Origin of the sequence: Paraburkholderia strydomiana (genome assembly GCF_046030495.1) — a bacterium.
GTDB classification, from domain to species: Bacteria; Pseudomonadota; Gammaproteobacteria; order Burkholderiales; family Burkholderiaceae; genus Paraburkholderia; species Paraburkholderia strydomiana_A.
Window position 1 is genome coordinate 1 of record NZ_JAQQCJ010000028.1, and the last position, 57,671, is coordinate 57,671.

Below are 57,671 nucleotides of genomic sequence, written 5' to 3' on the forward strand. Positions count from 1 at the left end.
AACTCCATCATATGCCGGACGCTTCATTTCGTAGACTTTGGCCATTCCTGCTCCTCAAGTTGTCGCGACTTGATAAATTGATGAAGCGCGCAGTCTGCGAATTTTGAACCATTAGCCCGAAAAAAGCACTGCACAAAAACGACAGACGCTACCGCCTGGACCTTAAGGAGACCTGATGCCCGGGAGGGGGCGATACGGATGCTCGACTCCGCTGCTGCTTCCGCATGGCCGCGAAGGTATCGCCAGCAAGACCCGGAAGGCGGGAGGCCGAAGTGTTCCGCTCGAATCACAGAGCAGTTTTCGCCTTGGCAGGCAACGTCACGGGCCGGACTACGGACATCAGGGCGCGCCAGCCGCTTTCATCGGCGGCGAGGCGGCGCGCGACATCCGATGGGCAAATCGACGCAGTGGGAGCACGACGGCCAGGCAACGCCCGCACGCAGGGTTGATGTCGAGCTTGATACGGGCCTCGTCGCTAGCGCATGGCTCACCCGAACAGCGCTATTCCACCCGACGCCGCGTCGAAATCGCCGATGCCGTCGAAATGACCAGATCGGCGAAGCGCCGCTCGTCGCGGTCGGCGTGCCAGCGCGACCTCGCCACCGCAATGTTCACGGCGCCGACACCCCGCCCGTGCGCATTAGTGATCGCCGCCGCCGTCGAAATGTCGCTGACGAAGTACTCGTCCTCGGTGTGGGCGTACCCCTGCTTGCGAATCTGCGCGATGCGGTCCTTGATCTTGCGCGGCTGATAAACGGTTGACGATGTGTAGGGCACGAGATTCGTACGCGACAGAATATCGTCAATTTCTCCATCGGGAAGCGTCGCGAGTATCGCGAGCCCAGGGGCAGTGCAGTACGCGGGCAGGCGCGAGCCCGTAATCACATGGGCGTTGAACACGTTGCGGCTGACGATCCGCAGTACGAATACGATGTCCCTATCGTCCAGCACCGTGAGATTGGTGGCTTCCTCCGTCTCCGAGCCCAGTTGCTGAAGATACGGCGTCGCGCGGCTCACGAGCTCGTTCGATGTCAGATAATGGTAGGTAAAGTCCAGCAGCCTTGGCGACAGCTCGTACTTGCGGCTGTCGGGATCCTTGAAAAGATAGCCTAGCGCGGCGAGCGTGAAGGTGAAGCGCTGCGTCGCGCTCATGTCGAAGCCGGTGAGCGACGATATCTCCGACAAGGACAGCTGACGCTTGCTGCCGTCGAAGGCGGTGAGCACTTTCATCGCCTTTTCGACGGACTGCACGTACAGCGACGATGTACTGGGATCCACCCCCTCGACTGGCGGCTTCGTTGCCGGACTCTTGCGCTTGCGCGGGACTTTGGGCGCTTCGATCATCACATGTTCTTCTTCAGGATCATGGGTGAATTATCGCATAGCCCTAACATCCTATCGAAATCCAATATCAAACCAGCGTCAGACCGGCACTTTGACCATGCGATCCCACGCGTCGTCCACACTGCGCGGCAGCAGATGCTTCTTGATCCGCTCGCTGGCCGTCAGTTCGAAGCTCGCCACCGCGCGGTAGTAACGCGGCAACTGGAAACTCGCGAGCCGTTCGCGCGCCCACGCATGCATGATCTCCCACGCCACCGGTTCCTCCTTGAACTGCACGTTAAGAAGGATGTCCTGCTCGCCGATCGGTGATGCCACACCGATCGCAGCACTCGCACGCACCGCCGGATGCGCCGCGAAAATCCGCTCGATCTCCCACGCCGACACATTCTCGCCGCGCACGCGCATGCTATCCGTCTGCCGGCCGATGAAGAAGAGATCGCCGTCGGCATCGCGCCGCGCGCGATCGCCCGTGTGCAGTTTGCCGTTGCGCAGCGCAGCCTGGGTCGCATCCTCATTCTTGAGGTAGGTCGGCAGAAACGTGCCATCCACCTTGCTCGAGAGCACGATCTCGCCCGCCTCGCCTCCTTTCACCGGCTGGCCGTTTTCGTCGAGCAGTTCGACCTCGATCCACGGCAGCGCGCGACCAATCGACCCCGGCTTGCCCGTGGCATTCGCAGTCGCAAAGCTCGAGCATTCGGTCATGCCATAGCACTCGCGCAAGCGCACCTTGAGGCGCTCCTGCACCGGCGCCCAGGCGGCGGCGCTGACGCCCGCGCCCCACGCGACGCGCAGCGTGTGCGCCTCGGGTTGTGCGTCCAATGGCAGTTGCATGAGGATATCGAGCACGCCGCCGAGATAATGGAGTTGCGTGGCACCCGCGCGTTCTACCTGAGACCAGAACTGCGACGCCGAAAAGCGCGGCACCGCGTGCAAGGTCACCGGCTCAAGGAACGGCAGCATCAGCATCTGCGCGCCGCCAATATGGCACAGCGGCTCCCACAGGAAGAGCCGGTCGCCTTCGCGCACGTCGGCGACGCGCAGCGCGGCCTCGCTCGCGATGCGCATCATCCGGTGCGTGAAGACGACACCCTTCGGCGCGCCCGTCGTGCCCGACGTGTAGATGACGCACAGCGGATCGTGCACGCCGATCTCCGGGCTCGTGAATGCCGCCGCCGGTTTCTGTGCATCGAATGCGGGCAGATGCACGCGTCGAGTCGTCCCGCAATCGATCGCCGCAGTCAGGGCGTCGAATTCGTCCTCGATGACGAGCAGTTTCGGCTCGGCGTGCTGCAGCAGATATTCGAGGCCCGCCCCGCGCAGCTTCGTGTTCACCGGCACCCAGACCAGCCCGCTCAGCATGAGCGCATAGATCAGGTGAACGTGACCCGCGCCGTTGCCGAGCATGACGGCGACGCGGTCGCCCTGTACGAGTCCCTCGTCCGCGAACCAGCGTTGCAACTGGGCGACATGCCGCGCGATGTCGTCGCAGGTGATCGCCTGATTGTCGAAGTGCGCGACGATGCGCGACTGCTCGCGGCGCAATCCGGCCGCGAGCAGGGGCACGCAGTCGAGTTCGTCGTCTGCGTGGCGGTGAGCGAAATATGTCGAATAGCGATGCATAGTGATATCGATTGAAAAGCGGGATTCAGCGCGCGCGGCGCTTGAGCCAGGATGAAACCGCCACGACCAGCGCGATCAGAATGACCAGCGTGGTCGACACGGCCGCGAGCGTCGGCGTGATCGCCAGCTGGATGTCGTCCCACATCTGCTTCGGCAGCGTCGAATTGATGCCACCGCTCACGAAGATCGCGATGGTCAGATCGTCGAAGGAAACGAGGAACGCGAACAGAAACGCCGCGCTCACGCTCGCCATGAGCAGCGGCAGCACGATCGACGTGATGCGTCGCAACGGCGATGCCCCCATCACGCGGGCCGCGTCGTCCAGCCGCCAGTCGAAGCGCTGGAACCCCGCCGCGAGCGTGACGACCACATAGGGGATCGCAAGCACGGTATGTCCGATCACGAGGCCGAGATTGGTACCCGTGAGTCCCAGTCGGCCGAACAGATACAGGAGGCCCACCGCGACCACGATACGCGGCACGATCAGCGGTGCGACCAGCAGCGCGAACACTGGCTTGCTCGCACGGCGCGGCATGCGCGTCATCGCGAGCGTCGCGCCGAAGCCGAGCAGCAGGGACAGCAGCGCAGTGCCCAGACCCACTTCGAACGACCGGATGATCGCGCTGCGCCACACGGGCGAATCCATGAAGGTGCCGAACCATCGTGTGCTGAAGAACTTCGGCGGAAACGCGATGTAGTCGCTCGTCGTAAACGCATAGGGAATCACGGAGAGCACCGGCGCCACGAGCACGATCATGATGATGCACGTGTAGAGTCCGAGCGGGCTCGCGGCGCGCGCGGTCGTGTCCGCGTGCGCTTTGCGGCGCATCACGAATGGCGCGAAAGCCCGGCCCGCTGTCATCAGCAGCGCGAGCCTGACGCCCTGTGCGCGCGAGCCGCGCGAACGCTCCGTCACCTCGCCCGTCAACGACGTCAGCCCGACCATGCGGTCATAGACGAAAAAGATGACGACCGAGCAGATCAGAAGCACCGTCGAGAGCGCGCCGGCGAAACGCATATCGAAGAGTTCGAGCACGGCCGAGATCACGAGCTGCGCGATCATCGTTTCCTTCGGTGAGCCGAGCAGCGCCGGCACGATGAAGAAGCCGAGGCTCGAGATGAACACGAGCAGCCCCGCCGCCGCCACGCCGGGCGACGAAAGCGGCAAGAACACCGTGAAGAAACTCATGCTGCGTTGCGCGCCGAGCGTTTCCGCCGCCTGTGCGAGGCGCTCGTCGATGCCGCGCATCACGGGAAGCATCGTCATGACCGCGAGCGGCAGCATCGAATGCACCATGCCGATGAGCACGCCCGTCAGCGACGGGATGGTGCCGCTCGTCTCGTGCACGAGGCCGAGCGAGAGCGCGATGGTGGACAGCACGCCGGTCTTGGACAGCAGCAGCATCCACGCGTAAGTCTTGACGAGATAGCTGGTCCAGAAAGGCAGCATGACCCACAGCAGCCAGCGTTCACGCACGCGCTCCGGGAGCCGGCTCAGCATGTATGCGACCGGATAGCCGAGCAGAATGGACAGCGCCGCCGTCATGAACGAGATGGCGAAAGTGATCCACAGCACCTTCGCGTAGACGGGCGTGCGCGCGATGCGCTCGAACTGCGCAAAGCCGATCTGGCCGTCGGCGCTGACGAGACCGCCTTGCAGGATCTCTCCGACCGGCACGATGAAAAACACCAGCAGGAACAGCAGCGTGGGCACGATCGGCAAAAAGCGCAGACAGCGCGCGAGCACGATGGACAGGCCACGCCGCGCAGTTTCGTTCTCGCGCTGCACATGTAGAGCGATGGTCATGACGATTCCTCAGGCGTGTAACAGCGTCGTGCGGTGCGGATCCCACGTCAGGCCGACCCGGTCGCCGACGCGCGGCGTCACGCTGCGCTCACAGCGCACGGTCAGCTCCGTGCCGTCGCTCATGGCGAGCTGTACGCGCGTGTCGCTGCCGAAGAACACGACATCCGAAATCGTGCCGTCGACAAAGCCGGTACGCGGTTCAACGAGGCGCGGCGCTTCGGGACGCAGGAGCAACGTGTGACGCACGGCGGGCGCACCCGCTGCGCTCATCGGCAACGGAATGCGGCCGCCCGCCGCGAGCAGGATCGGCTCGCCGCCCGCGCCGCGCGCGGCGTCGAGCTCGCCTTCGAGCAGGTTCGAGTGCCCGATGAAACCGGCGGCGAAACGTGTGGCCGGACGATCGTAGAGATCGGACGGCGTACCCACCTGCTCGATGCGCGCCTGGTTCATCAGGCAGATGCGATCGGACAGCGTGAGGGCTTCGTCCTGATCGTGCGTCACATAGACGAATGTCGCGCCGAGTTCCTTGTGCAGGCGTCGAATCTCGGCCTGCATGTGTTCGCGCAGTTTCTTGTCGAGCGCGCCGAGCGGCTCGTCGAGCAGAATCACCGAAGGCCGGTAAGCGAAACAGCGCGCGAGCGCAATGCGCTGCTGCTGCCCGCCGGACAATTCCTTCGGATAGCGCTTTGCGTATTCGCTCATGCGCACCATCGCGAGCGCGTCGTCCACCGCGGCGCGCACGTCGTCGCGCGACTTGCGTCGCATACGCAAGCCGTAGGCGACGTTGTCCCACACGCTCATGTGCGGGAACAGCGCATAACTTTGAAACACCATGCCGATGCCGCGCTTGCCCGGTTCGACGTGCGTGACGTCGTGTCCGTCGATCTCGATGCGCCCCGCGCTCGGCGCGACGAGCCCGGAGATCATCTGCAGCAAGGTCGTTTTGCCGGAACCCGAAGGACCGAGCAGCGTCAGGAATTCGCCCGCCTGCACGGCGAGATCCGTCGGTTCCAGCGCGAGCGCATCGCCATAGCGCTTGGCAATGCCGATCGCTTCGAGTTTCGAGCTCATCGTGCCGTCCTCAGGAAATGATCCAGGAATTGAACCGCTCGGTGACCTTCTGGCGGTTGGCCTCCCACCATTGCGGGCTGGGCAGCTTCATGTCCTCGATGTTCTCCGGCGAGGTCGGCAGCAGCGCGGCGCGCTCCTTGCTAATGGTTTCGAAGGACTTCCTGTTGGTCGGGCCGTAGGCCAGCGTGCGCGTCAGCGCGGCCTGACGTTTCGCGTCGGCGCAGAAGCGTACGAACTGCCTGGCCGCGCCGGCGCGGGGCGTGCCCTTCGGGATGCCCCAGCCCTCGATCGAATAAAGGCCCTGCTTCCAGACGATCGTCACCGGCGCGCCGCTGTCCTTTGCGGCTTGCGCGCGGCCGTTCCAGGTCGAAATCATGTCGACGTCGCCGCTCTGGATCGCCTGCATCGCCTGCGCGCCCGACGTCCACCAGATGTTGATGTGCGGCTTGATCTTGTCCAGACTCCTGAACGCGCGGTCCACGTCGAGCGGATAAAGCTTGTCGAGCGGCACGCCGTCCGCGAGCAACGCCTGCTCGAGCGTGTCGAGCGGACTGCGGCGCAGGCAGCGGCGGCCGGGAAATTTCTTCACGTCCCAGAAGTCCGCCCACGACTTCGGGCCGTTGTCCTTGAACTTGTCCGCGCGATACGCCAGCACGGTCGAATACACGTCGACGCCGAGCCAGTTCGGCGTGACCGCCTCGGGCATGATGTCCGGGAAATCGCTCGCCTTCAGGCCGATCGGCTCCAGCAGGCCTTTTGCTTCGAGATACGGAATGTCCGCCGACAGCGTCAGCGTGGTGACGTCCCACACGTAGTTCTTCGTTTGCACCATCGCGGCAAATTGCGCGACCGGCTGCGATTCGCGCGCGACGCTGACGACCTTGATGCCCGTCGCTTTCTCGAACGGGTCATAGAAGGCTTCGCGATACGCGGTCGTATACGGACCGCCCGGGTCCGATACGACGATCTGGCTGGATTGAGCGCGCGCGGCAAGCGGCATTGAGCCGGCCACTGCCAGCGCGCCCGCGCCTTGCAGAATGCGCCGGCGCGTCGGGTTGAAGTCTTGCGTCATGATTCAGGTCTCCCGCACTGGGGTTGAGAGGAAACGGCTCGACTTCAGCCCGGTCTATTTGGCGCGCTTTTTGAAGAACTCTTCCATCATGCGAGCGGGCTCGCCGGAGTCGTACGCCTCGCGCTGGATACGCTCACCCGCCTCGATGCAGTCCACGAACCCCGGCTCGGTCATCTCGCGGAAACGCTGCTTGTCCAGACGCATGGCGACGGGCGGCTTGGCGGCGAGTTCGGTGGCGATTTCCAGGGCCTTCTCGAAGACCTTGTCCTGCTCGACGATGTAATGAATCAATCCGATGCGATGACACTCGTCGGCATCCATCAAACGGCCGGAGAGCGTGAGTTCGATGGTGCGCGACATGCCGAGCATCGAATTCATGATCCATGGGCCGGTCGTGCTGGCGATGCCCGCATTGATTTCCGGCTGCCCCATGCGCACGCCCGGGTGCCCCACGCGAATGTCGCCCAGCAAGGCAACCTGGAACGCCGAACCCGCGGCCGTGCCGTTGAGCGCCATCACGAGCGGCTTGCTCAGGCCGCGCAGTGTCGCGTAGTAGCGCTGCCACTCCTTGACCCACGCCACCGCGCGCTCGCCGTCGAAGTCATGCGCCTCCGCCAGATCCTGCCCCGCCGAGAATGCGCGATCGCCCGCGCCCGTCATGATGATCGCGGCGACAGCGTCGTCGGCATTGAGGCGCTCGAGCGCCGCGATGATCGCTTCGCGCATGGGTGTGGTCCAGGCGTTCAGGCGCTCAGGACGATTCAGCGTGATGACCGCAACGCGGCCGTGATTCGAAAACAGAACTTCGTCACTCATGATTTATCGCATCGCAATAGTTGATGGTGAAATGCAATATAGATTCATCAAAAATAAGGTGCAAGCGGGTTTACGCGGAAAAGTGCAACTCGGCGAAGAAAAACGCACGCGAGCGAAGCGGATGCGTCGTGCGGTCAAGAAAAAAATCGGCGGTAAACGGGCGTGCGACTGCATCGATCGGGCCACTTTCGGCCCGATGCGGTCGCCACAAGAAAGAGAGGAGGAAGCGCGGGGACGCCGCTTCAGGCACCCTGCTGCTGCACGCGTGCATTCACGCAGGCCGCGGCCGGGGCTCGCTCCGGGTTCGCCGCGTTGGTCTTCCGATTCATGAGCCGCGGGTCGATCAAATGCTTCTGCGCCGCAGGCGATCGGCAACCGCGATCAGAATCGAAATGAACACGAACAGACACGTCGACACTACGGCGATCACCGGCGAGATCTGCTTGCTGGTCTCATACCAGAACTGCCTGGGCAGCGTCGCACTCAACCCGACCGACGAGAACGGCGCCGGGGGGACAGCATCGCGCCTCTGCATACGGCAGGATGCGTGCAACCGGCCAGTTGCGGACGTCGGCGGGCGCTATCGCATAGACATTCGAATATCGCCTGCACAGAAGCAGCGGACATTCGCGCGAATTCCGTGTACGGAGGTTCGTTGGCCTTTCCAGACAATCCGGATCGTGGGTAAAGGCTGGGCAGGACCGTCATCTGGAAGTCTGCGCACCGACGCGCAGACGCATCATCCGCTCCCTGAACCTGATTGCCCGGACATATCGGACGCATGTTCTGGACGCGCCTTCAACTCGTCCCCGGCGTGACACCTGTCCGATTTCCGTCGTCCCGATCCCATGGAGGCGCCCCGCCGAACGCTTCGACCAGGAAATCGATCATGACACGCACTCTGGCGCTGAGGTGTCGACGGCTCGGGTACATGGCGAGTATGTCGATCTCAGGCAGGCGATACTCAGGCAACACGTGAACGAGCGTGCCGGCACGTAGGTCGTTGCCGATCAGGAAGGTGGGTTGCCAGATCACGCCTTGCCCGGCGAGCGCTGCTGCGCGCGCCGTATCGCCGTTGTTCGTGTGCATGTGACAGTCGACCTTCACGGAGTGAGTCTTGCCGCCACCGTCGATCAGTTGCCACTCATCGCCGGTGGCCGCATAGGTGTACCCGATGCAGCGATGGCCGACCAGGTCCGCTGGCGCTGCCGGCACGCCGGCGCGAGCCAGATAGGCCGGCGACGCGCACAGAATGTTTTGCGATGTCGCCAGCTTGCGGGCTGCGTGGCTAGTGGAGCCGGCGCGCGAAATGCGAATGGCGAGATCGTAGCCTTCATCGACGATATCGACGACGCGGTCAATCAGGCCAACGTCGAGTTCGATGCGAGGATATTTCCTCATGAACTCGGGCCATAGCGGCGCCAGATACAGAATGCCAAAGCTCACGGGCGCGTTGATGCGCAGGCGTCCGCGTGGTTCGACCGACGCGGATGACACCAGCCCCTCGGTCTCGGCGACATCGTCGAGGATGGACTTGCAGCGGGAGTAAAGCGTCTCGCCGCCCTCGGTCAGCGACAGCGTGCGAGACGTGCGATTCAGCAGGCGCGTGCCCAAATGCGCTTCCAGTTCATTCACATAGCGGGTCACGTTGGCGGCCGACGTGCCGAGCGCATCCGCTGCGCGCGCAAAGCCGCCACGGCTCACCACCGTCACGAAAACCTCGAAGGCACGCAGGCGGTCCATGCCACTCTCCTATCATTCACAAAAACTGAATGATAGGACCATGTTTTAGGCCTTTCTACCACCAGGACTGAAGCCTATATTGCTTTCACGGGCCAAGGCATAGGGCACTGGCCGATCAAATGTATCGGGAGATAGAACATGCAGCGCTTGACGGGAAAAGTCGCCATCGTGACGGGTGCCAGCGCAGGAATTGGCCGCGCTACTGCAAAGCTGTTCGCGAAGGAAGGCGCCAAGGTGGTCATTGCGGCGCGCCGCGCGGCGGAACTTGAAACGCTCGCTGCGGAGATCGTCAGCGAAGGCGGCGAAGCCGCGTATCTGGCCGGCGACGTGCAGTCGGAGGACTTCGCGAAGGCGCTGGTCGCACTCGCGGTGAGCCGCTTCGGCCGTCTGGACATCGCCTACAACAACGCCGGTACGCTGGGCGAGATGGGCCCGACCACCGGCATTTCCGAAGCTGGCTGGAACGCCGCGCTTGCGACCAACCTGACCAGTGCCTTCCTGGGAGCGAAGCACCAGATTCCGGAAATGCTGAAGCAAGGTGGTGGATCGATCATCTTCACGTCGACGTTCGTCGGTTACTCGTTCGCGTTTCCCGGCACCGCGGCCTATGCTGCGAGCAAGGCCGGACTGATCGGCTTGACGCAGGCCCTCGCCGCCGAGTACGGCGCGCAAGGCGTGCGCGTCAACGCGGTGTTGCCGGGCGCCGTGGACACGGAGATGTATCGCGACATGAACGACAGCGACGAATCGCAGGCGTTCGTCACCGGGCTGCATGCACTCAAGCGCGTTGCAAAGCCAGAAGAGCTGGCGCGTTCGGTGCTGTATCTCGCGTCGGACGATTCGTCCTTCGTGACCGGCACCGCCTCGCTGGTCGATGGTGGCGCATCGATTACACGGACGTGACCCTCCTGGCGGCATCCGACGTTCAAGCCGCGATGCCGCCATTTCTACTTCATCCATCGAAAGGACATCACTCATGGACCTGAATCTGACAGGCAAACTCGCGCTGGTGAGCGGCAGCACAGCTGGCATCGGTCTCGCTATCGCCAGCACGTTGGCACACGAGGGCGCTCGTGTGATCGTGAACGGCCGCTCCCAGTCATCTGTTGATGACGTGGTCGCGCAGCTGAAAGCGCAGACGGGCAGCGACGTGCAGGGATTTGCGGGCGATCTCAGTACGGCCGCTTCAGCGGAAGAGCTCGCGCGACGCTATCCGGAGGTGGAAATTCTGGTCAACAACCTGGGCATCTTCGAGCCCAAGCCGTTTGAAGAGATCCCCGACGCGGACTGGCAGCGGTTCTTCGACGTCAATGTCTTGAGTGGGGTACGCCTCGCTCGCCTGTTTTTGCCTGCGATGAGGCGGGCCAACTGGGGGCGCATCATTTTCATTTCGAGCGAAAGCGGGGTGCAGATTCCGGCTGAAATGATCCATTACGGGATGACCAAAACCGCGCAGCTGGCGGTCTCGCGCGGGCTCGCCGAAGCCGTCGCCGGCACGGGCATCACAGTCAATAGCGTGCTGCCGGGGCCAACGAAATCGCGGGGAGTGGGTGAATTCGTGGAGACCCTCGCAAAGGCCGACGGCAAATCGTTTGAAGCGTTCGAAAAGGAGTTCTTCGAGAAGGTCCGTCCCACATCGCTCATCAAGCGATTTGGTTCGCCGCAGGAAATCGCGTCGCTCGTGGCCTATATCGCCAGTCCGCTTTCGTCGGCCACGACGGGCGCTGCGTTGCGCGCCGACGGAGGCGTTATAAAGAGCGCCTTCTAAACTCACGCCAGCATTGGGCCGGGCTCTGCACCTGTTTCATCGATCACTATTGCGACGCAACCGGCCCGGCTGAAGCGCTCCTTTTGTGAGCCACGTGACGATCAGCCATGGGTCGGGCTGATCGTCATTCCCGTGCTGGCGTGGTTTTTTGTAGCCTATTGGCAGCCTTGGAAAGTAGCCCTGGGAAGTCGGGTAGCCGGCCGGACCCGAATGACGGGATCGACCCGTGATGGCCGAAGCGTGCGCATAGCTATTGCGGCAGGTACCAGAGTGCGCCTGCCGATGCCGTTGCGAGAACGACGCGCCATGCGCACATGCTCCGGGAAAGCGCGCTAAAGGATACTGTCCAACGCCTTGGCAAACCTGGCAACCGCACCTTCGACGTCATGCAGTTTGTCCAGGCCAAATAATCCGACGCGGAAGGTCTTGAAGTCATCAGGTTCGTCGCATTGAAGGGGAACACCGGGCGCGATCTGCAAGCCGGCATCAGCAAATTTCTTGCCGGACCGTATGCCGTCATCGTCGGTATAGCTGACCACGACGCCTGGGGCCTGAAAACCTTCGGCCGCCACACTTCTGAACCCCCTGGCGCCGAGGAGCGAGCGAACGCGCGCGCCGAGTTCGACCTGCTCCGCCCTCACTTTGTCGAAGCCATATGCCTCGGTTTCCTTCATCACGTCGCGCAGCGTCGCGAGACTGTCCGTGGGCATCGTGGCGTGGTACGCGAACCCACCGCTCTCGTAGGCCTCCATAACCTGCAGCCACTTGCGAAGATCGCAAGCGAAACTGGTGCTGGTTGTGGCGTCGATTCTTTCGCGGGCGAGAGGGCTGAGCATGACCAGTGCGCAGCACGGTGATGCGCTCCACCCCTTTTGCGGTGCGCTGATCAGGACGTCGATGCCGCTCGCCTGCATGTCGACCCAGATCGTACCGGAGGCGATGCAATCCAGTACGAACATCCCGCCGACGGCATGAACAGCGTCGGACACCGCGCGTAAATAGGCATCCGGCAACATCATCCCGGATGCGGTTTCGACATGGGGTGCAAAAACCAGATCCGGCCTGCTTTCCCTGATCGCCGCGACCACTTCGTCAATCGGCGGCGGTGCATAGGCGGCCTGCCGTCCTTGTTCGACGGGGCGCGCCTTCAACACGATCGATTCAGACGGAATGCCGCCCATGTCGAAAATCTGCGACCAGCGGAAACTGAACCAGCCATTGCGAATCACCAGACACTTCTTGCCCGTCGCGAACTGCCGGGCGACGGCTTCCATGCCGAAAGTCCCACTGCCCGGGACGACAACGGCCGACTGCGCGTTGTAGACTTTTTTCAGGGCGCCGGAAATATCCCGTACGACTCCCTGAAAAAGCTGCGACATATGGTTGATGGATCGGTCGGTGTAAACGACTGAATATTCGAGGAGTCCCTCGCGGTCGACATCGGGGAGTAACCCTGGCACGTTCGCCTCCGGTAATAGACGAATTAAGGAATCGAACACAGATTCTAACGAAAGCCACCTGCACACGGTATCGGCCGAGACGCCCCGTTACCCATCCGACACGTTTCGGCGCGGACCGCTAATAGGTGTCGACGATTTTGACCGCGTCGCCGAGTCACCGAATCTGGCCGGGTCCAGCCTGAAATCGGCCAGGCCGAACGTAACGCCGCCGACCTGAAGCCGACGGTCGTCCGCCCCGGGTATGGCCGCCGAAAAGCGGTCGCTCCACGCTGACGCTGAGCCGCAGACGGAGGTTCGCCTGCGGACGCCGGCTCGAGCGCCCGCCTGGATGGCAACTCGGCTTCCGTATGCGCTTCACTTGCGCGCCTGCCAAACCGACTCGCTCCAGGTCGGTGCCGCTGCCCGGATGATGTCGAGGACATCTGGCGGGACGTCGCCCGCCCCGGTGAGTTGGCGCACCTCCAGTACATCGTCCACACCGAGACCGCATGGCGCGCGCAATGCCCAGGAAATCGCCTCCTCGAGCGATCCAACTTCGACGATGTAAAAGCCACCGACCAGTTCCTTGGACTCGGCAAACGGGCCATCGACGATGTAGCGTTTCCCCTTGCTAACCGCAATTCGCGCTCCGGGCGCTGCTGGGTTCAAGCCTTCGGAAGCCACCAGAACACCGGCCTTGTGCATCTCCTCGTTGAACTTCATGTACGCCGTGAGAAGGGCCTCGTCCAAACCGCCGCCTGCAGCCGGCTCCTCATTGTCTGCGCTTGCTTGCGCTGTGATGATGAATCGCATCGTCGTTCTCCTGAGTTGATTGGTGCTTCAGGACCACGACGAACGAAGGGCTGTCGAATCGACACGTTGCGGCCGGTTTCGATCTTCACGACGGACTTGTGGCCAACCGCGGGCGAACGCCAAACCGGCGTCGCGCTCTGCCTGTCATCGATTCGCATCCGGCGCCGGTCGGTCGATGACAGTCGGTTACGGCCAGGCCGGAAATACTGGCGGACCCAGTCGCCCGAAAGGACAGCTGGGAAAGGCCGACGCGAAGAAGTCGACCCGCGATGGTCGGCCTTTTTCGTTGGCGTGAATATCCCAAAAACATAGCCTCCAAACGATCTGCTAGGTTTACGCCGCCACAAGCGACAGGAACCGGTGATGGGCGGCACTGAACTGAAAACAGATTCGTTGCAACGGTGGATGATGTACAGCAAGGATGCCTACGGGAGCGGGCGCATCTTTCTCACTACCGAGCAGAAACAGGCGGTCGATGAAGGCAAGAAGTTCTCCCAGCGAGCATACGCCGATGTATGGGCAAAGGATGCCGCGCTCGTGCAGCGCGTCCGCTCGTTTCTCGGGACGTACTTCCACTGGCACCAGCGGCTGGCGAAGGCCGGCACGGATCTGGAAGTCATCCAGACCTTGCAGTCCATGATTCGCGGCGAGAGTGTCGTGTTAGTCGCCGAGCAATCCTGCTCAGGTGGCTCCGTTGCGGTCGCTACCCCGGCACAACCGAAAATGCGCAGCTTTCGCGAATCGTTGATGACCGGGTACGGCATGAGCTACGACGCTGCGACGGCCTACATCGAACGCTATAACGATAGGGTGGACCGCGTTAATTCGGTTGCGGACCGCTATGCGAACGGCGGCGCTTCGTCGCTGGCCGACACCGCGGGCGATCTGACGGAAACCGCTACACCGCTAGGCGATGCGCAGCCGTTCGCGTACGGAGCAGATACAACGGTTGGCGATTCCTTTGAGATAGCGAAAACGCCGAATCTAGATGACCCTGGGTGGTACACGAACCCCGGTTCGGGCCAAATGCGTCTATTTGGCAGTGACCGAAAGCCGATAGTCGATCTGGATTTTGACCACGCTCACAATGGGCTTCGGCCTCACGCACATAATTGGGGGCCTGGCGGACGTGATTCGGGCTATGACGTCGTTCCCTTCAGCCCCTGGAACCCCTAACGGGAAGCCACGATGCAACAATACCCCTCATTTCACGATTGGTTTCTCGTCGGAATTGCAGTCGAAGCCGAGACGAAAACCGTCGTTGTTGTCTTGCACAGCGACAACAAAGCGGACCAAGCGCAGCTGGTATTCCAAGGCGCGTCGCGCTGTGTGGCGAATGGCTTCGCCGCACAGAACATCGTCTATGAATTGAAGATTCTTGATGACTTCAATTCCGCCGAATACAAATCGGCAGTCAGTGCGCTAGAGGAGGCGCACCCCTGGGGCAGCGACTGGCCCCGAAAGAAGATTGCCTCGTTTTCCAGTTCGGTTGGCGCGGAAATGATCGTTGAATTTACCTCCTTGCGAATCGAGTCCATATGACGTGGTAACGGCGGCGGCGCGCTTCCTTGAAGTGGCGAGGCTGGCCGCGCTGATCGAGCCGCCCAAGGGGTAGCGCGTCAAGCCCGCCGCTCGGCGGATCGCGAAGAGGCCATGTCGAAACGGTTGAACATGACGCGCGGCGCCCGCGAGGTTTCCGGTACCTGGGACTACCGCGACGCGAACGTGTCGTCAGGCAAATCCGCGCCCGCGAGCTTCCAAGACCAGAGACCATCGCGCGCGAAGACAAAAGTGATCTGTTCATTGCTGGACCGGAACAATAATAGAGCCGCGTTTGCCCGACGTCGCCAATTGCAGGGACATCTGCCCATGGCTTGCAACATCGTTGGCACACGCGATGGCATACACAATTCCAAAGGACAGCCACGGAGGCCCGCTGGCAAAGGCCCCGAAAGAAGACACCAGCTTTTGGTCTACCAGGGAAACCGGACCAGTAATCGATCACCGACTCTGGCTGGCGAACCGATACACGCGGGGCACATCGTATCGACCTTCAACACCAGCCTCATGCTGCGTAGCGCGGTCAAGGCCGGCCTCGGTATCGGTGAGCTTCCGATACATCTGGCTGAACACGACGGCCTCGTGCAGATATGGCCGGAACCCGCACGTGGGGCGGTCTACGAAATCTGGCTCGTCACGCATCAGGATCTTCGGCATACCGCGCGCATCACAGCGATGACTGAGCACATCGTCGCCGCGTTCGAAGATCACACAACCCACACAAAACAGGCATGCACGCGTAGCGACGACCGGATGAAGCGGTTCTAATCGGCACGATAATCTTGCGTCCGCCCGGCTTCGGAGCAAAGCAGCAGCGTTGTGTCATTTGCCGGCCGGCGCGGTGTCAGCCGATTTGTCGTCGTTACGCGGCGCGACTCGCCATACAGCGTTACCGACATCGTCGGCCACGAGCAAGGCCCCGTGCGCGTCCAGTGCGACGCCAACGGGTCGACCCATGGCGTAGCCGTCTGCCGTCAGAAAGCCGCTCAGAAAATCCTCAGGCGCGCCAGCAGGTTTTCCATCGACAAATGGCACGAACACCACCTTGTAGCCGGCACGCGGTTTACGGTTCCATGATCCGTGCTGGCCAATAAACGCGCCGCCACGATAGTGAGGCGGGAACAGCGTCCGGTCGTAAAAGACGAGACCTAGCGAAGCCGTATGATTGCCGAGCGCATAGTCAGGCGCGATGGCCCTGGCAACCAGATCGGGGCGTTGCGGTTCAACGCGGGTGTCGACGTGCCGGCCGTAATAGCTGTATGGAAAACCGTAGAACGCCCCGTCTTTTACTGCTGTCATGTAGTCTGGGACGAGGTTGTTGCCGAGATCGTCCCGCTCGTTGACTGCTGTCCACAATGCGCCGCTGTCCGGTTGCCACGAGAGCCCATTGGGGTTACGCAACCCTGTCGCGTAGGGCAGCAAGCGCCCATTGTCCACGTCGAACACGAGGATTCGCGCTCGGCCGTCTTCGGCGCCGACTCCATTTTCCCCTGCGTTGCTGTTCGATCCCACCGTGATGTACAGATGCTTGCCGGAGCGATCAGCCAGGATATTTTTGGTCCAGTGATGGTTGATCGGCCCGGCCGGCAAGTCGGCAACCTTGACGCCGGGACTCGTAATCTGGGTGGTGCCCGTCACATAGTCGAAACGCAGCAGAGCGTCCGTATCGGCAACATAGAGTTGATTGCCAATGAGCGCCATCCCGAACGGCGAGTGCAGGCCGCGCAGAAACACGGTCTGCGTTCTCGCGACGTCGCTGCCATCCACGTCGCGCAACAGCACAATGCGATCGGGGCTCGGCACACCAGCGCCTGCGCGCTTCATGACCTGCTTTCTGACCCAGCCGAACAGGCCGCTGCCTTCATCGTGTTCATTGGGCGCGTCGCTTTCCGCTACCAGTACGTCACCATTGGGCAGCGTGTAGAGCCAGCGCGGGTGCGCGAGGCCACCGGCAAACTCGGTGACGAGAAAGCCGGCAGGAGCCGTGGGTATGAAACCGTCGGGGCGCGCCCGAACGGGCGCGATGTTGACCATCGGAACCAGCCTCGATTCGGGCGCCGGCATGGCGGGCGACGCACCGAAGCCCGCATCGTTTGAACTTGATGGTCCGACCGCGCAGGAGGCCAGCGGCAGAACCATTGAAATAGCCAGACGGTTTAGCAGGCGCATGTGGGTTTCCAGCGACGAGCGTTAATTGATGATGCATGGGAGGAATAGCAAGAAGCCGGCCCGCGACCCTGCCTGCGAAGGCGCAAACTGCTCCGTGACTCCAGCGGAAGACCTCGGCCCCCGACCTCCCGGTCTTGCCGACGCTACGTTGGCGGCTGTGCGGAACCAGCAGCGGAGTCGAACATCCAGATCGCCTCTGGCGAACATCACGGTAAGTCGTGACAACTTGAGGAGCCGGAATGGAACCGGACTCGGCCTTCGGCCACGAGATGGGTGATGTGCACGGCATCCTCGCATGGGCGCACGTGGCGCCTATACGCCGCTTGCGATCGCTCCCTGCTCGATTCGCACACATTCGATATCTCGCCGATCCTCCGCGAATCGCTGCCAGCCGAGAACCTGGCGCCGGCGTTTGATTGCGAACTGCTCGCGCTCGTCGAGGACCGTCCTGTTGCAATCGAGGAGTTCGCCCGTCAGATGATCGATGTCGAAGAATTGCACGCGGGCGAGGCCGACAGGATGCTGCGCCGCTCTGGAGAAGTGACGGCATCGGCGGAACGCATGGCGGGCCCGCCCTGATCAAACGGACCATGGCGGCATGTGCGTGGCGCGCCCACGCACGATGGCGCGTCCCGTCGACCTATCTGGCTGGAAGACCCAGTATTTCACGCGCTCGTGCAGCGCTCGCCACGGGTCGGCCATATTCGCCGCATAATGAGGCCACCCGCGCAACCAGTTGCGCGTTGCTCTTCGCCAGCGTGTCCTTGTCCCAGCGAACGTTGTCTTCCAGACCCGTGCGGCAGTGGCCGCCCATTTCGAGAGTCCAGTGATTGACCTCCAACTGATGCCGCCCGATCCCGGCGGCGGTCCACGTTGCGTCCGGCAATAGCGCCTTGAGTTGTTGCACCTCGAACTCAAGAATCTCACGACGCGCGGGCAGCGCGTTTTTTACACCCATCACGAACTGAACGTGCACAGGGGATTTCAGCAGTCCTTGTTGCACCAGGTCCACCGTGCTGTACAACATCGCCAGATCAAAGATCTCGATTTCCGGTTTGACATCATAGTCGAGCATCATTTTCGCAAGCGCACGCACAAAGTCCGGCGGATTCTCATAAACAGTCGTCGGAAAATTGACAGAACCCGTAGCGAGCGATGCCATATCCGGGCGCAGATCGAGCATCGCTCCGCGTTGCTCGAACGAACGGCCACGACCGCCCGTTGAAAACTGGATGATGATGTCAGGGCAGTGGCTCCGGATGCCCTCCTGGAGAGCGGCGAAACTCGACCGGTCGGAACTGGAGTTCTCCTGCTCGTCACGCACGTGCAGATGAACGAGCGATGCTCCGGCTTCGTACGCTTCATGCGTACTTTCAATCTGCTCGGAGATCGTGATCGGCACCGCCGGGTTGTCCTTCTTGCGCGGAACTGAGCCAGTGATGGCAACGGAGATGACGCACGGTTCGCTCATGGCTCGCACTCCAGTTCAAGATTGACGTCCCATCCGTGTGACGGGCGACCATGACCGCATGCCTCGCGAAATGCCCGTGCACCACGTGTTCCAAGTCTAGTTCAAATGCGCGCAATGAGAATCGTGCCTCGGCGCGCTGGCCGCAACCCGCGTCGGACTCACGTCAGTCCGAAGGGCATTGATCTGCGCGCGGTAGCCGACAGGCTCGGTGACGTGCCGCCGAACACGACGGGTTTCTACCTTCATACGGAAGGAACAGGACAGGCGCATCGTTCAGCGGTGAAACGTCACCGGATAATCCGGGAAGAACAGCGCCCCCGGAAGTAGCTCAGTTTTTGATGTTTTCCTCGCAATCTTCCCAGTACCTCAGCGGGTCGTGATGTTGTGGATAGCGTGTGTCGAGCCATGCCGACAACCGGTTCCAATCGGGATGGTTGGTACCGGTTTGAGCCGACCAGGTCGACGACCTCTCAAGAATCTGACCGTTCCCGCGATCACGGACAAGCAAGCTGCCGAGTCCGCTTGAACTATTGGCCTGCGACTCGACCAGATACCGTGGCAGGATTCTGAGTTCAGCATCCTTGGCCCACCCGTATAAGGCGCGGACCATGCCGGACGGATCTCGCAACTCTATCGGGCCGCTTTCCGGGCGAACGGCAGTCCATCCTTCAGGAAACTCGGCGACAACCTCGTTTTTGCCCTCCCTCACCCACTTCACGCGCCATGCCCGCGCGATCGCCTCGCGCATGCGCGATACCGACTCGTAGCCGTGCGGCAACTCGATCGCCATCGGAAGCGTAATAAGGTTGTCTTTCCAGAGTTTGGTTTCGTCGTCCACGCGCTCGACCGCGTCGAATGCCCCTGCTTCGAACGGGTTCTCGGGCCGGCTCGATACCCTCGCCTTCCCCTCGGGCAGCCCCTCGAAAAGGCGCTCGGCATCATGGCGGGTAAGTTTTGTCTTTCCTTTCTTCATGGGTCTCTCTGCAGCACAGTTGTCTCGCTAACGCCAGCCCTGGTGACCGAAGTCGGGCGCCATGTCCTCTCGCGCGCGTTTGAAGCCTCACGATTCCATTTTGCGCTATTCGCCCCTTCCTGGCGTGCGCGACGGCGATGGCACGGTTCGTGCCGCGATTCCTGCCTCATGGGCGGCTCAAATCGTGGCCTGTCCGATACGTCTTGGCCACAAGGCTGTTTGCAAAGACGCAGTCTGCTCCTGATATTGCTTCGACACGACAGCGGCAGCCGACTTGAGGAAAGTGGGATGACTACGCCAACAGGCCCACCCGCAGATTCGCACCCAATATCTGCGAGTGTCAAAACAAAATTGAACCCTGACCTTGCTCGAGGCTGCTGGCGATAGCAAGGTGGCCTGAATTCATTTCAAGGATACGTTTGTTATCCGAGCAATTTGCCGGCGCGAAACTGACACCGGCCTCGTGTTGCCGCGAAGAGCAAAATGGACTCAAAAACTATGCCGCACTCCCGCCATCACGCCAAGCTGACCGATACCCGGCGCGGGGGTCGTACCTCCGCCTCCCTGGCTGACCGTATACGCCGCCTTTTCGCTATTCCACAAATACGCTCCTTGCAAATACACTGCCGTGCGCTTGGATAGCAGATACGTCGTGCGTAATGCCGCAATCGTGCCACGCGTATCGTCATGATCGTTGATGATGTGATACACCCCGCCGTCGACGACTAACGCGGGCGTCACCGGATACGACGCTGTCAGATAGAACTGATCCGAATGCACGTTCGGCGTGGCCGCCGAAACCGTGTTGACGCGTCGTCCGAGCCAGCCGCCGCCCAGCCGTAGAGCCCCGATATGGCCATAGCCGTTTAATTGCATACGTACGTCGGTGTCGCCAGGGTTGGCGAACGCGAACGAAGGCGTCCCGTCGTACAGGTTCGCGAGCGCGCCCGGGCCGCCATGCTGTTGGTCGTAGGCCGCGGCGACGCCATAGCCGTTGCGATCATAACGCAGCATCGCAGACCACTCGCGGCACGTTTGCGAGCTGCCTGGCACCGGGCCCACGCACGTACCCTGCCCCGGCGAATTGCCCGTGCCGGCCGAATCGCGGCCAAACGACCAGGTTGCGCCCAGCGTGAATCCCGCGTAGCTGCCTTTGTACGCGATGGTGTTGTCGCTGCGCGAGCTCGGCAGATACTGGTCGAACGAAGCCGTACCGCCGTAGATGTCAGGGCCGAGCAGGTCGGCATCGGCGATCGCCCAGAAAGTCATGGTGTACTGGCGTCCGAACGTCAGCGCACCATACGGCGTATTCACGCCGACCCATGCCTGGCGGCCGAACAGGCGGCCGCCCTGATTCAGCGTGCCGCTGCGCGTGTTGAAGCCGCTTTCGAGCGCGAAGATCGCCGACCACCCCCCGCCCAGCCCTTCCGTGCCGCGCAAGCCCCAGCGAGAGGGCATCTCCCCCGTGATACCCGGCATGCGCACGACGCTGCCGCCGGTTGCATTCGCGTGCGAAACGTATTCGATACCCGTATCGAGAATGCCGTAAAGCGTCACACTGCTTTGCGCACATGCAATCGTGCTCACGCCTGACAAGGCAAGTCCTGCTGCGATTCGAAATTTCATAGTCTCCATGGTTTCCCGTCTCTTCGGCCTGCCTGAATCAACACGCGACCGGTTTCTATTGGACGTGCATGACGATGCATGCTCGTCACACTCACTACATTTTGATTCGGATACCGTATTAAATAGACGCGAGATAGCCACTTGTGAGACACAAGAAATGGCTAGCAGCAACGAAAGAGAATCAACCTATCCAGCCATGCCCCTCGCGATACGGACGCACCACGAGGGACGGCCGATCAGAGCCCTTGCGCAGCGCGCGCGGCCGGGATATGACGGCGCACCACCGCGAGCGCGATCAACACCATGACCATGGCGGTGCCGAGCATCAACAGATAGCCCGACGCACCGCCGGCGGTGATGACCGCCGCGCCCGCGAACGCGCTGAGAATCGCGCCGACGCGTCCGAACGCGAGTGCCGACGCCGTGCCTGTTGCACGCACGCTGGTCGGGTAGACGTAGGCACAAAGTGCATACATCGTCGACTGCACCGCGTTGACGAAGAGACCGTGCAGGCCGAGGCCGACAATCAGCAGTGCGGTGTGTTGCGTCGCATTGACCCCTGTCAGCATCCACGCGCTCGCCACACCGCCGAGGCAACAAAGCAGCAACGGCCAGCGCGAGCCGTAGCGCCCGATGGCGAGCGCGCACAGCAACGCGCCGATTACGCCGCCGAAGTTGTATGCACTGAGGCCATAGCCCGCGAGCGGCACGCTCAACCCTTCACTCGTCAACATGGACGGCAGCCAGCTGAATGCGGCGTACACCGCCAGCAAGCACATGAAGAACGCCCCCCAGATGGCGACGGTGTCGCGCGCGCAGCCGTCGCGGAACAACGCCGTGAAGCCAACATGCTTCTCCGCGCTCTGCTCGCGCACATCGGTGAAACTCGCATCGGCAGGGACTTCACGCGCCATGCGCCGCAGCAAACCGACGAGTTCCGGCCAGCGGCGCGGCCGGCGCGCCAGAAAGCGCGGCGACTCAGGCAGTGCGGCGAGCAGCACGACGGCCAGCACGAGCGGCAGCACGCCGCCCGCGACAAACAGGCCGCGCCAACCGTAGACCGGCAACACATGTCCGGCGAACAGTCCTGCGACCATGCCGCCAAGCGGCACGCAGAGAATCGTCGCCGTTACCGCGAAGGTGCGAAAACGTGCGGGCGTGAATTCGGCAGTCATCGTGGTCGAAGTGGGCAGCGCGCCGCCGATACCTAACCCTGCGATAAAGCGCAGCGCCGCGATGGCCGCGACATTCGGCGCGAGGCTAATCGCACAGGTTGCCGTGCCGAACACGAGCACGCTGCCGATCACGGCCCAGCGCCGGCCGAAGCGGTCCGCGAACAGACCGGCGAACGCACTGCCAATGCCCATGCCGATGAGCCCCGACGCCACCACGGGCGCGAACGCGTTGCGCGTGATGCCCCACTCTTTGGTGAGCAGCGGAATCGCAAAGCCGATCAGTTGGCTGTCGAATCCGTCAACGACAATCGACAGCGCCGCGAGCAACACCGCTATCTTTTGCAACAGCGTATAAGGACCGTCGTCGAGCGCATGACCGATGTCTACCACGCCTGCGCCGCGGCTTGTTCCCGCGAGGGTAGCGTCGTCATGCGCGGCCGGACTCGCTGCGCAAGCGGGGGGAACGTAACTCATGAGGCTGTCTCCGTTTGGTGCGCTTCGCGCGCGTTTATAGATTTCTTGTTGTCGTCAGTATGGTCAGCGCAGCAGGTTATGGGTATTTCCGATTTGCGCCAAAGCCATGACGTTTATGCAAGTCTTCAGGGACCGCCCGACTTTGGGAATCAACGTGCGCCGCGCGCGTCGACGAGCCGCACGAGTTGGAGCAGGCAGTCCGTGCATGGCACAGCAACGCCCACCGCGTGTGCCGCCGCGACGACCGCGCCATTGATTGCCTCGATCTCGGTCTTGCGGCCCGCGAGCACGTCCTGCAGCATCGATGGCCGATGCGCACGATGATTCGCGAGCGCATGGCGTACGTTGCCGACGACATGCGCTTCATCGACCGCAACGCCGCTTGCCCGCGCGACCGCGGCGACCTCTGCGACGATCTTCAGCGTCAGCGCCTCGCCGTCAGGCAGGTTCGAGAGTTCGCCCACCGTACATTGGGTGAGCGCGCAAACGCTGTTGAGCGCGGCGTTGAACGCGACTTTCTCCCAGATTGCGGACCATACGTCGGGGTCGGCCGTGCAGTTCAACGCGGCCGAGTTCAGCGCATCGACCGTGCGCCGCACGTGCGCGTGCGCCTCACCGTCCGCGTTCATCAGGCGGATCTCGCCCGCGCCATGCGAGCTCACCTGCGCGGCGCCGGGCTTGTCCGCCGGCCATGTGGTCATGCCCACCATCACGCGTTCACGCGGAACATGCCGCGCAATCCGTTCGACGTTGCCGAGGCCGTTCTGCAACGACAGCACCGCGGTATGCGGCCCGAGCAAGGCCTGGGCGGACGCGAGCGCCGCTTCGGTATGCATCGTCTTCGTGAAGACGATCAGTAGTTGCGGCGCAGCCGCGACCTGCTCGGGACGGCTCACGCACAGGTTGCTGACGACGCGCGAGCCCGTGTCCGTGGTCAGGTGCAGCCCCTCGCGACGAATCGCGTCGAGATGCGTGTCGTCGATATCGACAAGCGTCACACGGTGGTCCGCTTCGGCGAGCAAGCCGCCGAACAACGAACCCATCGCGCCCGCGCCGAGAATTGCAATGTCCAATGCCTGAAGCATCGCGGCCCTCCGGGTCAGAACGGATAGTGGCGTGGCGCCGTCTGGAGCGTGACCCAACGCAGATCGGTGAATTCCGCGATCCCCGCCTTGCCGCCGAAGTGGCCGAAGCCGCTTGCCTTCACGCCGCCGAACGGCATTTGCGCCTCGTCGTGCACAGTCGCACCGTTGATGTGGCAGATACCCGACTCGATACGCTTTGCGACGTTCCACGCGCGCGCAGTGTCGCGACTGAACACGGCGGCGGACAGGCCATACTCGTTGTCGTTCGCGCAGGCAATGGCGGCCTCTTCGCCGCGCACGCGCACGATCGCCTTCACGGGACCGAACGATTCCTCGTGGTAGATGCGCATGGCGGGGCTGACGCGATCGAGCAGCGTGGCAGGCATCAGCGTGGTCTCGCTCTTGCCGCCGCACACAAGCACCGCGCCTTTCGAGACCGCGTCGTCGATCAGCGCGTTGCAGCGCTCCACGGTGCTCATGTCGACCACGGAGCCAAGCACGACCGGCCCCTTGCGCGGATCGCCGATCGGCAACGCACGCGCGCGCACGGCGAGCTGGTCGACGAACGCATCGGCGATGCGCTCATCGACAACGATGCGCTCCGTCGACATGCAAATCTGCCCCGAGTTGGCAAATGCACCGAACACGGCAGCGTTCACGGCGGCGCCGATGTCGGCGTCGTCGAGCACGACAAGCGGCGCCTTGCCGCCGAGTTCGAGCACGGCGGGTTTCAAATGGCGCGCGCATGTTTCGGCGATGATGCGACCCACGCGCGTCGAGCCCGTGAAGTTCACGCGACGCACCTGCGGGTGTCTGATCATCGCGTCGACGATCGGCGCGGCATCGGCGGGTGCGTTGGTCACAAAGTTGACCGTGCCACGCGGCAAGCCCGCCTCCTGCATCGCTTCGACGATGAGGCCGTGGGTAGCGGGGCAAATCTCGGAGCCCTTGAGCACGACGGTGTTGCCGCACGCGAGCGGCAGCGCGATCGCGCGTACCGCGAGAATCACGGGCGCGTTCCACGGTGCCATGCCGAGCACCACGCCGGCGGGCTGGCGCACGCCCATCGCGAGGCTGCCGAGGACATCCGACGGAATCAGTTCGCCGGCGATCTGCGTCGTGAGCGCAGCCGCCTCGATCAGCCCCGCCGCGGCCAGGTGCACGTTGAACCCTGCCCAGATGCCCGAGGCGCCGGTCTCGGCGGCCATTGCGGCAGCAAACCCATCGGCCTTCGCTTCGAGCGCGTGCGCGGCCTTCGTCAACAGCGCACGCCGCTCGCTCGGGCCGAGTGCCGACCATACTGGAAACGCGGCGGCGGCAGCATCGACGGCAGCCACGGCGTCCTCGACCGTCGCGGCCGGCGCGCGGGTGGCGACCTCGCCGTCAAGAGGGTTGCGGCGCTCGAAGGTCGCACCGTTACGCGCCTGCACCTGTTCGCCGCCGATCAGCATCGATATGGCATTCATCGCCTGTCCCGTTGTTTGAATGAAAGAAATGCGCGTTACGCGACAACGACCTCGACGAGCGTCGGGCCGTCATCTGGAGCGCTTGTCGCGAGTGCACTACGCAACGCATCGGCGAGTCTGGCCGCCTCGCTCACACGTTCGCCGGGACACCCCATGCCCTTTGCGAGCATCACGAAGTCGAGACCCGGCAGATCCGTGCCCTGCACCGTCTCGTGCGGCGCGAACCCGAAAACGGGCGCAAAATCCTGCAGCGCGGCATAGCGCGTGTTGTTCAGGATGACGAACGTAATCGGCAGCTGCATCTGTACCGCGCTCCAGATCGCCTGGATCGAGTACATGCTGGAGCCGTCGCCGATCAGCGCGATCACGCGCTCGCCGGGCCGCGCCAGCGCGACGCCGACCGCCGCCGGCATACCGTAGCCGAGGCCGCCGCTGTCCATCGTCATAAACGTGCCGGCGCGCGTGATCGGCAGATAGGTCTGCATCACGGGCCGCGCGCTCGGCGCTTCTTCGACGACCACGCCTGCGGGATCACGCACCTCTGCGAGCGTCTGCAGCGCGAACGCTACCGACATGCGCTCGCTGCCCGACGACGGCGGCAGTGCTCGCGGCGGCAGCGCGCGTGGCGCGGGCAATGCACGAGCTTTCGGCGCGGCCCGCGTGAGCAGGTCCTGCACGCCGAGCCGCACGTTGCCGACCGCGGCGATGCCTTGCGGCGTCCACGCGGCGACGCCGGGGTCGTCGATCAACTGGCACAACTGTGCGCCCGCCGGCACGTGCGGGCCGGAGCCTTCGACGTGATACGTAAACGCAGGTGCGCCAATCACGAAGATCGCGTCATGCCCACCGAGCAATTCGACGATGCGCTCGCGCATCGCGGGCAGAAAGCCCGCAAACAGACGATGGCTTTCGGGGAAGCTGCAGCGCCCCGTCATCGGCGCGACGTAGACACGCGCGTGATGGCGTTCCGCGAGCTGTATCACGTCGGGCACCGCGCCCGCTCGATCCACCGCGCCACCGACCACGAACGCGGGCCGCTCGCAGGCGTCGAGCAGCGCGCCGATACGTTCGAGCATCGCAGGCTCGGGACGCATCGTATGCGCGACCTCGCTCACCGGCACCGGTTCGGCGGGCTGATCCCAGTCGTCGGCGGGAATCGAGACGAACACCGGGCCGCGTGGCTCCTGCATCGCGATTGCATACGCGCGCGCAATCGCGAGGGGCACGTCCTGCGCACGCGCTGGCTCGATGCTCCATTTCACATAAGGCTTAGGCAACTCGGTGGCTTGTGTCGCGGCGAGAAACGGATCGAACGGCAGGATCGAGCGGGCCTGCTGGCCGGCAGTGACCACGAGCGGTGTGCGGTTGCGAAACGCCGTGAAGATGTTGCCCATTGCATTGCCGACGCCTGCCGCCGAGTGCAGGTTCACCAGCGCCGCGTTGCCCGTGGCCTGCGCGTAGCCGTCGGCCATGCCGACCACCACGGCTTCCTGCAGGCCGAGCACATAGCGGAAATCCGCCGGGAAGTCGCGAAACATCGGTAATTCGGTCGAGCCGGGGTTCGCGAAGATCGACGTCATGCCGACGCGGCGCGCGAAGTCGATGACCGCGTCGCGTACGGTCCATTGGCGGGCGCCACGGGCGCCATATTCATTAACCTGCCCGTGATTCTGCTGCGGCGCACTGCCTGTCATGCGAGGCCTCCACTGTGGTGAACACGAAAAATCCGAGGGTCATTATCGTGGCAGGCCGGATGACTTTAAATTGCCTATTCCGCCAAAAGGCATTACCTTTTTGCATGACTTACAACCTTCAGCAGCTCCAGGCGTTCACGATCATCGTCGAAAGCGGCAGCCTCGGCCGCGCGGCCGAAGCCCTGCACATCACCCAGCCGGCGCTGAGCCGGGCCATCCGGCGTCTCGAGGAACAGGTCGGTGCGCCGCTTTTCGAGCGCCATTCGCGAGGCATGCATCTGACGGCAGTCGGCGAGGCGCTGCTCCCGCACGCCGTGCTGCTACAGCGCGAAGCCGAGCAGGCGCGCGAGGAAATCGACGCGCTACGGGGACTCGCGCGCGGCACGATCCGCGTCGGTGCGGTTGGCAGCATCGCGAGCCTCGTGTTGCCGCTCGCGGTGAGCGGCGTGCTCGGCAAATGGCCGAATTTGCGCGTGCAGATCATCGAGGGGGTGTGGGACCGGCTCGCCGATGCGCTCGTCAAGCGCGAGATCGATCTCGCGCTCAGCATGGCCGTGCCCGATACTGACGAGATCATGGCCATCGCCGATTGCCGTTGGGAAGATGCAAGCTACGTGGTGGCGGCGCTCGATCATCCGTTGCGGCGCAAGCCCAAACTCACGCTCGCCGACACGCTGGGCGAGCGCTGGGCCATTCCGCCGCGCGGCACCGGCCCGTTCGAGCACATGCAGCGCGTATTTGCGGAACAGGGACTGGGCCTGCCGAATATAGTCGTCGAAACGCGCTCGATCACCGCGCTGAAAAGCCTCGTTGCCCGTTCCGGTTTTTTGAGCTGGATGGCATCGACCATGTATGTCACCGAAAGCAAGGCTGGAGTGTTCGATACGCTCGGCGTGCCCGGCGTGCTCGGGCGGCGCACACTCACGGCGTTCCGGCGGCGGCAAGGCATCCTGCCGAGCCCTGCAGTGAAGCTACTGGAGCAGTTACGGCAATTGACGGCCGCCGGGTCAACTCAGCCTGAGGCATGAGGGGCGCGAAGGGTACGCGGAAGGTCGCGCTTATGGTCGACCGGTCACACCCGTTGGAAGGCGGACGATGGGCGCAACCGCAAAGGGCATTCTGCGATGTTTTGGGTGTTCCACCTCGCCCAACAAAGCAATTGCATAGTGTTCCTGAGAGATTCTGCTCTTACCTTCTGGATCGACACGCCGGTCATCTGCACAGTCCGACATTTACCCGTTCGTCGATCCATAGCGCAAGAAGCGTATATCCAGTACAGGATGATTGCGCGAAAGACTTCGGGCCGTCGCATCATGCACAATGACTCGGCCTATGCATGCCTTTCCATCGCAATGCGCAATTGTTGTGCATAGTCACGTGGCGCGTGGACCCAACGCGAGGCCTGCGGACGGGATACAGAAGCGTCACGAGCAAGTTGAGCGAACGGGGTTCCAAGCCACGCTCGCTCGGCGCACACGGGTGAAGTGGCGCTTAATGCCGGCCGGCCTGATGCCCTCAACGGAATACCGCTACAGAACACCAACCGTCGCAAAGCGCCGCCTCCGCTAATGCAGCGTCAGGTCCCAACCGGACGGATTGACAGTGCGTTTCTTACGGAGACCACGCCGGGTACACCCTTGGCCACCTCGGTTGCCCGGTCGCTTTGCGCCTGAAGAGGGACGCTGCCTTGCAACGTGACGGCACCATCACGAGCGCGGATGGTGACGTTGGACATCGCGATCCCTCTATCCTTCACCAACGCCGAACGAACCTGGCGCTGTAGCGCCCGGTTCGCCGCTTTCAGCGATTTGTAGTGCTGCCGTGCGCCAGCCGTTGTACTTGCGGGGGTCGCCGGGGCGGCCTCGCTCGACTGTGCGTAGGCATGGATCGAACTCAGGATGAGAAGTGCTGCGCCTGCGGTCTTGACTGTGCGAATTACGTTCATGCATTTTCTCCTGCTGTCAAAATTGTCAACGGTCCAAAATAGGGAACGCTGCACCGTTAAGGACTTGTCAAGCGAACTCTGATAGAACGATATTGCAACACTGCGTGGGTCAGCGATATGCAGACGCAAGCAACCGTAATCACTAAAAAAAGTCTGATGCGTCCGGTAGCAACAATACCTCAACTCTTGGCAGAGTGAAAAAAAAAAGAGGCTTTGACGCGACGTTCCGCCGGGAATCATACAAGCGTCGTAAAGCGCTTTTCATTCCTGCTGATGCACTTTAACTCAGTCTACGCGGCATCGAAGAGCTGCGGGTCGAGCGTGTGTGCGATAAGGTCAGCGCATGCTTCGCTCGCCGTATGAAAGCAGCGCCGCCAGTGTCGCAGCACATGGCACCTTGGCGAAGTGTCTGTAGCGTTGCGCGGCGAGCTTTACCGGTGTAGCACGCCGTTGATCAACACAGGACTCAACCTGAATCAACGACACCAGACCCAGCGCCCGGCGCTCCGCATACACCGATTGCGTTTGACGTCCCAAAACACGGGTCTTCTGTGATGCTGACACCGCGGCGTCAGGTGTACCTACTGTTCCCGTATCCATTCAACTCCGCAGAGTAAATCCGGTATGGGTTGCGAGAACGCGAGTTCAATGAATACGGTCGATTGCGCCTTCTGATACCAGACGGCCGTTGGGACGATGCAGGACTGGCCGGAAGTCGCAGAAACGTGAACGCGGAAAGCTCCGAACGGATGCGCACGCTCACGGCGTGCTTCCCCTTCTGCACGGACTATGTCGCTCAGGATCCTGACGGCAATATCGTAGATAGCGGTCTCCTGCCCCAGTCGACGCGATGCGTGGCATCGTACGTTGTAGCAGTTGCGGCCGACAGATGGCCCTGAAGCGCCGCTGCGGAGCGCGAGTGCCCCCGGTGGTTGTGTTTTATCCGGTGAGCTACCTGGGTCAAGCTGCCGCGGTCACCTACACGCATGTCAGTACGCATATTTTGCAGCGTATGCAGAGGGTTTTCACCGACCCCGGATCGCTTGTTTATCAGGCTCCTTGATAATAGACTTTTATATCAGGAAACCTGATAACTCGAACTGTCGGCAATGCAGCGACGTTCACACCATCCATGATCTGCACTTCGGCCGGGCACATCCATGCAAAGGTTCATCAGACTTCTGTTAGCAACCGTTTTGACCACCCTCACCTTCTCTCACGCGCTCGCTTCGGAATCGGATGCGGGCCACGCCGAATTCGAACCGCCTAAACCCGGGTTGACGTACATGGGCCGCTTCTCGGTCGATCTGACCGCGCCGATCTGGGAATTGGGCAAGACCAGCGACGCGGGAAAGCGCCGCATCATCCCGATCACGGGTGGCAATTTCAAGGGACCGCTGGTGAACGGCGAGATCCTGAATAACGGCGCTGACTGGCAGGTGGTGACGTCGGATGGACTTGCTGTGATCGACACGCGTTATCTTCTCAAGATGGACGACGGCGAACTGGTCTACCTGCAAACGAAGGGATTGCGATACGGTCCCGCCGATGTGATGGCAGATGTGGCGAAGGGCAAACCGGTGGATCCGAACAAGTACTACTTTCGGCTGTATATGACGTTCGAGACGACGTCCGCCAAATATGCGTGGCTGAATCGCGCGATGGCTGTGGGGTATGCGAGGGCGGCGTACCGGTAGGAAGCGCGATGCCGCCATTCAAGGGCGCTCTCAAAGAAGATGAAATCTGGAAAATCATCACTTATCTCCGGGTACTTTAGACCCGAAACCGCGCCGCTTTCCCGGCAAGGTGGACTGCAGGCTCACCATGCAAGGCAAGCTTGCGAGCCGAGTTTTGCCGCGCGTCAAGACTGTCCTGCGAATGCTCGCACAGTACCGCGAGGGCGAAGTCCATATGCGGGCAAGCTGGATTTGCACACGTGCTGATGTAGTTGCAAATCTCGGTGTTATCACCTCCGGGCTGGTGATCCTGGCGACCGGATGCCGGTATGCCGACCTGTTCGTCGGTCTTGCAATCAGCACATACGTGGCGAAGGAAGCGGTTGAGATCTGGCAGCAGGCCAGCAAGTCGAGCGATCACGGCTCCGCTGTCTCAGGACACTGATGTGCCAAACAGCAACCTGCGCTGCCGGTCGCTCGGCTCGAGTACGAGTGATGCCAGAATCGCACCCCGAGCGTGCACCTCCCGAAGGTAGGCTACTTCAGCGACCTGCAGTCGTGTCCGCCGTCCGACCGAACAAGAGGAGCACGATGGTCAAGACGCAGAAACCTACTCCCGCGTAGAACGTCGCAGCCGCGCCCAAGCGGTCCCATAGGGCGCCCGCGATAACGCTCGACACAAGCGTAACGATACCGCTGAGCAGGTTGAAGAAGCCAAACGCGGTGCCGCGTAGTTGCGCGGGCGCGGTGTGAGCGACCATCGTGGCCATCAACCCCTGCGTCATTCCCATGTGCAGGCCCCACAGCCCGACACCCAGGAGCACGATGCTCCAGTGCGTACCATGCGCTAGCACGACATCCGACGCAATCAACATTGCGAGGCCCGCAATCAGCAGCCTCGTGTGGTTCATCGTGTCGGCCAGTTTCCCCAAGGGATAAGCCGACAGTGCATACACGACGTTCATTGCGACCATCACGAGCGGAACCAGCGCAATCGGCACGCCGCTTCCCATTGCGCGCAACACGAGGAACGCTTCACTAAACCGGGCGAGTGCGAATACCCCGCCCACGACGACAACCCACCAGTAGCTCATGCCGAGTTGCCTGATGCTGTCCCAGCGAATCGGATTAACCCGATTTGCGCCCGGCTCCCGCGCGGGCTCATCGATGCCAAACGTTAGCAGAGCAACAGCGAACAGGCCGGGAATGACAGCAAGCCAGAAAGCGAGGCGGAAATTATCGGCCCACACTAGCATGATGACAACGGCCAGCAGCGGCCCGAGGAATGCGCCAACGGTGTCCAGCGACTGGCGAAGCCCGAATGCAGCACCTCGCAGATGGGGCGGCGTGACGTCGGCGACGAGCGCATCGCGCGGCGCGCCTCTGATGCCTTTGCCTACCCGGTCCATGATGCGCGCGGTCACCACGATGCCGATGGTTGGTGCAATGGCAAATAGCGGTTTGCTTAGTGCCCCCAGTCCGTATCCGGCGACGGCAAGCCATTTGCGATTGCCCAGATAGTCGCTGAGAGTCCCGGAGAACACTTTGACGATGGGGGCGGTCGCCTCAGCGATGCCTTCGATGAGGCCAATCGTCGCCGCACTGGCACCGAGACTTGCCATTAAGAACATCGGCAACAGACTGTGGATGATTTCGGACGAGACATCCATGAAAAGGCTGACACAGCCGAGCACCCAGACGCTGCGCGGAATTTGCCGAAGAACACTGAGCGGCAGTTCGGTTTTCATCGAAAATTCTGATTTCTGAATGCACAACGTAGATGGTCGGAGCGCCGTCGGTCAGAGGCACACGAACTGTAGATGGCCCGTCAATTTTTCGGCTCGCGTCTTTACCCAACCGCTCTCCTAAGAATTTTCGAGGCCCTGACGAGTATCGGAAATATTGTTGAGGAACTCGATTGGCTTCCGGAAAATTAACCAAATAGCTTCCGCTTTGAGCGATTTAAACGATCAAAACGAAGGTTTTTCGCTGAGACTGTTACCCAAATAACTTCCGAGGTCGCCAGTTTTTTACCCTAAAACTTCCATCATCGTAGAGGGCACGACCAAGATAGCGGTCAGCAGCTTCAAAGGCCGCCGTGAACGGCTCCGATGAATCGAGTCCGCACCGAGAGTGCCCGAGGACTCCGCCTAAGCCGCCGTTCGCATGCTGACGCTGGCATGCCCGCTCACTGCATCGCAGCAGTCGTTCGACAGCGGCAGTCGCGGAACGGCCGCTGTGATATCGGCGAACGCGTACTTTCGACCCTCTCCTGCCGGTCGGACTGGCGCCCCCGTAACGGCCGCTTCTAAGGTCCAACGGACATTCATCCCGTCGCCGTCAGGCCGGCATCGCCGGCAGTATTGCCACTGCCGCTCGGTTGCTTCCGTTGGGCACTCCTCAAAGAAACGGGCGCACTTCGACCGGCGCCCGACATGCGACGGTGACCTTGCGGTCCCACGCCAGCCCCTCATCCAGATCTGCGGCTTCCAGCACTCAAAAACCACCCACATGCTCCTTGGTCTCCAAGTATGGTCCGTCGGTGATGCGCACTTCGGGAATGTTCACGGCCGCTTACTGGAAAGACGACCATGTGAATGGTAGGAACTCGGGTTCGTCAATTGTCACAGAGACAATGTTGAACTTGACGCGTTCGGGGTTCGCCAGCGTCCGCGCTTCGTTGCTATTGACTATTTCAGCGTCGCGTTGCCATCGCAGAGGTGGCCATGTCGCCGCTTCGACGATGCCGAATGAAAAATGTAAGTAGCTGCCAGGAAAGCCGAAGTATCCGGTCTTGGAATAGATGTTGAACTTTGAGGACCCGTTGTGAGACAGCACAATCTCTCCTTCGGGAAACACGTCCCTGAAGGTGTCCCTGCCCAGCACGAACTCCAACGGATGCACGCGGAATCGATGCGGCCAGCGCGGCTTGAGCGTCGCCAAGGTCACTGCGGTAATGACGTTGTCGTCGTCGCGTTCGATCTGAAGCAGAGAATCCGCGAACCGATAAGACGCTTGCGCCTTCCATACGTGGTGAGGCTCGCCCAGCAATTCCGCGACTTTCCCGTAGTTCGAGAACGGTCGAACCACCTCCAGCAAATTCGAGGGAGTCAACTGATACCCAACTTTCGGCGGGAAGAACCGCTTGCGGGCGTATCCGAATGCGGACTTTGCAAAACCTCCTAGCCCCTTAGCTGCACCGAGTAATTCCAACGGCATGGTCTTCTCTCCGAAGTCTTATTTTTGATGCGGCAGTATCGCATGCTCGACGGTCTCGGCGGGCTACCGCTTACCTCGGGGCTTCCCTTGGACGGCCTTGGGAGCGACGCCCTTTGATGCCTTGCTACGGGTTTTGCGGATTGTCGATAGTGGCCTGTATGCCTCGGACGTCGCCGGGGTCTTAGCGGGCTTCGAGCCGTCCCATTCGGTCGGTGACTCGGGCTTGATGTTCATTCGGTTCGAAGTCATGCAGGTTGAGTTGGGCCGGTCAATTCGATCCCGTATTGCTGTCGGGCAGCGTCGATAAACTGGACGTCTGAGTCAGCGGCCAGCCTCCGACACCCAGCCGGGTCACCAGGCAGAAACACGAAGCCCACTTTACCTGCATAGAAATAGATGGCCGTCGCCCGAGTGCGTGTGTTTGCAGCAAGAAGCGTATAGCCGGCAAGCCCTTCTTCAATCGACCGCCCCACGTACACCGCTTGCAAATACTCCAGTTCTCCGGAAATTCTGGCATTCACCACTCGGGTAATCGCGTCAGTTACTGCACCGACCGTCTCGACAGACTTCTTATGACACAGCGCCTCCAATGCTTCCGTCGCGATTGCGAACCATTGCTCGCCGTCCATTGGCTCGAAAGGCTCCGGTATGAATGAACCGTTTGGCTGTTGCACCATGCGTATCTTCGGTCCAGCATACGCGCCCAACAGTCCGGTTAGCTGTCGGTAGCCTTCTGCGTCACCTATGTAGGCCCTTTCTGCATTCCGTATGCCGTCCTCTAGCGTCACCTTGTCAAGCCTCGGGCCATCATCCAGCAAACGCAGAATCAGAAAATCTGAGCGTTTGGCCTCCGGTATCTCGGTTGCCCGTTGCCGGTACTTCTCGAAAAGACGTTGCGGCACGTCAAGGTTCTGGTTCGCCTCAGTCTCAGTTTTTAGCTCGGCAATGACGTCGCAGGCCAAGCTAGGGTCCCCAGCGAACGCGACCGCAAGGCGGCCTGACAGTACGTGAATCTTTAATGTATGACTGACACCGTTGAACGGACCCTCATCGCCTCTCAATGGGACGGGTGAACTTAGCAGGGTGTCGGCAATCAAAAAGCCTATTTCTTTCGTGGCGTGTCCGATAACCAAAGTCATCTTATTGTCCTTGTTGGAGGGGGCTACTTGACGCGGTCCAGCGCCTCAAGCATAACCGGCAGGGACACAGCGAGGTGTACACCTTGCGACCACTCGACCCAAGGAAAGATGCGGAAAGACCGCTTTCAGAGAACAACAGGTCAGTCGTTTGACATTCATTTGCGCCCGCCGAAGGGCTGAAACTGGCCGATACTGTTGAAAAAGTCGCTGATCGTCGTTCTCGCAAGGTTTTCAGGGGTCTTCCTTACTTGACCGACGTTCGCGAGGGGCTTGTGGGTCAATCTGAGCGGTCGATTTTTTCGGTAGCTGATTTCAAAAGCCAGGAAGCGACTTTTTCAACGGTATCGGCCGACTGCTGCCCGACACGGCCGGCTGACGTCCACGCGTGACGGACTTTCGGCGTTTCAGATAACAACAGCCCCGTGGACGAATTTGCAGGGATTACTCGCCACCGATATGACCTGCAAGTCAATGCTACTGTTTGCCCGCCGCGTGCAGTGCGGCTCTCATGCTCAGTTCTATGTCGTGAAGTTTCGCGCCGAGCTCCACAAAGCTGCTGCGCCCCTCCCCGAATACCTCGCCGTTCATGTAGATCGTCGGCACAACGCTAATATCACGCGCCGACACCTCGCTTTGAAAAATTCCTCCGTCGATCGTAATGTTGTGAATCCGTGGATTGATCACCGTCATCATGTTCAGCCCTTGCACAACGTCCACACAGCTTTTGCAAGATAGCGAAATATAGGTCTCGAAATAGTAATCACGTTCTAGCGCGTGAATCTGTTCAATGGTCGTACTGTCGGCTATGACGGGATGTCCTCCAACCTGGAGTATTGCCAAGACAAGGGACGAAAATTCAGGCCCTGTTGGAATGGCGGCAAACTGGATACCGGGTCTTCCTCCCGCCTGCCTGATTGAAAATGATGGCTTGCGTAAGTTGCCCTGCTGCTCCTCGATTACCCTCACCAGATCTGTCAACGACGCGATTTCGTTCAACATCGTCAGCATCTCGTGCGATTTTGGACTACCGCCCTGCGACACGACCAATTCGACAGGTCTGCGAACGTTTCGCAGATACGTCTGCAGCTGTGACCTGAGGCTGACGTTTAACATCTTTCGATCCCGTAATGACTTACAAGTCTATGTCAAGAAGGTGCCAGGAGCTGAAAGAAATCTGAATAGAGAATGCAGCGCCGATTTGCCATCAGAGGCAGGAGGGTGCCAAGCCATGCTCCCTCGAACGTCGGTGCGTTTTGGTGCGCTATCGCACATATGCAAAGTGTGGGCGTTCCGGCAGCACGATTCGCTGTGACAGGCTGAGTGCGTGGAAAAAGTATGAAGTTACCGCATAGTTTTCGTCGCTCGCTTTGGCGAAGGCGGCCGGACCGGCGATGGTGCAGCTACTGGCCAATCTTCGTACCAAAGTTATAGCAAATCGGACGAGAGGGACGGTGGTCGACCCGTTCCCGCCAATCGACGCACGTTCGGGAAAGGTCCGCCCCCACTGCCGTAGATCAGACATTCGTCATCGCGTTGAGATCGCATTAAAGATCGACCGCATTCGGCCTTTCCTGGGGCGCTTGACAAAGGTTTCCATGGAAATTAGATCAAGCGGATCCACTGTGGACCCTAAGACTTCGGTAAAGCCTGCGCCCGCTCTCGAAGCGCATTTGGGATACTGGGTAAGACTCGTTTCCAACCACATTTCCGGCACGTGCGCCCGCGCGTTGCAGGAGCAAGGCTTGTCCGTCGCTGAGTGGGTCGCACTGAACCAGATCGGGAGGGGGACGACCCTGAGTCCAGCTGGACTCGCCGACGTAATGGGTATGACCGCGGGGCCATTTCAAAGGTGCTCGACAAATTGCAATCCAAGGAATGGATTTCGTGCGCGACGAGCCAGGAAGACAACCGCGTTCAGCTACTTGCGGTGACCCGACAGGGCAAACGTGTTTTGCCCGAACTTACAACCATCGCCGACGGCAACGACGAGCATTTTTTTGGTGTTCTGGATGCTACCGAACGAGCGACGCTTCAAAAGTTACTAAAGAAGCTGGCCGATGCCCATCAAATGCACAAGATACCCGTGGACTGACGCGCGACACCCACCACGCGTTCCCACAGCAGCGTTTTCCTAATGAGGAGTGCAGCAATGAGCAAGGCGATAGAGAATCTGGAGGCCGCCCAGCAGCGTGCCATGTCCGGCAGGCCGAAAGTGGGCGGGTTTCCGTACCAGGCTGATACCCTTCGGCGAGCAGGCGTGACGCGCAATGTGTGGTTCTTACCTGCATGCGAGAGCCTGTACCTGACCGAAGATGGGCCTGTCGTCATGCAGGGCACGCCGTTGGTGTCGGGCGCCGCTGACGTGCCACCTTTCGACCAGCACGCACTCGTGAGAGCGCGGCGCATTGATCAGGCAGGAAAGAACTCATTTCCAGAATTTTTGGAGGCGTCCTTGCGCGCGGGCGTCGTCCGCTACGACGTCGACCTGGTTAATCGCATCGTTACTTACTACGGGTGCCAAGACGAACAATATGTCGAGCAATACCCTGCTCCAGAAGGTCAATAACCGCGAAGACTGGAAACGCTGCGAGGCCCGTTCCTGCTGGTGAGCCAATCCCATCGCAGGCAGCCCGCTTGCAACAGTCGAGATTTCCCGACACCGCGCCGAATGGTTTTCATGGTAGCTGGACCGCTGCGCGTGAATGACTGGGTAGTTTGGAGTCCGAGAAGACTATTCTTCTAGCTTTTTCCCCTTTTATCGCATTCGTGGTGATCGAGCGTCTGGTCAGCGTGCCGGCGGGGCTCGCAGCGGGCGCGATCGTAGCCGCCGCCCTTCTGGTGCGCGACCTGGTGACACCGGGCCGCCACATCAAGCTTCTGGAGATCGGCACAGTTCTGCTGTTTGTTGCACTTACGATCTATGCGCTCACGAACAATGTGCAATGGTCGATTGCCACGGTGCGACTGCGCGTCGATGCGGGACTGATGCTGATCGTGCTGGCGTCTATCGCTGTGCGGCGGCCGTTCACACTGCAGTACGCCCGCGAGACCGTCAGCCATGAGCAATGGGACAGTGCGGACTTCGCGCATATCGATTATGTGATCAGCGCAGCATGGGCCGTTGCCTTCGGTACGCTCGTGCTTGCCGATATCGTGATGGCTTACGTGCCGGCTCTGCCACATTCGACGGGAGTCATCGCGACGGTGGCAGCACTTATCGCGGCGGTGAAGTTTACATCCTGGTATCCCGAACAGCGCAGCAACGCGGGCATGACCTGATACATCGAGGCCGGCAGGTCGACAGTTGACGGCACCCTAGTGTTGTATGTATTGGCCGCACGGACGTCCGGTGTGTCGCGGCGGATTCAACCGGTCGATGCAATAGTTTGGTGGAATCGTCCGGCGGGCGTTTCGTAGTCCAAGGTCTTTCTCGGACGCTCGTTCAATCGTCTCACCACGGCGTTGAGTTTGGCCTGCGAACACACTGACAGGTCGGTGCCTTTGGGCACACATCGGCCAGCTCGGTTATCGAGCAAGGCTGCCTGATAACAGCGGTCCCCCAATAGTCGGCTAAAAAACACGGACAGCACACCGAGCGCTTCGCAGCGCCGTCGAATGAACGGCCCCGCGAAGCCACACAGTTGCCGCATCAACCGTTGACCGGGATATCGTCGATGCGTTTCACGCGGTTGCGGCTTCGAATCCCGCAATCTCCCGGGTCAGTTCGTCGATGACCCGTTCGATCAAGGCATCCGTCAGTGCGGAGGCCTTGCTCCCTTTTTGCCGATAGATGCTGTAGTTGATCGACAGTGCCGGTTCGAATTTCTTGATGACCACCCCCTTCGCCGCCGTAGCGCTGGCGGACAGATAATCCACGACGGTGACGCCTGCCCCGGCCTGACAAAACGCGATGGCCGTCGCGGCAAGATTCGTCTCGATTGCGATCGGGATTCTCAGGTTCGCCAGCGCGGCGTGCTGCTCGATCTGGGCCACGAGCGGATCAGATGCGAGCAACGAGATCAGCGTCACGTTTTCCAGATGCTGCAGCGTGACCGCATCGACATCCGCCAGGGCGTGGCCTTCCGGCACCACGCACACTACCGGCACTGCCGGAAGCGTGCGCCGAACGACCGCCGGATGCTCGATGCTGGTTGTCACGCCGATCGCGAGATCGAGTTGATTGCGCCCCGCCCACTCCACGAGCGTCTGGGTAGAGCGGATATTGACCGTGATCCTGACGCCGGGATGGTCAGCCTGGAACTTGTGGATGATGGCAGGCATCAAGCCACTTCCTAGTGCGGGAAGAATGCCGATTTTCAGGCGGCCTGCCCGGAGATCGCCGAGATCCCGCGCCAATCTCATGATTTCCTTGGCCGAGATGAACGATCGCTCCACCTCGGCATAGAGCGACATCGCCTCGGGCGTCGGGATCAGGCGCTGCCGCTGCCGGTTGAACAGGCTGTACCCCACTTTGGCTTCAAGACGCGCTAGCAGTTTGCTGACGCCGGGTTGAGCGATATCGAGAAAATCCGCGGCTTTTGTGACCGTGCCGTGCTGCATGATTGCCGCGAAAACCTCCAGCTCGCGCAACGTAAAATCGCCCACATCACACTCCTCAAAGTCCGCGGCTTTTCATGCCCGCCAATCAGGTACCGTCGACGGCGCTTGCCGGCGCACACACGCCGGTTGATCCGATCATAACCTTTCGAGATAAAGCAAAGAAGACACCGCCCTGCGCCCACGGATTTTCCCGCCGATCTCACGTTTGCGCTGCATCTGCCGTTGCATGATGGCGCCTAGTTCCGGAACGCGACCCGCACCCATTCGCCGACACGGCGTACAGCCGAGCCGCAACGCCCCATACCTTTTTGGAATGACCGGCAAATTTTGCGGCAATTGAGCCCGCGGCCCAGCCGATCCGACAATGGTTCAACGCTGTACGACGCAGCGCCTGGCATCAGCCCGCCAACCCAGGTCGAGACTTCACGGAACCGGAAATGATGAACAACAGGATATTGAAACGCGCTGTGTGTCTGATCGGCAGCCTCTGCGCGCTGGCCAACGTTCAGTTGGCTAACGCGAAGGATGTCGTGATCGCATTTGAGGGCAGCTATACGCCCTGGAATTCTTCGAACCCCGATGGCACGCTCGGCGGATTTGAACCGGCACTGGCCAAGGTGCTGTGCGAGCGCGCCCATCTCAGGTGCAAGCAGATCGCCGCCGACTGGGACAGCATGATCCCGGCACTGAACACCGGCAAATTCGACGCAATCATGGACGGCATGGCGATCACGGACGCACGCAGGCAAGCGATTGATTTCAGCATTCCCTACGCCACCGTCACGTCGAGCTTCGTGACCGCCAAGGACCGCGCCGCCGACTTCGGAAAGCTGGGGAGCGGATTCGTAACGATCAATTCCGAGGCCGACGCGAAAACCGCGCTCGCCCCGCTTCGCACCGCCCTCAAAGGCAAGGTGATCGGTGTGCAGGCAGCCACTACTTATGTACCGTTCGTTCGCTCAAATTTCGCCGATATAGCAAAAATACGCGAATACCGCAGTTCCAAGGATCGCGATCTCGATCTGAAGAGCGGGCGGATCGATGCGTCGGTCGAGAACACCGTCTATCTGCTCAACAACGCCGGCAGTGACCTGTCGCTAATCGGGTCCGTCATTGGCGGGAAGATCTGGGGCGAAGGCGTCGGCATCGGCCTGCGAAAGTCTGACACTGCGCTGCGCGACGCGTTCGACAAGGCAATCGCATCTGTCAAGGCGGACGGCACGCTGTCGCGGCTTTCCATGCAGTACATGAAAACCGATCTGGCGCCGCGTTGATGCGCGCCGGTCGTTGTGATCGGAACCACCATTCCGGATACCGAATGTTCCCGCCAGCAATTTCCAGGCAACCACGGAAGAAGTCGTGAATGAAGAACACCTATGATTTCGCCATCGCCGGCGGCGGACTGGTCGGTATGGCGATCGCTTATGGGCTGGCGAAGCGCGGCCAGACCGTCGTCGTACTGGACGGCGAAGATGCAAGCTTTCGCGCCGCGCGTGGCAACTTCGGGCTGATCTGGGTCTCGGGCAAGGGCCGAAAGAAGCTGGAGTACGGGCGCTGGTCGCTCGAGTCGTCGCGGCTGTGGCCCGCGTTCGCCGAGGAACTGGAAGAAGCGTCGGGCCTGACCCTCGGTTATTCGCGACCGGGCGGATTAAACATCGCTTTGACCGAGGAATCGCTCGCGGCAAGCGTCGAGAACGTCGATTTCCTGTATCGCCAGGATGCCCGGCTCACCTACGACGTGCTAGATCATCGCACGCTGAAAGCGTTGGTACCCGACATCGCCGGCGACGTCGTCGGTGCGGTCTATTCGGAGAACGACGGCCATGTCAGCCCGCTTTACACGCTTCGTGCCCTGTTCGCGGCATTCGAAAGAGCAGGCGGCGACTATGTGCCGAAAGCGACGGTCAGCACGATCGAGCGGCACGGCGACGGATTCCGTATCGACACGGGATTGAGAACGTTCCGCAGTGCAAAGCTCGTGTTGTGTGCCGGGCTCGGCAATCGCAATCTCGCTCCGATGGTCGGCCTCGACGCCCCCGTGGTTCCGCTGCGCGGCCAGATCCTGGTGACCGAGCGCGTCCAACCGTTCCTTCATTACCCCACCCTGTCGGTGAGGCAAACGGCTGAAGGCTCGGTGCTGCTCGGCGAATCCGCGGAGGATGTGGGCATGGATGCTGGCGTGACCGCGGATATCGTCGCACACATCGCCCGCAAAGCCATCAAGCCGTTCCCTTTTCTACAGAGCGTGAACGTGGTGCGGGCCTGGGGCGCGCTACGCGTGATGACGCCCGACAGCATGCCGATCTACGAGGAATCGCTCGAGTGTCCCGGTGCATTTCTCACGACCTGCCACAGCGGCGTCACGCTCGCCGCCGCCCATTGCGAGCTGTTGGTGCCGTGGCTGTTGGGCGGCCAACGTCCTCCCATTCTTGATTATTTCCATGCAAAGCGATTCCATGTTTAGCCTCCTGGAAGGGAGCAAACCGAAGCTGATCCGGATTGAGATCGAAGGCAGGCATGTCGACGTGCCAGATTCGCTGACGGTAGCCGCCGCGCTGCTGTATGCCGGCGTTCACACTTTCCGGCGAACGCCGGTCGGCAATGCGCCGCGAGCGCCGTTCTGCATGATGGGCGTCTGCTTCGACTGCCTCGTGCAGATCGACGATCTGCCCAACCGGCAATCCTGCATGGTCAAGGTCAAGGAAGGTATGCGCGTGTGCTTCATGAACGGCGCGAGGGACATTCAATGACGATCGAATCAGTCGACCTCGTCGTGATCGGTGCTGGACCCGCTGGCATGGCATGCGCGCTGCGAGCGAATTCCCTCGGTTTGAAAGTTCTGGTGATAGACGAAAACCCATTACCAGGCGGCCAGATCTACCGCAACGTCAGCCGTTCGCCTCTGCCCGACCCGGCGCGCCTGGGTGCGGATTACACAGACGGCGCCGAGCTGGTGACTCAATTCAGAGCATCCTCCGTGTCGTACTGGCCCGACACGCTGGTATGGCAAGTGAGCCGATCGCTGGACCTCAGCTTCACACGTCGAAACGAGACGGCCGGAAGCGGTCAGATACACGCCAGGGCGCTCGTCATCGCTAATGGTGCCTATGAGCGCCCCTTTCCAGTGCCAGGGTGGACGCTACCCGGGGTCATGGGTGTCGGTGCGGCTCAGACACTTGTCAAATCCGCCGGCCTGTTGCCCAACGTGCCGACGGTGCTGGCAGGCAGCGGGCCGCTGCTCTACCTGTTCGCCTGGCAACTGATTCAAGCTGGTCGGCCGCCCGTCGCGATACTGGAAACCACGCCAACCGCCAATTACCGTCATGCGCTAAAGCATCTGCCCACCGCATTGCGCAGCCCCGACTATCTGTTAAAAGGCATGAAGCTGGTGCGCGCGATCAAGAAAGCGCGCGTCGCCCACATTCGCAATATCGGCGAACTCAACATCGAAGGCGCCGAGCGAGCGGAGCGGATCAGCTACCGGTCCGGAGGACAATCGGCCACGATCGTGGCAGACCTCGTCCTGTTGCATCAGGGCGTGGTGCCGAACGTGCAACTGACGCGCTCGATCGGCTGCACTCACGACTGGGACGAAGCGCAGCTCTGCTGGCGTCCGCGCACCGACGGCTGGGGCGAGACCTCTGTGCCGAACGTTTTCACGGCGGGAGATGGCGCCGGTATCGGCGGTGCGCTCGGAGCAAGAATCAGCGGGGAGATGGTCGCGCTTGCCGTCGCGCATCGCGTGGGGGCGTTGAGTACCGAATTGTTGATTGAACATGCGGCGCCACTGGGCCGCCAACGCAATCAACACAGCCGCGTACGCCCGTTTCTCGACGCGCTGTATCGCCCGAGCGCGCCTTTTCGTCGTCCATCGGACCAGACAATCGTCTGCCGCTGCGAAGAGGTAACGGCAGGACAAATCCGTGAAATGGCTCGCCTCGGCTGCGTCGGCCCTAGTCAGACCAAATCCTTTTCTCGCTGCGGGATGGGTCCATGTCAGGGCCGTCTCTGTGGTCTGACTGTGTCGGAGTTGCTCGCCGACCAGAACGGGCAGCGAATGGACGAGACGGGCTACTACAACATCCGCCCTCCTATCAAGCCTGTGAGCCTCGGAGAGCTGGCGGCTTCCTTTATCCCCGATGAAAACGCAGCGAAACCAACCGAATGGGTCCCGAAATGAGTGATGCGCCTATCCTGAGAACCTCCGGCAATGCACGAATGAGCAAGATGGTGCGCTTTGGAAACCTTCTGTTCCTGGCCGGACAAACGTCGTCCGGCCAGGAACAGGCACGCTCGATCGAGGAGCAGTGTCTGGAGGCGTTCAGCCGGATCGACGCGCTACTGAAGCAGGCGAACAGCGATAAGCGAAATCTGTTGTCTGTGACAATCTATCTGAAGGACATGAGCGATTTCGATCGTATGAATGCGGCATGGCAGCGGTGGGTCGATTCCGACTACCTACCGGCGCGTTGTACGGTGCAGGCGACACTTGGTTTGCCTGAACTACTGGTGGAGTTCAGCGTCACCGCTGCTGTCCAGGATTAAGTCTTGCCCCAGCCTGCAAAGACTGTCGGGACGCAAACACTCGAGCGGACTCGTCACGTTCTCAGCCAGCAGGGCGAGAGGCGGTTCCGCCGACACGCTGTTGAACGCGGCAATCGACTCGGGGGACGCCTCCAAGGCAGCCGGAGTCGAACCGACCTGAGAACGTCTGACGCCCTCAACTGGGTTTGAAGCCCGGTCTTTTTGCCCGTGCCACAAGGGTTCTGCGGACCTGAGTGGCATTACGGTGTCATTTGTGGAATGGCGACCATCGCGACAATAGCCGCTGGTTTGTGGCAAGGCCATTCTCTGCGAGGCTAGTCGACTACGACAGTTAGTCGGGTCCGCCAACCAGAAGGCTAAAAGCGGATTCTCTTTAGCCCTGCGCGGCAGGCTCGGACCGGGACGCCACGGGGCAGGACATGCTACCGTCCCTCATCGCGGCGCCTATCCGACCTGGATCAGTACCCGTCCGCAATCGCGCCATCGTTTGATCACCGTGTCCGGAGGTTCGCCTGGTCTGGGGCGATCGAGCGTGTGGAGCAGCGTAAAGGTGCGTGGCTTTGAATGTTCCTTTTCTAGTGATTAGCAGTCCTGCGAGCGTCCGGGCCATGCGTCAATCGAACTAATATGGAACATCTGAATTCCGGACGCCGCCCACCCGCCAAACGACTGACTGTCGAAGACGCTCCGGCAACTCGCGGACCCGGATGCTTCCTTCAAGATGAAATCGGGTTTGCCGTTGCCCCGACACCCCGATGTCGTTACACTCGATGCCTGGCCATCGCTCCCTCGCCTCCCGGCTCATGGATCTAAAGCAGATTCAGTATTTCATCGCGCTGTTCGAAGATGGCTCCGTAACACGCGCCGCCAAGCGGCTCAATATCGTGCAGCCCGCGCTCAGCATGCAGATCGCTAAGCTCGAAACGGAACTGAACAGCCGGCTCTTTGAGCGCGGCCCGCATGGCATGACGCCCACCGACGCCGCACGGCAGATGTACCGCCTCTACATGCCGATCATGCGCGACATCGACCACGCACGCGAGCAGCTCAGCCGGCACGACGTGATCGTGGCCGGGCGTATCTCGCTCGGGATGGTGGCGTCGGAAGCGCAGAGCGTCCTGCCGGAATCGCTCGCGCTATTCAACGCACTTTATCCGCATGTCGAGGTGTCGGTGGCCGATGGTTTCAGCGCGCAACTGATCGACGCGGTGGAAGCGGGCCGGCTCGACGCGGCCATCATCAACCGGCCCCGCGGGCGCCTGTCGCTCGATACCTCTCCACTGGTAGTCGAAGAGATGGTGCTCGTCACGAGCGCGGAACACGGCCCTGCGCTGCCCGACACCATGACGGCATCCGCGCTGACGGAACTCGAACTCGTGCTGCCGACGCGCCGCAACGGCCTGCGCGGCGTGCTCGATGCCGCGCTGCTGAATGCCGACATCGTGATCAAGCCGCAGTTCGAGATCGACCTGCTGACCACGATTGTGCAATTTGTCGAACAAAGCAGCATCGCGACGATCATGCCGCGCGTGGTCGTGCAGCGGAAGGTCGACGACGGCCTGCTGCGCGCGACGCCGATCTCGGCGCCGCGCATCGTGCGTCACATCGTTTGCGTGAGCCATCCGAAGCGGCCGATCGGTCCAGCCACGACCGAGCTCATCGACATCATCGCCGACCAGATCCGTCGCGTCACAACGGGAATCGAGATCGCGGACCCCGATCCGGCCAACGGCAACCAGGCGTGAGCCGCTTCGCTGGCGCCGGCCTTCCGCCGGCGCCCCCCGCGTGTCGCGACGCGCATCACTACGGGTACCGAACAGCGTGTCGCAGGTCGGCTTCCCGCGCGCAATCGAGCGATCAGTACGGGTCGCGCACCGGCGTGTTGTCGAGCTTGCCGAGCGTCTCCGGCACGACGAACGCGCCGATGAGAAAGATCACGCTGATCGCGCCGACGAACACGGCAAGCGTCATCGGCAGATCGAGTGGTGTCTTCGCGACCAGCGAGACGAGCGTGGGCATCATCCCGCCGATCGCAAAGCCGATATTCCACGACAGACCCGTGCCGGTCGCGCGGATCGCCGTCGGAAACCGCTCGTTCAGGAAGATCAGAATCGGCGCATAACCAGCGCTGCCGAGCGCGCTCAGGATGACCGCGTAGACACCGACCATCGTCATGGTCTGCGCGGTCGGCAACAGCAGGAACAGTGCGGGCAATGCAAACAGACGGATTGCGCCGAGCAGGATAAAGGTCCGTTTGCGGCCGATGAACGTGCTCAGGTGACCGGCCGCGACCGATGCGATGACCACGGCCACGCTGCACACCATAAGGATCGCAGCAGCCGTCCCATTCGGTGCGTGATTGACGACCTTGAGGAAGGTCGGCAGATAACCCGACGTCAGGTAATAACCGCTGCCGCCGCCGATCGTCAGCAGCAGGTTGACGAACAGGATCGAACGATAGTCGCGCGAGAACAGCGTGCGGATCGGCGAACGAACCACCTCGACCGGCGCGTTACGCGTCTTGTCGGCGGCGGCACGCGCGGCCTTTTCCGCGGCAAGCTTCTTCCACAACGGCGATTCTTCGAGGCTGTTGAAGACGAAGAGTCCGAGCACCGAGCTGATGATCCCGGTGAAGAACATGCAGCGCCAGCCCCACACGTCGAACAGGTCGCCGGGAAACAGCGACGACATCGCGAGATACGTCAGCGAAGCGAGCAGCGCACCAAGGCCTGCTCCGCCGCCGCCGATCAGCCCCGACACCGCGCCGCGATACTTCAGTGCAACGGATTCCGTGCCGATCGTGTGCGTCGACGCCACCACCCCGCCGACGAATACGCCCTGCACGAGACGCAGCAGCAGAAAGAGCACTGGCGCGATTACGCCCACCTGTGCGACGGTCGGCAGCAAACCGAACGCCGCCGTCGACAGGCCGACACCGACCACCGCGACAATCATCGCGCCCTTGCGGCCGCGCCGGTCCGCATACGAGCCGAACAACGCGGATCCGAGCGGCCGCATCAGCAGCGTGACGGCGAACGACGCATACACCGCGGCGAGCGACAGCATCGCGTGTTCGGAGGGGAAGAACAACCGGCCAACGACCGGTGCGACGAACAACAGGACGAACAGATCGAACAGATCGAGCGCCCATCCCAGACACGAGGCTACCACTGCGCCCATCACCTGCCGCCTGTTGATTGCGGGCACGGCGGCGCCACTTTGCGCTGCAACGGACATCATCATCTCCTAAGTTAATACGGGCTGGCCCAGATGTGGACTCACCCGATGTGCGGCGCGCTTCGGCCTCGTCAAAGGCACGGCGCGCTCTTGTTGCGTTGACGAAAATCGTTATGACGTCAGGCGAGCCAGACCGCGCTGGTCTTGCGCCGCAAACCGCGTCTTGCCGAGCATCGCGTCGGCGATCTTCTCGGCGATCATGATGGTCGGAATGTTCGTGTTGGCTGACGGCAGACGCGGCATCAGCGACGCATCGACCACCCGTAGCCCATGCGCGCCATGCACGCGCCCTTCGGTATCCGTCACGGCGCTGCGCTCGCGCGCGTCGCCCATCCGGCAAGTACCGCTCGCATGCCAGACGCCGAACACGTTCGCGCGGATGAAGTCGTTCAATGCGCGCTCGTTTGTGAGTACCGACGACATCTGCACGCCGCGCGTGAAGAAGCGTTCGATCAACGCCCGACGCATCGGTGCGGGTGTATCGAGCAGCAAACCCAGCAGCGACGTGATCGCCGCATTGGTTTTACTCAGGCGGCTCAACGCCTTCACGCGCGGCGAAAAAGCGGCGGGGAAGAAGTCGCGCTGATCCTTGCTCAGTCCCGAGGCCGCGACCACGCGCGCCAGCGTGCGCACGCCCGCGGCGAGCCGCGCGACATCGCGCTCGTCGTCGAGCAGATTGAGATCGACCTGCGGTGCGGCGAACGGATCGCTCGAAACGATCTGCACGCGGCCGCGCGAATACGGACGGTTGCACCACAGGAAAAACAGGCCCAGCCGGTTACCGAGTGCATGCCACGCGGCGCGCGTCGCGCTCGACAGATACAGATCGGACGCCTCGCAATCCGCGACGCCAGAGGTAAATCGCGCTGCCGTCATGCTGGCGCGGCGCCGCGCGAGCGGCATGCGAAAGCGCGGCTCGAGAAAATGACAGAACGTCAGCGACGGATGGTCCTGCAGATTCCGCCCGACGCCCGGCAGATCGAGCACACACCCGATGCCGAGTGCGCGCAGTTCGCTCGCGTCGCCAACGCCCGCACGCATCAACAGTGCCGGCGACTGCAACGCGCCGGCGCACACGATCGTTTCCCGCGCCTCGAAGCGCAGTCGCTCGCCGTGCGGCGAAACGGCAACCACGCCGCGTGCAGCCACCCCTTCCATCACGATGCGCTCGACGCGCAGGTTCGAAAAGATCTCCAGGTTCGGGCGCTTGCGTGTTTCTGCATCGAGATAGGCGACCGCAGTCGATACGCGCCGGTCGTCGCGATTCGAAAAGGCGCCGGGAAAATAGCCGTCGTCGAACTGCGCGTTCTGGTCCTGCAACGCCGCGAAGCCGTTGCTGCGCAATCCGTGGGCGAACGCGTTGCAAAACGGCGGCCACTGCTGCGGCATGATGCGGCGGATCGGCACCGGCCCATCCGCGCCGTGCAGCGGACCATATGGAAAGTCGACGTCGCTCTCGAGCTTGCGAAAATACGGCAGCACGTCATCCCACGCCCAGCCTGCCGCACCGTTGGCGGCCCAGTCGTCGTAGTCTCGCGGCAGGCCGCGATTGGCCGACTGCACGTTGATGCTCGAACCGCCACCCATCACGCGGCCCTGTTCATAGACTTTAGCCGCCGACTTCCGCGTGGCCTTCGCCTTGAGCTCAGGCCAGATCCAGGTCTCGCCGCAGAAAACAGGCATCGGGTAGCTGTCGAGGATCGCCTCCGGCACCGCGCCCGGCGGCGTATCCGCGCCCGCCTCGATCAATGCGACGCTCACCGACGGCACGGCCGACAGCCGATGCGCGAGCACGCATCCTGCCGACCCGCCGCCGATGATCACATAATCGAAACGCGCGCTTACCCGCTCCATGCCTGTCTCCTGAATTGCTCGATCTATGCGCTGCTATCAGCTACCGCGAAAGACGGGCTTGCGTTTGCCATGAAACGCTTCGACGCCTTCACGGAAATCGTCCGAACTGCGCAGCCGGCTATAGCAATGTCCTTCGAGTTCGATCGCGATCGAAAGCGGCGCGTCTTCGGTGTCGTTGAGCAGCTTCTTCGCGGTGCGCTGCGCGAGCGGCGAGAAGGCGCGCAACTCGTCGACGAGCGCATCGGTCGCGGCTTCGAGCTCCGCATCGGGCACGCAGTCGACCACGATGCCCCAGTCATACGCCTGCTTGCCCGGAATGCGGCGCGAGCGCATCACGATATCCTTCGTGCGGCCGACGCCGACCATCTTCTGCAGACGCGCCGAGCCGCCCGAACCCGGAATCTGGCCGAGCTTCTGTTCCGGCAATGCGTAGAAGCTGGTGTCGGTCGCGATGCGGAAATCACAGGCGAGCGACAGTTCGAAACCGACGCCGAAGCAGAAGCCTCGATTGGCCGCGATCACCGGCTTCGAGCACCGTGCGGGCGCGGCGACATTCCACGCCAGCTTCGACACGTGTTCCGGCGACGCTTCGAGAAAGCCCTTGATGTCGCCACCGCTCGAGAAGTGCTCGCCTTTCGCACGCAGCACGATGACGCGGACACGGTCGTCTTCGTCGAGTGCTTCGAATGCGGCGCGCAACTGGTCGCGTGCATGCATCGAGATCACATTGAACGGCGGGCGGTGCAGGATGATGTCGGCGCGTTCGCGCGCGGCGTCGATTTCGATCGAGAAGCCGTCGAGTTCCTGCAGCAGCGTCTGGCCGCGATGAGTCAGGTCAGTCATGTGTTACTCCTTTTGTGGTTCGGTCAGGTTGTGCGGCGCCGTGCTCCGGTTCGTACTCGCCCGCGGAAAGCTTGCGGCGCAGGATCTTGCCGACCGGCGATTTCGGAATGTCGTCGACAAACACGTATTCGCGCGGGCGCTTGAAGTTGACGAGATCGGAAGTCCGGCAAAAGTCATCGAGCGCCTGGGCTTCGACGTATTCGCTGCGCTTGATGAAGGCGACGACACGCTGCCCCCAGCGCTCGTCTTTCACGCCGGCAACGGCCACTTCGTCCACCGCCGGATGCAGCGACAACACCGATTCGATATCGACCGGCGAGATGTTCTCGCCGCCGCTGATGATCATGTCGTCGACGCGGCCCGACACGAAGAGATCGCCGTCGTTATCGAAGTAGCCGGTGTCGCCGGTGAAATACCAGCCGTCGCGCAACGACTTCGCGTTCGCGTCGGGCCGGTTCCAGTAGCCTTCGAACGACTCGTCGCCGAGCAGGTCCGCGATGATCTGGCCTTCTTCGCCGGTTTGCGCGAGTTCGTCGGGCGACGTCGCGTCGAGCTTCACGACGCGCAGCCGCGTATTGATGCCGGCGCGGCCCGCGCTGCCGGGCTTGAGCGTCGCGTCCTGATCGATACTGAACGTGTAGACCTCGGACGAGCCGTAGTGATTGACGAACAGTTCCGGCTTGAAAGCAGCCGAAAGACGCTTCAGCAGACCGTCGTTCATCGGCGCGCCGGCAAAGCCGAGTTTCGTCACCGAACTTGTGTCGGTGCGCGCGAACTCCGGCGCGGCGAGCAGATCGTGATAAAGCGTGGGCACCAGATACAGACACGTCAGCCGGTACGTGCAGATGGAGTCGAGCGCAAGGGTCGCATTCCAGCGGCGAACGCAGACGAACAGCCCGTCCACGAGCGCCATCGACAGCAGCGATCGCACGCCCATCGTGTGATAGAGCGGCATGACGCCGAGCGTGCGTTCGCCATGGCGATAGAGGTTCTGTGCGACGTGCGCGAGCGCGGCGGCGCGTTCGTGGCGATGCCGGCGCGGCACGCCCTTCGCCTTGCCCGTGGTGCCGGACGTGTAGAGGATCAGCGAGTAGTCTTCCGCGGCGGCCTGCGGAGTGGCCGCGGCCGTAGTTGCGCCTTCGTGCCGACGCTCGCGCAGCAGTGCATCGAACGAAATCGACGCGCCCGCCGCATCGTCCAGCGCAATGCGCGCAACGGCCTTCGCGGCGGCGCTTTGCGTGACGGCTCCGGCGGAAACCGGCTCGTACACGATGGCCTTGACACCCGCATCGGTCACGCAGTAATCGAGCTCGTCGGGTTTCGCCCGCCAGTTCAGCGGCACGATCGCCACGCCGGCGAACTGGCACGCCCAGTGCAGCGTCGCCATTTCCCAGCGGTTTTGCAGCACGACGAGCAGACGGTCGCCGTGTGCAAGACCAAGTTCGCGCAGACCGTCCGCAACGTTCAGGATGATCGGGTGCCACTGCGCATACGTAAGCGTCAGTTCACCATCGACGAGCGCCAGCGCGTTGGGGCTACGCTCCACGCTTTGCAGAAAGGTTCGGCCGAGATCAAGCATCGCTCGTCTCCTTCTCTTCCTGCGCCTTGCGCCGGCGCGCCGCCACATCGAGCACGGCGGCGACGATCGGGGTATAGCCTGTACAGCGGCACAGATGGCCGGACAGCATGTCGCGCACCTGCGCCTCGTTTGGATCCGGCACGCGCTTCAGATAGTCGGCGCACGACATCAGAATGCCGGCGGTGCAAAAGCCGCACTGCAGCGCGTGATGTCGCTGGAACGCCTGCTGAAGGTCGCCAAGCGTCTGGTCGGGCGCGAGGCCTTCTACCGTATCGATGCGGCGGCCATCGGCCTGCACCGCGAGCATCAGGCACGAACGTCCCGCCACACCGTCGATATGAACCGTGCAGGCGCCGCACACGCCGTGTTCGCATCCGACATGCGTGCCGGTTGCGCCCAGTTCGTGCCGCAGAAAATCGCACATCAAATCGCGCGGCTCGCAATAGCCGCTGCGTTCGCGACCGTTGAGCGTCACGGTGACTCGACGCCGTTCGCCGCGCGGTTGTATGCCCTGCGGCATGATATTAACGGGGGTCTTCGGGGTCTTGCTCACTTCGCCTCCTCTATCACGCGCCATCCCAGTTGCCGGACCAGATGCCGGCGATACGTCGCACTGACATGCGCGTCATCCTGCGCGCCCAGCTTCCAGCTCAAATCGTTCAATGCAGTACGCAGGTCGTCGCCCTGCAGACGCGTCCAGCGCTCCACCACCGGCCGGTCGGCGACGCCGCCCACTGCCAGCCGGATCGCGTTATCCGTCACCACCGCCGCGCACGACACGAGCGCGAAATCGCCATGACGTGCGGAGAATTCCGCGAAGCCGTAGCGCTCGCCCGGCTTTTTCAGCGGAAAACGCACGGCCTCGACGAGTTCGTCCGGCTCGCGCGCCGTCATCAACATTCCCTGAAAAAAGTCCTCGGCGGCGAGCACGCGCTTGCGCTTTGCCGAGCGCAGCAGCACATCGCCGCCCAAGGCTGCCAATGCGAGAGGCAACTCGGCGCTCGGATCCGCGTGAGCGATCGAGCCGCATACAGTGCCGCGATTGCGGATCTGAAAGTGGGAAATGTGCGGGAACGCGAGAGCGAGCAACGGCACTTCGTCGCGCAGCGACGGGCGCCACTCGACGCTGCCCTGCGTCGCCGCCGCACCGACAACGAGCTGCCCCGCCTCGTTGTCGACACGCACCGTATTCAACTCGTCGGTGCGGGAAATATCGACGAGCCAGCGCGGTTGCGCGAGGCGCATGTTCAGCACCGCCATCAGCGACTGGCCGCCGGCCAGCACGCGTGCGTCTTCGCCGCCATGCGCGAGCGCTTCGAGCGCATGTTGAGTGCTCGTCGCGCGCAGATAATCGAACGGCGCGGGTTTCATGTTCTGCTCCGGAAGAATGCGAGGAAGCGCGAGAGCCACGAGCCTTGCGCGCGGCCTTGATCGACGGGTTTGCCTGACGCTTGCCGGCCCAGCGATTCGAACAGTTGCCGCAGTACGACTTTCGCCGCGCCTTCGAGCATCCGTCCGCCCACTGCCGCAACCTTGCCCGACACCTGCGCTTCATAGTCGTACGACAGCCGCGTGCCGCGGTCCGCGGGCGTCAGTTCGACGAGCCCTTCGCCACGCGCGGTGCCAAGCGGCGAACTGCCGGCGCCCGCCAGCCGCAGACGATGCGGTGCGTCGATATCCGACAAGCCGATCCGCGCTTCGAAGCGCGCCTTGATCATGCCGACGCCGACCGTCACATCCGCGCGATACTGGTTCGGTCCGGTCGCTTCGAGCGCGTGGCAGCCTGGAATGACCTTCGCGAGCGCCTGCGGGTCCATCAGCACCGCAAAGATCGCTTCGGGTTTGGCGTCGAGATCGACAGTGCCCCGCGCCGTCAGCGCCTTGCCGCCTGCGAGCGCCTTGTTCGGCGCGGCGGCCGCTGCCGCTTCGAGTAACTCGGGACGTGAAGGCGGTGGATCGTCGATGCCGATCAGGTGCATCACCTTCGCGGGCGTGAGCGGCAAGCGGATATCCTCGACTCCGAGTGCATCGGCCACTGCATTTGCGATGCATGGGGGCGTGCTCATGTTGTTGCCTTCGCCGAGCCCTTTCGCACCAAGCGGCGTGAACGGCGACGGCGTTTCCAGATGCACGATCACCGGGTCAGGCACTTCGCAGGTGGTCGGCATCAGGTAGTCGGCGAGCGTGCCCGACTGGAAACTGCCGTCTGCGCCGTAGCGGAACTCTTCCATCAGTGCCGCGCCCAGGCCCTGCGCGAACGCGCCGCGAATCTGGCCGTCGGCGAGTGCCGGATTGAGCAGCGTGCCGGCATCGTGTGCGGTCACATAGCGGTCGATGCGCACGCGGCCGGTTGCGCGGTCCACTTCGACGGCGCACATGTCGAACGCGAAACCGTAGGCCGCCGATGTGTTGATGCGATCCTGCTCGTCGGGCGCGTCCATGTGCGGCGGCGTCCAGAACACCGTCTCGCGCAGGCCCGGCTCTTCGCCTTCGGGCAACAGCGCGGGCGCCCAGTGCGGCGCATTGCTCGCGACGCGCCCAAACGGCAGCGCGCGGTCTTCCTTGCCCTTCGCAAAGATGCGGCCGTCTTCGAAACAGATGTCCTCGGGCGCACAACCCGATTGCTGCGCGACGATGCGGGCCACCTTGTCGCGCACACGCATCGCTGCCAGATGCACCGTGCCGGCCACCGCACCGGCAAAACGACTCGAATAGTTACCTGCCGCCACCGACCACGCGTCCTTGTGCGTGTCGAACTCGACGTTGACGACAATGTCCCGCGGATTCAGACCAAGCACATCGGCGACGACCTGCGCGCAGACCGTCATATGTCCCTGCCCCGCCGGCGTCGATGCAACCGTCACGACCACGCCGCCGAGCAGATCGACGCTGACCGTCGCGCTCGCAATGGCGCCGCTCTTCGGGCCGGCCTTTTTGCGCGCCTCGACGGGCATCACGGTCGTGATGTAGCCCATGTTCGACACAGACGGCTCAACGATCGCCGCAAAGCCGATGCCATACAGTCGTCCTTCGCGGCGCGCAGCATCGCGACGTGCGACGAGTTCTTCGTAGCCGCCTTCAGCGAGCGAGCGGCGCAGCGCTTCCTGATAGTTGCCGGAATCGAGCAGCGCACCCGCTGCGGCGCGATACGGGAACGCATCGGCGGCGACGAAGTTGCGGCGATACACGTCGAGCACATCGAGCTTCAGTTCGATCGCGATGCGCTGCATCAGACGTTCAAGCGCGAAATACACCTGCGGTCCACCGAAACCGCGGACGAGGCCCGTCGGCGTTTTATTCGTGAGCGCCACGCGGTTGCGCACGACGAGATTCGGAATCGCGTACGCGCCCGTCAGGCAGCCGTGCATCCGGTAGAAGGTTGCAGGCTCCGGCGCCCGCAGATAGCCGCCGCAGTCCTCGATCTGGTCATATGAGAGCGCGGTGATGCGGCCGTCGCCTTCGACGGCGGCTTCGAGCGTCGTCAGGCGCGCGGTGGCCGACGTGGCCGCGCTCAGATGTTCGAGGCGATCCTCGACCCATTTCACCGGTGCACCGGCCTTGCGCGCCGCAAGGCACATCAACACCACATACGGAAACACCGCCTGTTTCACGCCGAAGCTGCCGCCCGAATCGCGCGGCGCCTTGTGCCGCAGACGATTTGCCGGCACGTTCAGCGCCATCGACATTACCGCATGCAACGAGAACGGCCCCATGAAATTCGACGTGACGTCATAGCCTTCATCGCCGGACAGATACTCGGCGATCACCACGCCGCATTCAATCGGCGCACACGTGTTGCGCGGATAGTGCGCGTCGATTGTCACGCGATGCGGCGCGCGTTCGAATGCCGCTTCGGGCTCGCCATAGCGATAGTGACGATCGCTGATCACGTTCGTGCCGACCTTCGGATGCAGAACAGGCGCATCGTCGGCGAGCGCGTTTTCGATCGACGTCACCGGCGGCAGCGTCTGGTAATCGACCTTGATCAGATCGAGCGCGTCTTCAGCGAGCGCACGCGATTCGGCCAGCACCACGGCAACCGGTTCGCCGACATAGCGCACGCGATCCATCGCGAGCGCCCACTGCTCCATCGGCGACTTCACGCCGACCACGAACGGCCGCGACCAACCCGGCAGATCGTCACGTGTGAGCACGGCGCGCACGCCGGCCAGTTTCAGCGCAGCGTCCGTATCGATGCTGCGCAGTTCCGCATGGGCGTGCGGCGAGCGCAACACCGCGGCGTGCAGCGTGCCGGGTTTCACGGCGATGTCGTCGCCGTAACGTCCGCGGCCGGTCAGGATCGCCGGATCTTCGACGCGTTCCATCGAGCGGCCCACATGGCGCTGGCGTTCAGCCGACGTTTCGGGCTCGCCAGCGGGGCGTGCCTCCGCCACCAGTTCGGCAACTGTATCGCGCTGATTCATTTCATGGCTCCCTGCCCGCGCGTGGCGGTTGCATGGGCGTCGTCGCCCTCGTCGTTCCCGCGTCGGTCGAACTCGCTGGCAAGACCGCTCCAGCGGCGCGCAATCTCGCGATGCTCGATGCCGAACAGATCCATGATCCGGCCGACCGTGTGATCGACGATGTCGTCGACGGTTTGAGGGTGCGCATAGAACGCGGGCACCGGCGGCATCACGATCGCGCCCATTTCGGTGGCGAGCGTCATGTTGCGCAGGTGGGCGAGATTGAGCGGCGTTTCTCGCGCGACGAGCACGAGGCGGCGGCGCTCCTTGAGCATCACGTCCGCGGCGCGCGTCAGCAGGTTGTCGGCGAAACCGTTGGCGACGCTCGCCAGCGTTTTCATCGAGCACGGCGCGATCACCATGCCCGCGGTGAGAAACGAGCCGCTCGCCACCGTCGCGCCGATGTCGCGCACGTTGTGGACGACGTCGGCGAGGCCGTCGAGATCCGAACGCGTGAGACCGAGCTCCTGCGCAGCGGTAATGGCGCCCGACGGCGACACGATCAGATGCGTCTCGGCCGTGCCGAGCCGGCGCAAGGCCGCCAGCAGCCGAACGCCGATAACTGCACCACTCGCACCGGACATGCCGACGACGATCCGTTCACGCCTTTGCGTTGACTGCATGGCTGTGCCTCGCTCAGACCGCGTCGCGCAGCTGGCCGCTGTGCAAGTAGGCCTCGAACGCTGCGTTGCTCGTGGCGACGAGCCGGTCGAGATCGACGGTGTCCTGCCCCGGAATCCGCACGCGGGTGAATACATGCGCCGGATAGACGACCGGGCGCGTCGCGTCGAGACCCATCTTGGCGCTGACGCCCTGCATGTGCGGCGGCGCATCGTCGGGCTGGCCGACGGTCGTCGACGGATCGAGCGGCGAGCCCTGTGCGCCGGCCACGATCACGAGATCCCGATCCGCCTGGAAGCGCGTCGCGATCGCCCATTCGATTTCGGCGGGATCGTGCACGTCCACATCCGTATCGACGACGACCACCTGCTTGATGTCGTAGTGCGCGCCAAACGCGCACAAGATCACGTTCTTCGCTTCGCCTTCGCGCTTCTTGTCGAACTGGACCCACAGGTGATATCGACACACGCCGCCCACCGACAACTCCACGTCCTTCACGCCTGGATGGCTGCGCTGCAGATGCGCCAGCAATGTCGCTTCGCGCGGAATGGCGCCGAGCAGCAGATGCTCCATTTCAGCCGGAACAATCGTGTGATAAATGGGCTGTTCGCGGTGTGTGACCGCCGTCACCTCGATCACCTCACGCGCTTCGCGCGCGCTGTAGTACTTCGGAAATTCGCCGAACGGACCTTCGGGCTCGCGCACCTTGGGCAGGATGCGGCCCTCGATCACGATTTCCGAGAACGCGGGTACACGCACGTCGTTCGTCACGCATTTGACAACCGGCAGCGGCGCGCCGTGCAA

The 57,671-nt window shown here is 62.2% G+C and carries 53 protein-coding genes and 1 pseudogene (1 of these 54 running past the window's edge); 18 read left to right on the top strand and 36 right to left on the bottom strand.

Annotation, left to right across the window (positions count from 1 at the left end):
* Window positions 1–286 precede the first annotated feature (286 nt).
* From PQQ53_RS28530 to PQQ53_RS28570, 9 genes are all read right to left on the bottom strand, one after another.
* Window positions 287–439: a DUF3253 domain-containing protein gene (locus PQQ53_RS28530; RefSeq protein WP_408327838.1), complete on the bottom strand. Its 153-nt coding sequence runs from the start codon at window positions 437–439 to the stop codon at window positions 287–289.
* Between the two features lie 62 nt (window positions 440–501).
* On the bottom strand, window positions 502–1,344 hold the full coding sequence (locus tag PQQ53_RS28535) for an IclR family transcriptional regulator (RefSeq protein WP_408327841.1): 843 nt from the start codon (window positions 1,342–1,344) through the stop codon (window positions 502–504).
* Window positions 1,345–1,422: 78 nt separating this feature from the next.
* On the bottom strand, window positions 1,423–2,964 hold the full coding sequence (locus PQQ53_RS28540; protein WP_408327844.1) for an AMP-binding protein: 1,542 nt from the start codon (window positions 2,962–2,964) through the stop codon (window positions 1,423–1,425).
* Between the two features lie 25 nt (window positions 2,965–2,989).
* The gene (locus PQQ53_RS28545) at window positions 2,990–4,771 is read right to left on the bottom strand and encodes an ABC transporter permease subunit (protein ID WP_408327847.1); all 1,782 of its coding nucleotides are present in this window, start codon (window positions 4,769–4,771) and stop codon (window positions 2,990–2,992) included.
* Window positions 4,772–4,780: 9 nt separating this feature from the next.
* Window positions 4,781–5,842 (bottom strand): ABC transporter ATP-binding protein, encoded by a 1,062-nt coding sequence (locus PQQ53_RS28550; protein WP_408327849.1) that lies wholly within the window; start codon window positions 5,840–5,842, stop codon window positions 4,781–4,783.
* Window positions 5,843–5,852: 10 nt separating this feature from the next.
* A complete protein-coding gene (locus PQQ53_RS28555; RefSeq protein ID WP_408327853.1) occupies window positions 5,853–6,914 on the bottom strand; it encodes an ABC transporter substrate-binding protein in 1,062 nt (353 codons plus the stop codon).
* A 54-nt stretch (window positions 6,915–6,968) separates the two neighbouring features.
* Window positions 6,969–7,730: an enoyl-CoA hydratase/isomerase family protein gene (locus PQQ53_RS28560; RefSeq protein WP_408327856.1), complete on the bottom strand. Its 762-nt coding sequence runs from the start codon at window positions 7,728–7,730 to the stop codon at window positions 6,969–6,971.
* A 343-nt stretch (window positions 7,731–8,073) separates the two neighbouring features.
* A complete protein-coding gene (locus PQQ53_RS28565) occupies window positions 8,074–8,265 on the bottom strand; it encodes a hypothetical protein (RefSeq protein WP_408155638.1) in 192 nt (63 codons plus the stop codon).
* A gap of 263 nt (window positions 8,266–8,528) precedes the next feature.
* On the bottom strand, window positions 8,529–9,473 hold the full coding sequence (locus PQQ53_RS28570) for a LysR family transcriptional regulator (protein WP_408327859.1): 945 nt from the start codon (window positions 9,471–9,473) through the stop codon (window positions 8,529–8,531).
* A 138-nt stretch (window positions 9,474–9,611) separates the two neighbouring features.
* Here PQQ53_RS28570 and PQQ53_RS28575 point away from each other — a divergent pair, with 138 nt between their 5' ends.
* Both PQQ53_RS28575 and PQQ53_RS28580 read left to right on the top strand, forming a co-directional pair.
* Window positions 9,612–10,376 (top strand): SDR family oxidoreductase, encoded by a 765-nt coding sequence (locus tag PQQ53_RS28575; RefSeq protein ID WP_408145788.1) that lies wholly within the window; start codon window positions 9,612–9,614, stop codon window positions 10,374–10,376.
* 73 nt (window positions 10,377–10,449) lie between these two features.
* Window positions 10,450–11,241, top strand: a complete 792-nt coding sequence (locus PQQ53_RS28580) for an SDR family NAD(P)-dependent oxidoreductase (RefSeq protein ID WP_408145790.1) — start codon at window positions 10,450–10,452, stop codon at window positions 11,239–11,241.
* Between the two features lie 332 nt (window positions 11,242–11,573).
* Here the strand turns inward: PQQ53_RS28580 and PQQ53_RS28585 are convergent, their stop codons facing one another.
* Window positions 11,574–12,701, bottom strand: a complete 1,128-nt coding sequence (locus tag PQQ53_RS28585; protein ID WP_408327862.1) for an aminotransferase class V-fold PLP-dependent enzyme — start codon at window positions 12,699–12,701, stop codon at window positions 11,574–11,576.
* A gap of 354 nt (window positions 12,702–13,055) precedes the next feature.
* A complete protein-coding gene (locus tag PQQ53_RS28590; protein WP_408145794.1) occupies window positions 13,056–13,493 on the bottom strand; it encodes a YciI family protein in 438 nt (145 codons plus the stop codon).
* Between the two features lie 363 nt (window positions 13,494–13,856).
* On the opposite strand from PQQ53_RS28590, the gene PQQ53_RS28595 reads away from it, so the two are divergent.
* From PQQ53_RS28595 to PQQ53_RS28605, 3 genes are all read left to right on the top strand, one after another.
* Entirely contained in the window at window positions 13,857–14,669 is an 813-nt protein-coding gene (locus PQQ53_RS28595; RefSeq protein WP_408327865.1) for a hypothetical protein, read from the top strand.
* Window positions 14,670–14,681: 12 nt separating this feature from the next.
* Window positions 14,682–15,035, top strand: a complete 354-nt coding sequence (locus PQQ53_RS28600; RefSeq protein WP_408327867.1) for a hypothetical protein — start codon at window positions 14,682–14,684, stop codon at window positions 15,033–15,035.
* A 111-nt stretch (window positions 15,036–15,146) separates the two neighbouring features.
* Window positions 15,147–15,821, top strand: a complete 675-nt coding sequence (locus PQQ53_RS28605) for a LysR substrate-binding domain-containing protein (protein ID WP_408327870.1) — start codon at window positions 15,147–15,149, stop codon at window positions 15,819–15,821.
* Window positions 15,822–15,875: 54 nt separating this feature from the next.
* Here the strand turns inward: PQQ53_RS28605 and PQQ53_RS28610 are convergent, their stop codons facing one another.
* A complete protein-coding gene (locus tag PQQ53_RS28610) occupies window positions 15,876–17,222 on the bottom strand; it encodes a PQQ-dependent sugar dehydrogenase (RefSeq protein ID WP_408327873.1) in 1,347 nt (448 codons plus the stop codon).
* Between the two features lie 276 nt (window positions 17,223–17,498).
* On the opposite strand from PQQ53_RS28610, the gene PQQ53_RS28615 reads away from it, so the two are divergent.
* Entirely contained in the window at window positions 17,499–17,801 is a 303-nt protein-coding gene (locus PQQ53_RS28615) for a hypothetical protein (protein ID WP_408327876.1), read from the top strand.
* 61 nt (window positions 17,802–17,862) lie between these two features.
* On the opposite strand, the gene PQQ53_RS28620 is transcribed toward PQQ53_RS28615, so the two are convergent.
* The 7 genes from PQQ53_RS28620 to mdlC all read right to left on the bottom strand — a co-directional run bounded on the left by PQQ53_RS28620 (window position 17,863) and on the right by mdlC (window position 27,186).
* Window positions 17,863–18,693, bottom strand: a complete 831-nt coding sequence (locus PQQ53_RS28620; protein WP_408145808.1) for a 3-oxoadipate:acetyl-CoA acetyltransferase — start codon at window positions 18,691–18,693, stop codon at window positions 17,863–17,865.
* Between the two features lie 328 nt (window positions 18,694–19,021).
* A complete protein-coding gene (locus PQQ53_RS28625; RefSeq protein WP_408327879.1) occupies window positions 19,022–19,666 on the bottom strand; it encodes a hypothetical protein in 645 nt (214 codons plus the stop codon).
* A gap of 489 nt (window positions 19,667–20,155) precedes the next feature.
* Complete coding sequence (locus PQQ53_RS28630) at window positions 20,156–21,292, bottom strand: porin (protein WP_408327882.1); 1,137 nt, start codon at window positions 21,290–21,292, stop codon at window positions 20,156–20,158.
* A gap of 236 nt (window positions 21,293–21,528) precedes the next feature.
* On the bottom strand, window positions 21,529–22,941 hold the full coding sequence (locus PQQ53_RS28635) for an MFS transporter (protein ID WP_408145813.1): 1,413 nt from the start codon (window positions 22,939–22,941) through the stop codon (window positions 21,529–21,531).
* A gap of 149 nt (window positions 22,942–23,090) precedes the next feature.
* Complete coding sequence (locus PQQ53_RS28640; RefSeq protein ID WP_408327984.1) at window positions 23,091–24,014, bottom strand: ketopantoate reductase family protein; 924 nt, start codon at window positions 24,012–24,014, stop codon at window positions 23,091–23,093.
* A 26-nt stretch (window positions 24,015–24,040) separates the two neighbouring features.
* Window positions 24,041–25,492, bottom strand: coding sequence for an aldehyde dehydrogenase (locus tag PQQ53_RS28645; protein WP_408327884.1), 1,452 nt, complete (start codon window positions 25,490–25,492; stop codon window positions 24,041–24,043).
* Between the two features lie 35 nt (window positions 25,493–25,527).
* Entirely contained in the window at window positions 25,528–27,186 is a 1,659-nt protein-coding gene (gene mdlC, locus PQQ53_RS28650) for a benzoylformate decarboxylase (RefSeq protein WP_408327887.1), read from the bottom strand.
* 104 nt (window positions 27,187–27,290) lie between these two features.
* Between mdlC and PQQ53_RS28655 the strand changes: the two genes are divergently transcribed.
* Window positions 27,291–28,214, top strand: a complete 924-nt coding sequence (locus PQQ53_RS28655) for a LysR family transcriptional regulator (protein WP_408155518.1) — start codon at window positions 27,291–27,293, stop codon at window positions 28,212–28,214.
* 548 nt (window positions 28,215–28,762) lie between these two features.
* Here the strand turns inward: PQQ53_RS28655 and PQQ53_RS28660 are convergent.
* Entirely contained in the window at window positions 28,763–29,131 is a 369-nt protein-coding gene (locus PQQ53_RS28660; RefSeq protein WP_408145820.1) for a BON domain-containing protein, read from the bottom strand.
* Between the two features lie 336 nt (window positions 29,132–29,467).
* Window positions 29,468–29,731 (bottom strand): hypothetical protein, encoded by a 264-nt coding sequence (locus PQQ53_RS28665; protein WP_408145822.1) that lies wholly within the window; start codon window positions 29,729–29,731, stop codon window positions 29,468–29,470.
* A gap of 596 nt (window positions 29,732–30,327) precedes the next feature.
* Between PQQ53_RS28665 and PQQ53_RS28670 the strand changes: the two genes are divergently transcribed.
* Window positions 30,328–30,828, top strand: coding sequence for a DUF3237 domain-containing protein (locus tag PQQ53_RS28670; RefSeq protein ID WP_408327890.1), 501 nt, complete (start codon window positions 30,328–30,330; stop codon window positions 30,826–30,828).
* Window positions 30,829–30,955: 127 nt separating this feature from the next.
* Window positions 30,956–31,252, top strand: coding sequence for a cation efflux transmembrane domain-containing protein (locus tag PQQ53_RS28675; protein WP_408155522.1), 297 nt, complete (start codon window positions 30,956–30,958; stop codon window positions 31,250–31,252).
* 97 nt (window positions 31,253–31,349) lie between these two features.
* Here PQQ53_RS28675 and PQQ53_RS28680 read toward each other — a convergent pair whose 3' ends face one another.
* The 4 genes from PQQ53_RS28680 to PQQ53_RS28695 form a co-directional block, all read right to left on the bottom strand.
* Entirely contained in the window at window positions 31,350–32,555 is a 1,206-nt protein-coding gene (locus tag PQQ53_RS28680; RefSeq protein WP_408145827.1) for an MFS transporter, read from the bottom strand.
* A gap of 826 nt (window positions 32,556–33,381) precedes the next feature.
* Window positions 33,382–34,026 (bottom strand): hypothetical protein, encoded by a 645-nt coding sequence (locus PQQ53_RS28685; protein ID WP_408327892.1) that lies wholly within the window; start codon window positions 34,024–34,026, stop codon window positions 33,382–33,384.
* A 245-nt stretch (window positions 34,027–34,271) separates the two neighbouring features.
* Window positions 34,272–35,165 carry a hypothetical protein gene (locus tag PQQ53_RS28690; protein ID WP_408327895.1) on the bottom strand — a complete coding sequence of 298 codons (894 nt, stop codon included), beginning with the start codon at window positions 35,163–35,165 and terminating at the stop codon, window positions 34,272–34,274.
* A gap of 474 nt (window positions 35,166–35,639) precedes the next feature.
* Window positions 35,640–36,164: an alkyl hydroperoxide reductase subunit F family protein gene (locus PQQ53_RS28695; protein ID WP_408145831.1), complete on the bottom strand. Its 525-nt coding sequence runs from the start codon at window positions 36,162–36,164 to the stop codon at window positions 35,640–35,642.
* An 850-nt stretch (window positions 36,165–37,014) separates the two neighbouring features.
* Here PQQ53_RS28695 and PQQ53_RS28700 point away from each other — a divergent pair.
* From PQQ53_RS28700 to PQQ53_RS28710, 3 genes are all read left to right on the top strand, one after another.
* The gene (locus PQQ53_RS28700) at window positions 37,015–37,257 is read left to right on the top strand and encodes a MarR family winged helix-turn-helix transcriptional regulator (protein WP_408327898.1); all 243 of its coding nucleotides are present in this window, start codon (window positions 37,015–37,017) and stop codon (window positions 37,255–37,257) included.
* Window positions 37,258–37,314: 57 nt separating this feature from the next.
* Window positions 37,315–37,731 (top strand): DUF1398 domain-containing protein, encoded by a 417-nt coding sequence (locus PQQ53_RS28705; RefSeq protein ID WP_408327901.1) that lies wholly within the window; start codon window positions 37,315–37,317, stop codon window positions 37,729–37,731.
* A gap of 149 nt (window positions 37,732–37,880) precedes the next feature.
* Complete coding sequence (locus tag PQQ53_RS28710; protein WP_408327904.1) at window positions 37,881–38,444, top strand: hypothetical protein; 564 nt, start codon at window positions 37,881–37,883, stop codon at window positions 38,442–38,444.
* An 86-nt stretch (window positions 38,445–38,530) separates the two neighbouring features.
* On the opposite strand, the pseudogene PQQ53_RS28715 reads toward PQQ53_RS28710, so the two are convergent.
* Window positions 38,531–38,671, bottom strand: a pseudogene (locus tag PQQ53_RS28715) (IS30 family transposase); the annotation flags it as partial.
* 175 nt (window positions 38,672–38,846) lie between these two features.
* Window positions 38,847–39,770, bottom strand: a complete 924-nt coding sequence (locus PQQ53_RS28720; protein WP_408145839.1) for a LysR substrate-binding domain-containing protein — start codon at window positions 39,768–39,770, stop codon at window positions 38,847–38,849.
* Window positions 39,771–40,162: 392 nt separating this feature from the next.
* On the opposite strand from PQQ53_RS28720, the gene PQQ53_RS28725 reads away from it, so the two are divergent.
* The 6 genes from PQQ53_RS28725 to PQQ53_RS28750 all read left to right on the top strand — a co-directional run bounded on the left by PQQ53_RS28725 (window position 40,163) and on the right by PQQ53_RS28750 (window position 46,015).
* Complete coding sequence (locus PQQ53_RS28725) at window positions 40,163–40,999, top strand: transporter substrate-binding domain-containing protein (protein WP_408327907.1); 837 nt, start codon at window positions 40,163–40,165, stop codon at window positions 40,997–40,999.
* Window positions 41,000–41,088: 89 nt separating this feature from the next.
* Window positions 41,089–42,189, top strand: a complete 1,101-nt coding sequence (locus PQQ53_RS28730; protein WP_408327910.1) for an NAD(P)/FAD-dependent oxidoreductase — start codon at window positions 41,089–41,091, stop codon at window positions 42,187–42,189.
* Window positions 42,182–42,475: a (2Fe-2S)-binding protein gene (locus PQQ53_RS28735; RefSeq protein WP_408327913.1), complete on the top strand. Its 294-nt coding sequence runs from the start codon at window positions 42,182–42,184 to the stop codon at window positions 42,473–42,475. Before PQQ53_RS28730 ends, PQQ53_RS28735 begins: the two co-directional genes overlap by 8 nt.
* Window positions 42,472–43,905, top strand: coding sequence for an FAD-dependent oxidoreductase (locus PQQ53_RS28740; protein ID WP_408327916.1), 1,434 nt, complete (start codon window positions 42,472–42,474; stop codon window positions 43,903–43,905). Before PQQ53_RS28735 ends, PQQ53_RS28740 begins: the two co-directional genes overlap by 4 nt.
* Window positions 43,906–43,943: 38 nt before the next feature.
* Entirely contained in the window at window positions 43,944–44,270 is a 327-nt protein-coding gene (locus PQQ53_RS28745; RefSeq protein WP_408145847.1) for a RidA family protein, read from the top strand.
* A gap of 803 nt (window positions 44,271–45,073) precedes the next feature.
* Complete coding sequence (locus PQQ53_RS28750; protein WP_408155574.1) at window positions 45,074–46,015, top strand: LysR family transcriptional regulator; 942 nt, start codon at window positions 45,074–45,076, stop codon at window positions 46,013–46,015.
* 112 nt (window positions 46,016–46,127) lie between these two features.
* Here the strand turns inward: PQQ53_RS28750 and PQQ53_RS28755 are convergent, their stop codons facing one another.
* The 9 genes from PQQ53_RS28755 to PQQ53_RS28795 form a co-directional block, all read right to left on the bottom strand.
* On the bottom strand, window positions 46,128–47,507 hold the full coding sequence (locus PQQ53_RS28755) for an MFS transporter (protein WP_408155576.1): 1,380 nt from the start codon (window positions 47,505–47,507) through the stop codon (window positions 46,128–46,130).
* A gap of 111 nt (window positions 47,508–47,618) precedes the next feature.
* Window positions 47,619–49,361 (bottom strand): GMC family oxidoreductase, encoded by a 1,743-nt coding sequence (locus PQQ53_RS28760; protein ID WP_408327919.1) that lies wholly within the window; start codon window positions 49,359–49,361, stop codon window positions 47,619–47,621.
* 36 nt (window positions 49,362–49,397) lie between these two features.
* Entirely contained in the window at window positions 49,398–50,204 is an 807-nt protein-coding gene (locus PQQ53_RS28765; RefSeq protein ID WP_063496441.1) for an enoyl-CoA hydratase/isomerase family protein, read from the bottom strand.
* Complete coding sequence (locus PQQ53_RS28770) at window positions 50,197–51,783, bottom strand: AMP-binding protein (protein WP_408327922.1); 1,587 nt, start codon at window positions 51,781–51,783, stop codon at window positions 50,197–50,199. Before PQQ53_RS28770 ends, PQQ53_RS28765 begins: the two co-directional genes overlap by 8 nt.
* Window positions 51,776–52,303 (bottom strand): (2Fe-2S)-binding protein, encoded by a 528-nt coding sequence (locus tag PQQ53_RS28775; RefSeq protein ID WP_408145990.1) that lies wholly within the window; start codon window positions 52,301–52,303, stop codon window positions 51,776–51,778. Before PQQ53_RS28775 ends, PQQ53_RS28770 begins: the two co-directional genes overlap by 8 nt.
* A 29-nt stretch (window positions 52,304–52,332) precedes the next feature.
* Entirely contained in the window at window positions 52,333–53,154 is an 822-nt protein-coding gene (locus PQQ53_RS28780) for an FAD binding domain-containing protein (RefSeq protein ID WP_408327925.1), read from the bottom strand.
* Complete coding sequence (locus PQQ53_RS28785; RefSeq protein WP_408327928.1) at window positions 53,151–56,207, bottom strand: xanthine dehydrogenase family protein molybdopterin-binding subunit; 3,057 nt, start codon at window positions 56,205–56,207, stop codon at window positions 53,151–53,153. Before PQQ53_RS28785 ends, PQQ53_RS28780 begins: the two co-directional genes overlap by 4 nt.
* Window positions 56,204–56,869, bottom strand: coding sequence for a UbiX family flavin prenyltransferase (locus tag PQQ53_RS28790; RefSeq protein WP_408145905.1), 666 nt, complete (start codon window positions 56,867–56,869; stop codon window positions 56,204–56,206). Before PQQ53_RS28790 ends, PQQ53_RS28785 begins: the two co-directional genes overlap by 4 nt.
* 13 nt (window positions 56,870–56,882) lie before the next feature.
* Window positions 56,883–57,671 carry the 3' portion of a UbiD family decarboxylase gene (locus PQQ53_RS28795; protein WP_408327931.1) on the bottom strand. The gene runs 708 nt beyond the window's last position, so the window shows 789 of its 1,497 coding nt (coding positions 709–1,497); its start codon lies off the right edge, out of view; the stop codon is at window positions 56,883–56,885.

Coding starts and splice junctions, on each gene's coding strand:
- PQQ53_RS28625 (WP_408327879.1), bottom strand. CDS start 19,666: ATGAAGAAAGGAAAGACAAAACTTACCCGCCATGATGCCGAGCGCCTT.
- PQQ53_RS28765 (WP_063496441.1), bottom strand. CDS start 50,204: ATGACTGACCTGACTCATCGCGGCCAGACGCTGCTGCAGGAACTCGAC.
- PQQ53_RS28620 (WP_408145808.1), bottom strand. CDS start 18,693: ATGAGCGAACCGTGCGTCATCTCCGTTGCCATCACTGGCTCAGTTCCG.
- PQQ53_RS28590 (WP_408145794.1), bottom strand. CDS start 13,493: ATGCGATTCATCATCACAGCGCAAGCAAGCGCAGACAATGAGGAGCCG.
- PQQ53_RS28570 (WP_408327859.1), bottom strand. CDS start 9,473: ATGGACCGCCTGCGTGCCTTCGAGGTTTTCGTGACGGTGGTGAGCCGT.
- PQQ53_RS28565 (WP_408155638.1), bottom strand. CDS start 8,265: ATGCAGAGGCGCGATGCTGTCCCCCCGGCGCCGTTCTCGTCGGTCGGG.
- PQQ53_RS28740 (WP_408327916.1), top strand. CDS start 42,472: ATGACGATCGAATCAGTCGACCTCGTCGTGATCGGTGCTGGACCCGCT.
- PQQ53_RS28615 (WP_408327876.1), top strand. CDS start 17,499: ATGTGCACGGCATCCTCGCATGGGCGCACGTGGCGCCTATACGCCGCT.
- PQQ53_RS28680 (WP_408145827.1), bottom strand. CDS start 32,555: ATGAAAACCGAACTGCCGCTCAGTGTTCTTCGGCAAATTCCGCGCAGC.
- PQQ53_RS28635 (WP_408145813.1), bottom strand. CDS start 22,941: ATGAGTTACGTTCCCCCCGCTTGCGCAGCGAGTCCGGCCGCGCATGAC.
- PQQ53_RS28705 (WP_408327901.1), top strand. CDS start 37,315: ATGAGCAAGGCGATAGAGAATCTGGAGGCCGCCCAGCAGCGTGCCATG.
- PQQ53_RS28545 (WP_408327847.1), bottom strand. CDS start 4,771: ATGACCATCGCTCTACATGTGCAGCGCGAGAACGAAACTGCGCGGCGT.
- PQQ53_RS28775 (WP_408145990.1), bottom strand. CDS start 52,303: ATGCCGCAGGGCATACAACCGCGCGGCGAACGGCGTCGAGTCACCGTG.
- PQQ53_RS28540 (WP_408327844.1), bottom strand. CDS start 2,964: ATGCATCGCTATTCGACATATTTCGCTCACCGCCACGCAGACGACGAA.
- PQQ53_RS28595 (WP_408327865.1), top strand. CDS start 13,857: ATGGGCGGCACTGAACTGAAAACAGATTCGTTGCAACGGTGGATGATG.
- PQQ53_RS28735 (WP_408327913.1), top strand. CDS start 42,182: ATGTTTAGCCTCCTGGAAGGGAGCAAACCGAAGCTGATCCGGATTGAG.
- PQQ53_RS28610 (WP_408327873.1), bottom strand. CDS start 17,222: ATGCGCCTGCTAAACCGTCTGGCTATTTCAATGGTTCTGCCGCTGGCC.
- PQQ53_RS28770 (WP_408327922.1), bottom strand. CDS start 51,783: ATGCTTGATCTCGGCCGAACCTTTCTGCAAAGCGTGGAGCGTAGCCCC.
- PQQ53_RS28655 (WP_408155518.1), top strand. CDS start 27,291: ATGACTTACAACCTTCAGCAGCTCCAGGCGTTCACGATCATCGTCGAA.
- PQQ53_RS28550 (WP_408327849.1), bottom strand. CDS start 5,842: ATGAGCTCGAAACTCGAAGCGATCGGCATTGCCAAGCGCTATGGCGAT.
- PQQ53_RS28630 (WP_408327882.1), bottom strand. CDS start 21,292: ATGAAATTTCGAATCGCAGCAGGACTTGCCTTGTCAGGCGTGAGCACG.
- PQQ53_RS28755 (WP_408155576.1), bottom strand. CDS start 47,507: ATGTCCGTTGCAGCGCAAAGTGGCGCCGCCGTGCCCGCAATCAACAGG.
- PQQ53_RS28725 (WP_408327907.1), top strand. CDS start 40,163: ATGATGAACAACAGGATATTGAAACGCGCTGTGTGTCTGATCGGCAGC.
- PQQ53_RS28685 (WP_408327892.1), bottom strand. CDS start 34,026: ATGCCGTTGGAATTACTCGGTGCAGCTAAGGGGCTAGGAGGTTTTGCA.
- mdlC (WP_408327887.1), bottom strand. CDS start 27,186: ATGACAGGCAGTGCGCCGCAGCAGAATCACGGGCAGGTTAATGAATAT.
- PQQ53_RS28790 (WP_408145905.1), bottom strand. CDS start 56,869: ATGCAGTCAACGCAAAGGCGTGAACGGATCGTCGTCGGCATGTCCGGT.
- PQQ53_RS28535 (WP_408327841.1), bottom strand. CDS start 1,344: ATGATCGAAGCGCCCAAAGTCCCGCGCAAGCGCAAGAGTCCGGCAACG.
- PQQ53_RS28645 (WP_408327884.1), bottom strand. CDS start 25,492: ATGAATGCCATATCGATGCTGATCGGCGGCGAACAGGTGCAGGCGCGT.
- PQQ53_RS28555 (WP_408327853.1), bottom strand. CDS start 6,914: ATGACGCAAGACTTCAACCCGACGCGCCGGCGCATTCTGCAAGGCGCG.
- PQQ53_RS28600 (WP_408327867.1), top strand. CDS start 14,682: ATGCAACAATACCCCTCATTTCACGATTGGTTTCTCGTCGGAATTGCA.
- PQQ53_RS28750 (WP_408155574.1), top strand. CDS start 45,074: ATGGATCTAAAGCAGATTCAGTATTTCATCGCGCTGTTCGAAGATGGC.
- PQQ53_RS28575 (WP_408145788.1), top strand. CDS start 9,612: ATGCAGCGCTTGACGGGAAAAGTCGCCATCGTGACGGGTGCCAGCGCA.
- PQQ53_RS28665 (WP_408145822.1), bottom strand. CDS start 29,731: ATGGATACGGGAACAGTAGGTACACCTGACGCCGCGGTGTCAGCATCA.
- PQQ53_RS28560 (WP_408327856.1), bottom strand. CDS start 7,730: ATGAGTGACGAAGTTCTGTTTTCGAATCACGGCCGCGTTGCGGTCATC.
- PQQ53_RS28580 (WP_408145790.1), top strand. CDS start 10,450: ATGGACCTGAATCTGACAGGCAAACTCGCGCTGGTGAGCGGCAGCACA.
- PQQ53_RS28660 (WP_408145820.1), bottom strand. CDS start 29,131: ATGAACGTAATTCGCACAGTCAAGACCGCAGGCGCAGCACTTCTCATC.
- PQQ53_RS28730 (WP_408327910.1), top strand. CDS start 41,089: ATGAAGAACACCTATGATTTCGCCATCGCCGGCGGCGGACTGGTCGGT.
- PQQ53_RS28695 (WP_408145831.1), bottom strand. CDS start 36,164: ATGTTGAACGAAATCGCGTCGTTGACAGATCTGGTGAGGGTAATCGAG.
- PQQ53_RS28605 (WP_408327870.1), top strand. CDS start 15,147: ATGTCGAAACGGTTGAACATGACGCGCGGCGCCCGCGAGGTTTCCGGT.
- PQQ53_RS28785 (WP_408327928.1), bottom strand. CDS start 56,207: ATGAATCAGCGCGATACAGTTGCCGAACTGGTGGCGGAGGCACGCCCC.
- PQQ53_RS28675 (WP_408155522.1), top strand. CDS start 30,956: ATGCAAGGCAAGCTTGCGAGCCGAGTTTTGCCGCGCGTCAAGACTGTC.
- PQQ53_RS28760 (WP_408327919.1), bottom strand. CDS start 49,361: ATGGAGCGGGTAAGCGCGCGTTTCGATTATGTGATCATCGGCGGCGGG.
- PQQ53_RS28780 (WP_408327925.1), bottom strand. CDS start 53,154: ATGAAACCCGCGCCGTTCGATTATCTGCGCGCGACGAGCACTCAACAT.
- PQQ53_RS28690 (WP_408327895.1), bottom strand. CDS start 35,165: ATGACTTTGGTTATCGGACACGCCACGAAAGAAATAGGCTTTTTGATT.
- PQQ53_RS28745 (WP_408145847.1), top strand. CDS start 43,944: ATGAGCAAGATGGTGCGCTTTGGAAACCTTCTGTTCCTGGCCGGACAA.